General features: G+C 71.1%; 54 protein-coding genes and 2 riboswitches (1 of these 56 cut by a window edge). Of the genes, 19 read left to right on the top strand and 35 right to left on the bottom strand.

Translation table 11 applies throughout. The annotated features are described in order from the left end of the window. Positions 1-114: 114 nt before the first annotated feature. From ACVWWH_RS18845 to ACVWWH_RS18905, 13 genes are all read right to left on the bottom strand, one after another. Entirely contained in the window at positions 115-1,527 is a 1,413-nt protein-coding gene (locus tag ACVWWH_RS18845) for an L-serine ammonia-lyase (RefSeq protein ID WP_066496173.1), read from the bottom strand. A gap of 69 nt (positions 1,528-1,596) precedes the next feature. Further along, positions 1,597-2,931 carry a serine hydroxymethyltransferase gene (gene glyA / locus ACVWWH_RS18850; protein WP_457317619.1) on the bottom strand — a complete coding sequence of 445 codons (1,335 nt, stop codon included), beginning with the start codon at positions 2,929-2,931 and terminating at the stop codon, positions 1,597-1,599. Beyond that, positions 2,928-3,308, bottom strand: coding sequence for a glycine cleavage system protein GcvH (gene gcvH, locus ACVWWH_RS18855; protein WP_066496166.1), 381 nt, complete (start codon positions 3,306-3,308; stop codon positions 2,928-2,930). The genes glyA and gcvH overlap by 4 nt, the downstream gene beginning before the upstream one ends. Positions 3,309-3,366: 58 nt before the next feature. Next, positions 3,367-4,533 (bottom strand): glycine cleavage system aminomethyltransferase GcvT, encoded by a 1,167-nt coding sequence (gene gcvT, locus ACVWWH_RS18860; protein WP_457317620.1) that lies wholly within the window; start codon positions 4,531-4,533, stop codon positions 3,367-3,369. 33 nt (positions 4,534-4,566) lie between these two features. Next, a complete protein-coding gene (gene gcvP, locus ACVWWH_RS18865) occupies positions 4,567-7,458 on the bottom strand; it encodes an aminomethyl-transferring glycine dehydrogenase (RefSeq protein WP_457317621.1) in 2,892 nt (963 codons plus the stop codon). A gap of 41 nt (positions 7,459-7,499) precedes the next feature. Further along, positions 7,500-7,597, bottom strand: a riboswitch (glycine riboswitch). Between the two features lies 1 nt (position 7,598). Next, positions 7,599-7,697, bottom strand: a riboswitch (glycine riboswitch). A gap of 260 nt (positions 7,698-7,957) precedes the next feature. Next, positions 7,958-8,419: an SRPBCC family protein gene (locus tag ACVWWH_RS18870; protein WP_457317622.1), complete on the bottom strand. Its 462-nt coding sequence runs from the start codon at positions 8,417-8,419 to the stop codon at positions 7,958-7,960. Beyond that, positions 8,416-8,772, bottom strand: a complete 357-nt coding sequence (locus tag ACVWWH_RS18875) for an ArsR/SmtB family transcription factor (protein ID WP_457317623.1) — start codon at positions 8,770-8,772, stop codon at positions 8,416-8,418. Before ACVWWH_RS18875 ends, ACVWWH_RS18870 begins: the two co-directional genes overlap by 4 nt. 94 nt (positions 8,773-8,866) lie before the next feature. After that, positions 8,867-9,055, bottom strand: a complete 189-nt coding sequence (locus ACVWWH_RS18880) for a hypothetical protein (protein WP_066496145.1) — start codon at positions 9,053-9,055, stop codon at positions 8,867-8,869. A gap of 144 nt (positions 9,056-9,199) precedes the next feature. Next, the gene (locus ACVWWH_RS18885) at positions 9,200-10,024 is read right to left on the bottom strand and encodes a hypothetical protein (protein ID WP_457317624.1); all 825 of its coding nucleotides are present in this window, start codon (positions 10,022-10,024) and stop codon (positions 9,200-9,202) included. Continuing rightward, entirely contained in the window at positions 10,011-10,622 is a 612-nt protein-coding gene (locus ACVWWH_RS18890; protein WP_457317625.1) for a GNAT family N-acetyltransferase, read from the bottom strand. The genes ACVWWH_RS18885 and ACVWWH_RS18890 overlap by 14 nt, the downstream gene beginning before the upstream one ends. Positions 10,623-10,686: 64 nt before the next feature. Next, complete coding sequence (locus ACVWWH_RS18895; RefSeq protein WP_457317626.1) at positions 10,687-13,224, bottom strand: Tex family protein; 2,538 nt, start codon at positions 13,222-13,224, stop codon at positions 10,687-10,689. Then, positions 13,221-14,084 (bottom strand): metal-dependent hydrolase, encoded by an 864-nt coding sequence (locus ACVWWH_RS18900; RefSeq protein WP_457317627.1) that lies wholly within the window; start codon positions 14,082-14,084, stop codon positions 13,221-13,223. The genes ACVWWH_RS18895 and ACVWWH_RS18900 overlap by 4 nt, the downstream gene beginning before the upstream one ends. 58 nt (positions 14,085-14,142) lie before the next feature. Beyond that, complete coding sequence (locus ACVWWH_RS18905; protein ID WP_457317628.1) at positions 14,143-14,394, bottom strand: hypothetical protein; 252 nt, start codon at positions 14,392-14,394, stop codon at positions 14,143-14,145. 83 nt (positions 14,395-14,477) lie between these two features. On the opposite strand from ACVWWH_RS18905, the gene ACVWWH_RS18910 reads away from it, so the two are divergent. Then, on the top strand, positions 14,478-15,104 hold the full coding sequence (locus ACVWWH_RS18910) for an L-threonylcarbamoyladenylate synthase (RefSeq protein WP_457317629.1): 627 nt from the start codon (positions 14,478-14,480) through the stop codon (positions 15,102-15,104). On the opposite strand, the gene ACVWWH_RS18915 is transcribed toward ACVWWH_RS18910, so the two are convergent. Continuing rightward, a complete protein-coding gene (locus ACVWWH_RS18915) occupies positions 15,101-15,565 on the bottom strand; it encodes a GatB/YqeY domain-containing protein (protein ID WP_066496132.1) in 465 nt (154 codons plus the stop codon). The genes ACVWWH_RS18910 and ACVWWH_RS18915 overlap by 4 nt on opposite strands. A gap of 108 nt (positions 15,566-15,673) precedes the next feature. Here ACVWWH_RS18915 and ACVWWH_RS18920 point away from each other — a divergent pair, with 108 nt between their 5' ends. Both ACVWWH_RS18920 and ACVWWH_RS18925 read left to right on the top strand, forming a co-directional pair. Continuing rightward, a complete protein-coding gene (locus tag ACVWWH_RS18920) occupies positions 15,674-16,141 on the top strand; it encodes a hypothetical protein (protein WP_457317630.1) in 468 nt (155 codons plus the stop codon). 40 nt (positions 16,142-16,181) lie between these two features. After that, positions 16,182-18,359 (top strand): transglycosylase domain-containing protein, encoded by a 2,178-nt coding sequence (locus ACVWWH_RS18925; protein ID WP_457317631.1) that lies wholly within the window; start codon positions 16,182-16,184, stop codon positions 18,357-18,359. An 82-nt stretch (positions 18,360-18,441) separates the two neighbouring features. Here ACVWWH_RS18925 and ACVWWH_RS18930 read toward each other — a convergent pair whose 3' ends face one another. Beyond that, positions 18,442-19,197 carry a dienelactone hydrolase family protein gene (locus ACVWWH_RS18930; protein ID WP_457317632.1) on the bottom strand — a complete coding sequence of 252 codons (756 nt, stop codon included), beginning with the start codon at positions 19,195-19,197 and terminating at the stop codon, positions 18,442-18,444. A 34-nt stretch (positions 19,198-19,231) separates the two neighbouring features. Then, positions 19,232-20,962, bottom strand: a complete 1,731-nt coding sequence (locus ACVWWH_RS18935; protein ID WP_457317633.1) for a DHA2 family efflux MFS transporter permease subunit — start codon at positions 20,960-20,962, stop codon at positions 19,232-19,234. Between the two features lie 87 nt (positions 20,963-21,049). Between ACVWWH_RS18935 and ACVWWH_RS18940 the strand changes: the two genes are divergently transcribed. Beyond that, positions 21,050-21,799, top strand: coding sequence for an MBL fold metallo-hydrolase (locus tag ACVWWH_RS18940; protein WP_457317634.1), 750 nt, complete (start codon positions 21,050-21,052; stop codon positions 21,797-21,799). Between the two features lie 39 nt (positions 21,800-21,838). Here ACVWWH_RS18940 and ACVWWH_RS18945 read toward each other — a convergent pair whose 3' ends face one another. Then, positions 21,839-22,057 (bottom strand): hypothetical protein, encoded by a 219-nt coding sequence (locus tag ACVWWH_RS18945; protein WP_066496121.1) that lies wholly within the window; start codon positions 22,055-22,057, stop codon positions 21,839-21,841. Between the two features lie 283 nt (positions 22,058-22,340). On the opposite strand from ACVWWH_RS18945, the gene ACVWWH_RS18950 reads away from it, so the two are divergent. Beyond that, entirely contained in the window at positions 22,341-22,661 is a 321-nt protein-coding gene (locus ACVWWH_RS18950) for a hypothetical protein (protein ID WP_141305702.1), read from the top strand. Positions 22,662-22,714: 53 nt separating this feature from the next. On the opposite strand, the gene ACVWWH_RS18955 is transcribed toward ACVWWH_RS18950, so the two are convergent. The 3 genes from ACVWWH_RS18955 to ACVWWH_RS18965 form a co-directional block, all read right to left on the bottom strand. Further along, entirely contained in the window at positions 22,715-24,265 is a 1,551-nt protein-coding gene (locus ACVWWH_RS18955; RefSeq protein WP_457317635.1) for a hypothetical protein, read from the bottom strand. 118 nt (positions 24,266-24,383) lie between these two features. Further along, positions 24,384-24,803: an ATP-binding protein gene (locus tag ACVWWH_RS18960; protein WP_169803053.1), complete on the bottom strand. Its 420-nt coding sequence runs from the start codon at positions 24,801-24,803 to the stop codon at positions 24,384-24,386. Between the two features lie 104 nt (positions 24,804-24,907). Beyond that, positions 24,908-25,570 (bottom strand): NADPH-dependent F420 reductase, encoded by a 663-nt coding sequence (locus ACVWWH_RS18965; protein ID WP_371326651.1) that lies wholly within the window; start codon positions 25,568-25,570, stop codon positions 24,908-24,910. A 162-nt stretch (positions 25,571-25,732) separates the two neighbouring features. Between ACVWWH_RS18965 and ACVWWH_RS18970 the strand changes: the two genes are divergently transcribed. Together ACVWWH_RS18970 and ACVWWH_RS18975 are read left to right on the top strand one after the other, a co-directional pair. Further along, the gene (locus ACVWWH_RS18970; RefSeq protein ID WP_457317636.1) at positions 25,733-26,542 is read left to right on the top strand and encodes a formate/nitrite transporter family protein; all 810 of its coding nucleotides are present in this window, start codon (positions 25,733-25,735) and stop codon (positions 26,540-26,542) included. A gap of 106 nt (positions 26,543-26,648) precedes the next feature. Beyond that, positions 26,649-26,990 carry a hypothetical protein gene (locus ACVWWH_RS18975; protein ID WP_447421220.1) on the top strand — a complete coding sequence of 114 codons (342 nt, stop codon included), beginning with the start codon at positions 26,649-26,651 and terminating at the stop codon, positions 26,988-26,990. 88 nt (positions 26,991-27,078) lie between these two features. Here ACVWWH_RS18975 and ACVWWH_RS18980 read toward each other — a convergent pair whose 3' ends face one another. Next, entirely contained in the window at positions 27,079-29,625 is a 2,547-nt protein-coding gene (locus ACVWWH_RS18980) for a hypothetical protein (protein WP_457317637.1), read from the bottom strand. Between the two features lie 164 nt (positions 29,626-29,789). Further along, positions 29,790-30,257, bottom strand: coding sequence for a hypothetical protein (locus tag ACVWWH_RS18985; RefSeq protein WP_457317638.1), 468 nt, complete (start codon positions 30,255-30,257; stop codon positions 29,790-29,792). A 358-nt stretch (positions 30,258-30,615) separates the two neighbouring features. On the opposite strand from ACVWWH_RS18985, the gene ACVWWH_RS18990 reads away from it, so the two are divergent. Both ACVWWH_RS18990 and ACVWWH_RS18995 read left to right on the top strand, forming a co-directional pair. Beyond that, a complete protein-coding gene (locus tag ACVWWH_RS18990) occupies positions 30,616-32,712 on the top strand; it encodes a phosphocholine-specific phospholipase C (RefSeq protein WP_457317639.1) in 2,097 nt (698 codons plus the stop codon). Between the two features lie 91 nt (positions 32,713-32,803). Continuing rightward, positions 32,804-33,994: an alkaline phosphatase family protein gene (locus tag ACVWWH_RS18995; RefSeq protein WP_066496100.1), complete on the top strand. Its 1,191-nt coding sequence runs from the start codon at positions 32,804-32,806 to the stop codon at positions 33,992-33,994. Positions 33,995-34,070: 76 nt separating this feature from the next. Here ACVWWH_RS18995 and ACVWWH_RS19000 read toward each other — a convergent pair whose 3' ends face one another. Next, positions 34,071-34,355 carry a Helicase associated domain protein gene (locus tag ACVWWH_RS19000; RefSeq protein ID WP_066496098.1) on the bottom strand — a complete coding sequence of 95 codons (285 nt, stop codon included), beginning with the start codon at positions 34,353-34,355 and terminating at the stop codon, positions 34,071-34,073. A 286-nt stretch (positions 34,356-34,641) separates the two neighbouring features. Here ACVWWH_RS19000 and ACVWWH_RS19005 point away from each other — a divergent pair, with 286 nt between their 5' ends. Then, positions 34,642-34,917: a hypothetical protein gene (locus tag ACVWWH_RS19005; protein WP_457317640.1), complete on the top strand. Its 276-nt coding sequence runs from the start codon at positions 34,642-34,644 to the stop codon at positions 34,915-34,917. A gap of 22 nt (positions 34,918-34,939) precedes the next feature. Here the strand turns inward: ACVWWH_RS19005 and ACVWWH_RS19010 are convergent, their stop codons facing one another. Together ACVWWH_RS19010 and ACVWWH_RS19015 are read right to left on the bottom strand one after the other, a co-directional pair. Next, entirely contained in the window at positions 34,940-35,755 is an 816-nt protein-coding gene (locus ACVWWH_RS19010) for an alpha/beta fold hydrolase (protein WP_457317641.1), read from the bottom strand. Between the two features lie 47 nt (positions 35,756-35,802). Next, positions 35,803-36,156 carry a hypothetical protein gene (locus ACVWWH_RS19015; protein WP_066496093.1) on the bottom strand — a complete coding sequence of 118 codons (354 nt, stop codon included), beginning with the start codon at positions 36,154-36,156 and terminating at the stop codon, positions 35,803-35,805. A gap of 183 nt (positions 36,157-36,339) precedes the next feature. Between ACVWWH_RS19015 and ACVWWH_RS19020 the strand changes: the two genes are divergently transcribed. The 5 genes from ACVWWH_RS19020 (at position 36,340) to ACVWWH_RS19040 (ending at position 40,679) form a co-directional block, all read left to right on the top strand. Next, positions 36,340-36,639: a DUF4193 family protein gene (locus ACVWWH_RS19020; protein WP_066496092.1), complete on the top strand. Its 300-nt coding sequence runs from the start codon at positions 36,340-36,342 to the stop codon at positions 36,637-36,639. A 64-nt stretch (positions 36,640-36,703) separates the two neighbouring features. Further along, positions 36,704-37,441 carry a hypothetical protein gene (locus tag ACVWWH_RS19025; RefSeq protein ID WP_457317642.1) on the top strand — a complete coding sequence of 246 codons (738 nt, stop codon included), beginning with the start codon at positions 36,704-36,706 and terminating at the stop codon, positions 37,439-37,441. 308 nt (positions 37,442-37,749) lie between these two features. Next, positions 37,750-38,271, top strand: a complete 522-nt coding sequence (locus tag ACVWWH_RS19030) for a hypothetical protein (protein ID WP_457317643.1) — start codon at positions 37,750-37,752, stop codon at positions 38,269-38,271. Positions 38,272-38,397: 126 nt separating this feature from the next. Further along, entirely contained in the window at positions 38,398-40,059 is a 1,662-nt protein-coding gene (locus tag ACVWWH_RS19035) for a phosphodiester glycosidase family protein (RefSeq protein ID WP_457317644.1), read from the top strand. Positions 40,060-40,187: 128 nt separating this feature from the next. Beyond that, positions 40,188-40,679 carry a hypothetical protein gene (locus ACVWWH_RS19040; RefSeq protein WP_457317645.1) on the top strand — a complete coding sequence of 164 codons (492 nt, stop codon included), beginning with the start codon at positions 40,188-40,190 and terminating at the stop codon, positions 40,677-40,679. Positions 40,680-40,728: 49 nt separating this feature from the next. Here ACVWWH_RS19040 and ACVWWH_RS19045 read toward each other — a convergent pair whose 3' ends face one another. From ACVWWH_RS19045 to ACVWWH_RS19080, 8 genes are all read right to left on the bottom strand, one after another. Beyond that, entirely contained in the window at positions 40,729-41,670 is a 942-nt protein-coding gene (locus ACVWWH_RS19045) for a DUF6454 family protein (RefSeq protein WP_457317646.1), read from the bottom strand. Continuing rightward, positions 41,660-43,258: an inositol monophosphatase family protein gene (locus ACVWWH_RS19050; RefSeq protein ID WP_457317647.1), complete on the bottom strand. Its 1,599-nt coding sequence runs from the start codon at positions 43,256-43,258 to the stop codon at positions 41,660-41,662. The genes ACVWWH_RS19045 and ACVWWH_RS19050 overlap by 11 nt, the downstream gene beginning before the upstream one ends. An 86-nt stretch (positions 43,259-43,344) precedes the next feature. Then, the gene (locus ACVWWH_RS19055) at positions 43,345-44,445 is read right to left on the bottom strand and encodes an ABC transporter ATP-binding protein (RefSeq protein ID WP_457317648.1); all 1,101 of its coding nucleotides are present in this window, start codon (positions 44,443-44,445) and stop codon (positions 43,345-43,347) included. A 7-nt stretch (positions 44,446-44,452) separates the two neighbouring features. Next, entirely contained in the window at positions 44,453-45,277 is an 825-nt protein-coding gene (locus ACVWWH_RS19060) for an ABC transporter permease (RefSeq protein ID WP_457317649.1), read from the bottom strand. Further along, entirely contained in the window at positions 45,277-46,188 is a 912-nt protein-coding gene (locus ACVWWH_RS19065; RefSeq protein ID WP_457317650.1) for an ABC transporter permease, read from the bottom strand. The genes ACVWWH_RS19060 and ACVWWH_RS19065 overlap by 1 nt, the downstream gene beginning before the upstream one ends. Positions 46,189-46,238: 50 nt before the next feature. Continuing rightward, complete coding sequence (locus tag ACVWWH_RS19070; protein WP_457317651.1) at positions 46,239-47,399, bottom strand: extracellular solute-binding protein; 1,161 nt, start codon at positions 47,397-47,399, stop codon at positions 46,239-46,241. Between the two features lie 395 nt (positions 47,400-47,794). After that, positions 47,795-49,252: a purine-cytosine permease family protein gene (locus tag ACVWWH_RS19075; protein WP_457317652.1), complete on the bottom strand. Its 1,458-nt coding sequence runs from the start codon at positions 49,250-49,252 to the stop codon at positions 47,795-47,797. A 234-nt stretch (positions 49,253-49,486) separates the two neighbouring features. Next, on the bottom strand, positions 49,487-49,768 hold the full coding sequence (locus ACVWWH_RS19080) for a hypothetical protein (RefSeq protein WP_066496075.1): 282 nt from the start codon (positions 49,766-49,768) through the stop codon (positions 49,487-49,489). A gap of 157 nt (positions 49,769-49,925) precedes the next feature. Between ACVWWH_RS19080 and ACVWWH_RS19085 the strand changes: the two genes are divergently transcribed. The 3 genes from ACVWWH_RS19085 to ACVWWH_RS19095 all read left to right on the top strand — a co-directional run bounded on the left by ACVWWH_RS19085 (position 49,926) and on the right by ACVWWH_RS19095 (position 53,183). Further along, positions 49,926-50,372 (top strand): hypothetical protein, encoded by a 447-nt coding sequence (locus tag ACVWWH_RS19085; protein ID WP_457317653.1) that lies wholly within the window; start codon positions 49,926-49,928, stop codon positions 50,370-50,372. Continuing rightward, positions 50,369-52,093: a hypothetical protein gene (locus ACVWWH_RS19090; RefSeq protein WP_457317654.1), complete on the top strand. Its 1,725-nt coding sequence runs from the start codon at positions 50,369-50,371 to the stop codon at positions 52,091-52,093. Before ACVWWH_RS19085 ends, ACVWWH_RS19090 begins: the two co-directional genes overlap by 4 nt. 469 nt (positions 52,094-52,562) lie before the next feature. Next, positions 52,563-53,183, top strand: coding sequence for a CPBP family intramembrane glutamic endopeptidase (locus ACVWWH_RS19095; RefSeq protein WP_457317655.1), 621 nt, complete (start codon positions 52,563-52,565; stop codon positions 53,181-53,183). Between the two features lie 130 nt (positions 53,184-53,313). On the opposite strand, the gene ACVWWH_RS19100 is transcribed toward ACVWWH_RS19095, so the two are convergent. Together ACVWWH_RS19100 and ACVWWH_RS19105 are read right to left on the bottom strand one after the other, a co-directional pair. Then, the gene (locus tag ACVWWH_RS19100; RefSeq protein ID WP_066496065.1) at positions 53,314-53,577 is read right to left on the bottom strand and encodes a hypothetical protein; all 264 of its coding nucleotides are present in this window, start codon (positions 53,575-53,577) and stop codon (positions 53,314-53,316) included. A gap of 208 nt (positions 53,578-53,785) precedes the next feature. Next, positions 53,786-54,823: an AAA family ATPase gene (locus ACVWWH_RS19105; RefSeq protein ID WP_457317656.1), complete on the bottom strand. Its 1,038-nt coding sequence runs from the start codon at positions 54,821-54,823 to the stop codon at positions 53,786-53,788. 135 nt (positions 54,824-54,958) lie between these two features. Here ACVWWH_RS19105 and ACVWWH_RS19110 point away from each other — a divergent pair, with 135 nt between their 5' ends. Beyond that, positions 54,959-55,348 carry the 5' portion of a hypothetical protein gene (locus tag ACVWWH_RS19110; protein WP_457317657.1) on the top strand. 231 nt of this gene lie beyond the right edge of the window, so 390 of the gene's 621 nt are visible here — the first part of the coding sequence; the start codon lies at positions 54,959-54,961; its stop codon lies off the right edge, out of view.

A 55,348-nucleotide genomic window follows, 5' to 3' on the forward strand; every position in this document is an offset into this window, starting at 1 on the left:
GCCCGGTCCGATACCGGGCCCAGGCCCTCGCAGCCTAGACTTTCACTTCACCAGTCCAACCCTCGGGGACCAGTTCAGTCACGAGCGGCGCTCCTGCGGCGTGTGCGGCCGCGGTCAGCACTCCACGACGTTGACGGCGAGGCCGCCCATCGCGGTCTCCTTGTACTTGTGGCTCATGTCCCTGCCGGTCTCGCGCATGGTCACGATCACCTCGTCGAGGGAGACGCGGTGCGTGCCGTCGCCCCAGAGCGCCATCTTGGCGGCGTTGATGGCCTTCGCCGCCGCGATCGCATTCCGTTCGATGCACGGCACCTGCACGAGGCCGCCGATCGGATCACACGTGAGGCCGAGGTTGTGCTCCATGGCGATCTCGGCCGCGTTCTCGACCTGGGCCGGCGTGCCGCCCATGACCTCGGCCAGGCCAGCGGCGGCCATCGACGACGCCGACCCCACCTCGCCCTGGCAGCCCACCTCCGCGCCGGAGATCGAGGCCTGCTCCTTGTACAGGACGCCGACGGCGCCGGCGGCGAGCAGGAACTTCACCACGACCTCGTCCTTGTCCTCCTGCGTGGCCTTGTCCATGCCCGGGGCATAGTTGAGGGCGTAGTACAGGACCGCGGGGATGATGCCGGCGGCGCCGTTCGTGGGGGCCGTCACCACGCGGCCGCCGGAGGCGTTCTCCTCGTTGACGGCCAGGGCGATGAGGTTCACCCACTCCTGCCAGTACTTGGCGTCGCGGTCCTTGTCCTCCTTCAGGAGCCGCTCGTGCCAGTCCGGCGCGCGGCGGCGCACCTTGAGGCCGCCTGGCAGCAGGCCCTCGCGCTTGAGGCTGGACTCGACGCAGGCCTCCATGACCGCCCAGATGTGCAGCAGGCCTTCACGGATCTCTTCCTCGGAGCGGGAGGCCTTCTCGTTCACGAGCATGATGTCGCTGATCGACAGCCCCTTGGAGGAGCACCGGCCGAGCAGCTCGGCCGCCGTCCGGAAGGGGAACGGGAGCTCCTTCTTGGACTCCTCGAGCTCCTTGCGGGCGGTGTCCTCCTCGCCCTCGCGGACAATGAAGCCGCCGCCCACGGAGAAGAACGTCGCCTCGTGCAGCGGGGCCGCTGAACCATCGGGGCCCGGGGCCCCGAAGACCTGGAACTTCATCCCGTTGGTGTGCCGAGGCAGCACCGTGAGCGGGTGGAGGACCATCTCCTCGACCGAGTACTCGAGGACCTTGCCGCCGGCGAGATTCAGCTTGCCGGTCTCGGAGATCGAGGCGAGGCGCTCCTCGACCTGCTCGGGCAGGATCTCCTCGGGCTCGAAGCCCTCCAGGCCCAGGAGCACGGCGGTGAAGGTCCCGTGCCCGTGGCCGGTCGCCGCGAGGGAGCCGTACAGGTCAACCCGGAGGGAGGCGACTTGTTCGAGGAAGCCCTGCTCGCGCAGCTCTCGCGCGAACACCGCGCCGGCGCGCATGGGTCCCACCGTGTGGGAGCTGGACGGGCCGATGCCCACGGAGAACAGTTCGAAAACGCCGACTGCCATCGTCGGTGTCTCCTTCCTCGGAAAAAGGGTGACCGTGCGGGCCCGGGCGTGCCGGGCCCGCACGCGGGGTCATGCCAGGTCGGCGACCCCCGGGTAGAGCGGGTGTGCCGCCGCGAGGGCGTCCACCCGTGCCTTCAGGCCGGAGAGGTCCTCGTCCGGGCCCGCGATGAGGGCCTCGGCGATGATGTCCGCGACCTCGCGGAAGGCTGCCTCGCCGAAGCCGCGGGTCGCGAGCGCCGGGGTCCCGATGCGCAGGCCGGAGGTCACCATCGGCGGGCGCGGGTCGAACGGGACGGCGTTGCGGTTGACCGTGATGTCGATGGCCGCGAGGCGGTCCTCGGCCTGCTGGCCGTCCAGGGCGGCGTGGCGCAGGTCCACGAGGACCAGGTGCACGTCCGTGCCGCCCGAGACGACGCCGATGCCGGCGGCCCTGACGTCGTCGGCGGTGAGACGCTCGGCGAGGATCCTGGCGCCGGCGAGCACGCGCTCCATCCGCTCCTTGAACTCCTCCGAGGCGGCGATCTTGAACGCGACGGCCTTGCCGGCGATCACGTGTTCGAGGGGGCCGCCCTGCTGGCCCGGGAACACGGCCGAGTTGACCTTCTTGGCGATCGCGGGATCGTTGGTGAGGATGATCCCGCCGCGGGGCCCGGCCAGGGTCTTGTGGGTCGTGGAGGTCACCACGTGGGCGTGCGGCACGGGCGAGGGGTGCAGGCCCGCGGCCACGAGGCCGGCGAAGTGCGCCATGTCCACCATGAGGTAGGCGCCGACAGAGTCGGCGATGCGGCGGAACTCGGCGAAGTCCAGCTGGCGCGCGTAGGCGGACCAGCCGGCGACGATGAGCTGGGGCCGGTGCTCCTCGGCCAGGCGGGCGACCTCGGCCATGTCGATCCGGTGGTCGTCCTCGCGGACCTGGTACGGGATGACGTTGTAGAGCTTGCCGGAGAAGTTGATCTTCATCCCGTGCGTGAGGTGGCCGCCGTGGGCCAGGTTCAGGCCCATGATCGTGTCGCCGGGCTTGATGAGCGCGTGCATCACCGACGCGTTCGCCTGGGCGCCCGAGTGCGGCTGGACGTTGGCGAACTCGGCGCCGAAGAGCGCCTTGGCCCGGTCGATCGCGAGCTGCTCGATGACGTCCACGTGCTCGCAGCCGCCGTAGTAGCGCTTGCCCGGGTGCCCCTCGGCGTACTTGTTCGTCAGCACGGAGCCCTGGGCCTGCATGACCGCGACCGCGGTGTGGTTCTCGGAGGCGATCATCTCCAGGCCGCCCCGCTGGCGGGCCGCCTCGGCGTCGATGCGCTGGGCGATCTCAGGGTCGAGGGCGGCGAGGTCGGCGTCGAGCGAGGCGGAGCGCACCTGCTCGAACGCGGCGGTCCCGGCGCTCTGCACGGGTGCGGCGCTCACAGCTCGCCGCCGTTCTTGCCCGCGTACTCCTCGGCGCTCATGAGCGGGCCCTCCTCGGAGACCTCGACAGTGAAGAGCCAGCCGGCGCCGTACGGGTCCTCGTTGACCAGCGCGGGGTTGTCGATCGCCTCCTGGTTGACCTCGACGACGGTGCCCGAGACGGGCGAGTAGAGGTCGGAGACGCTCTTGGTGGACTCGATCTCGCCGCAGGTCTGCCCCGCGCTGACCGTGCTGCCGGCCTCGGGCAGGTCGAGGTAGACGACGTCGCCGAGGGCGTCTGCGGCGACCTGGGAGACGCCGATCTTCGCCGGGGCGGCGTCGGTGTCGAGCCATTCGTGCTCTTCGGAGTACCGGAGACCGGTCTGGACCTTGCTCATGGGCGGTGTTCCTGTTCTTCTCTGAAGGGAAATCGGTGGGGCGCGGGCGGCGCCGGGCCTACTTCTGGCGCTTGTAGAACGGCAGCGCGACAACCTCGAACGGCTCGGCCTTGCCGCGCAGGTCGGCGTCGAGGGCGGTGCCGACTTCCGCGTGCTCGATGTCCACGTAGGCCAGCGCGACGGGGTAGCCCAGGGTGGGGCTGGGCTGGCCGGAGGTCACCTCGCCGACCACCACGCCGTCCTTGAGGATCGGGTAGTGGGCGCGGGCGGCGCGGCGGCCCAGGCCCTTGAGGCCCACGAGGCGGCGGCCGCTCGTGGTGCCCTCGCCGGCGGCCTTCTTCGCCTCGAGCGCTGCCCGGCCCACGAAGTCGCCCTCCTTGGACGTGAGGGCGACGACGCCGCCCAGGCCCGCCGAGAACGGGGAGCCCTCGCGGGAGAGCTCGTTGCCGTAGAGCGGCATGCCGGCCTCGAGGCGGAGCGAGTCGCGGGCGGCGAGGCCGCACGGGATGAGGCCATGGGCCTGGCCCGCCTCGCGCAGTGCCGCCCAGAGCTGGGCGGCGAGCTCGTTGCCGACGAACAGCTCGAAGCCGTCCTCGCCCGTGTAGCCGGTGCGGGCCTGGAAGACGGGCACGCCCGCGATGGTCGCCTCGATGCCGGCGTAGTACTTGAGCTGGCGGATGTCCTCGTGGTCCTCGGAGCCGGCCACGGAGAGCAGGATCGCCTCGGCGTTCGGGCCCTGGACGGCGATGAGGGAGGTCTCGGCCGAGGCGTCGCGGAGGGCGACGGCGCCGGCCGCCGCACCGGCGCCGGCCGCGGTGAACGCCTCGAGACGGGAGGCGAGCTCCGCCGCGACGGTGGCCGCGTTGCCCGCGTTGGGGACGACGAGGAAGTCCTCCTCCGCCACGCGGTAGACGATGAGGTCGTCGATGATGCCGCCGTCCTCGGCGCAGATGAGCGAGTACTTGGCCTTGCCCACCGCGATCGCGGAGAGCTTGCCCACGAGGGCGTAGTCGAGGAACGCGGCGGCGCCGCGGCCGGTGGCCCAGACCTCGCCCATGTGGGAGAGGTCGAACAGGCCCGCGGCGTCGCGGACGGCGCGGTGCTCGGCGAGCTCCGAGCCGTACTTGAGCGGCATCTGCCAGCCGCCGAAGTCGGTGAACGCGGCGCCGAGCGCCGCGTGCTCGGCGTAGAGAGCGGTGCGCTTCTCAGTGGTGGTCTCAGTCATGGCAGTCTCCTAGCGGTTCTCCGGCGTGCTCTCTCAGTCCTCGAACGCGTCGAGGGGAGGGCACGCGCACACGAGGTTGCGGTCGCCCGCTGCCCCGTCGATCCGGCCGACGGGGGCGAAGTACTTGTCCTGCGTGCGGACCTTGCCGGGGAACGCCGCCTGCTCGCGGGTATAGGGGCGGTCCCACTCGGTCGAGACCACGGCGGCGGCCGTGTGCGGGGCGCGGCGCAGCGGCGACTCGGCCACGGCGAATTCGCCCGCGCCCACCTGGTCGATCTCGGCGCGGATGGCGATCATCGCATCGATGAAGCGGTCGATCTCGCCGAGGTCCTCGGACTCGGTCGGCTCGACCATGAGCGTGCCGGCCACCGGGAACGCGAGCGTCGGGGCGTGGAAGCCGTAGTCGATGAGGCGCTTGGCCACGTCCTCCGCCGTCACGCCGGTCTTGGCGGTGAGCTCGCGGAGGTCGAGGATGCACTCGTGGGCCACGAGGCCGCCCTCGCCCGTGTAGAGGACGGGGAACGAGGAGTCGAGGCGCTTGGCGATGTAGTTCGCCGCGAGCAGCGCGGACTTCGTGGCCTCGGTGAGGCCCTCGCCGCCCATGAGCTTCACGTAGGCCCAGGAGATGGGCAGGACGCCGGCCGAGCCGAAGCGCGAGGCCGAGACGGGCACTCCGTGCTCGCCGGGGCCGCCCTGCCACGCCGCGGCGTCGCCGGGCATGAACGGGGCGAGGTGGGCGCGGGCCGCGACCGGGCCGACGCCGGGGCCGCCGCCGCCGTGCGGGATGCAGAACGTCTTGTGCAGGTTCAGGTGCGAGACGTCCCCGCCGAACTTCCCGGGCTGGGCCAGGCCGACCAGCGCGTTCATGTTGGCCCCGTCGATGTAGACCTGGCCGCCGGCGGCGTGGACCAGCTCGCACACCTCGCGCACGTCGGCGTCGTAGACCCCGTGCGTGGAGGGGTAGGTGATCATGATCGCCGCGAGGCTCTCCCGGTTGGCCTCGATCTTGGCCTCGAGGTCCGCGTGGTCGATGGTCCCGTCCGCGGCGGTGGCCACGACGACGACCTTCATGCCGGCCAGGACGGCGGAGGCCGCGTTGGTGCCGTGGGCCGAGGCCGGGATGAGGCAGACGTCGCGCTGCGCCTCGCCGCGGGAGTGGTGGTAGCCGCGGATGGCGAGCAGGCCGGCGAGCTCGCCCTGAGAGCCCGCGTTGGGCTGGATCGAGACCTGGTCGTAGCCGGTGATCGCGGCGAGGTCGGCCTCGAGGCCGGCGATGAGCTCGCGCCAGCCCGCGGTCTGGGAGTCCGGCGCGAAGGGGTGGATGCCCGCGAACTCGGGCCAGGTGATGGCCTCCATCTCGACCGTGGCGTTGAGCTTCATGGTGCACGAGCCGAGGGGGATCATGGTGCGGTCGAGCGCGAGGTCGCGGTCGGAGAGCCTGCGCAGGTAGCGCAGCATCTGGGTCTCGGAGCGGTAGGCGTGGAACACCGGGTGCGTGAGGTAGGAGCTCGTGCGCACGGCCGGGGTCTCGATCGCGAAGGCCGCCGCCTCGCTGCTGGCGTGCGCGTCGAGGCCGTCTCCGGCAGCGCCGGCGCCGAAGACGCCCGCGACGGTGGCGACGTGGTCCGCCGTCGTGGTCTCGTCGCACGAGATGCCCACGGTGTCGGCGTCGACGAGGCGCAGGTTCACGCCGGCCTTCTCGGCCTTGTCCACGATCGCGGCGGCGCGGCCGGGCACACGGGCGGTCACGGTGTCGAAGAAGCTGCGGTGGGCCACCTCCACGCCGGCACTTTCGAGGGCGGCGGCGAGGGAGCGGGCGTGGGCGTGGGTGCGCTCGGCGATGGCCTTGAGGCCCTCGGGGCCATGATAGACGGCGTACATCGAGGCGACGATGGCGAGGAGGGCCTGCGCGGTGCAGATGTTCGAGGTGGCCTTCTCGCGGCGGATGTGCTGCTCGCGGGTCTGGAGCGCGAGGCGGTAGGCGGGGACACCGGCGTCGTCCTTCGACACGCCGACGAGGCGGCCGGGAAGCTGCCGCTCGAGGCCCTTGTGGACGGACATGAAGGCGGCGTGGGGGCCGCCGTAGAAGAGCGGGACGCCGAAGCGCTGGGCGCTGCCGACCGCGATGTCGGCCCCCTGCTCCCCCGGGGACTTGATGAGCGTGAGGGCGAGCAGGTCGGCGGCGACCGTGACCATGGCGCCGCGCTCCTTGGCCTCGGCGATGAGCCCCGTCGCGTCGGCCACCAGGCCGGACGCGCCCGGCTGCTGGAGGACGATGCCGTTGATCGGCCCCTCGGGCAGGCCCGCGGACAGGTCCGCGACCTCGACCTCGAAGCCGAGCGCCTCGGCGCGGCCCTTGACGATCGCGATCGACTGCGGGAAGAGGTCCGCGTCGAGGACGGTCTTGCCGCCGGCGGCCGCCTTGTTCTTGTTGGCGCGGCGCATGAGCAGCACGGCCTCGACCACGGCGGTGGCCTCGTCGAGGAGGGAGGCGTTGGCGATCTCGAGCCCGGTCAGGTCCTCGACCGCGGTCTGGAAGTTCAGGAGGGCCTCGAGCCGGCCCTGGGAGATCTCGGGCTGGTAGGGGGTGTAGGCCGTGTACCAGGCGGGGTCCTCGACGATGTTGCGGCGGATCACCGGCGGCGTCACGGTGTCGTAGTAGCCCTGGCCGATCATCTGGACGCGGGGGGTGTTCTTGCCGGCGAGCTCCCGCAGGGCGGCGAGCGCCTCGGGCTCGCTGAGGGCACGGCCGAGCTGGAGCGGCGCGTCCTGCTTGATGCTGTCCGGGACCGCCGCGGCCGCGAGGGCGTCGACGCTGTCGAGGCCCACGGCGTTGAGCATGTGCTTGATGTCTGCTTCGCGGCGGGCACCGATGTGCCGGTCGACGAAGGCTGCGGGGAAAAGGTCCGTCACGGGGAACTCCATCAATCAGGCCGGCCCGGCCGGGCTGGCTTTTGACTCCAGTTCCTCCCCGCTCTGTATGGGACCTGAGAGATTCCGCCGGATCGTATCCGGCTTGCACCGTCGGTGAACGCCCTGTGACGGGCGCTGCTTTCCAGAGTTGCCTTGCCGCAGCGGTACAGGTGCCTGAGAGATTCCTGGGGAGGTGTTGCTCCTACGGCGCCTGCTTGCTCTTGCTCGCAGGACTCTCCCGCCGCAGATCAGAGGCTGTGTTCAGTTGTCGCCGCCCCACCGCGTGCGGACACGCGCAACTGGGGACTGCACACACCATTCTGCTATGCGGGAGGTCACAGGGGCAAATGCCTCGGGCCACATGGACGCCCCCGCTTCATCTGGGCGTCACCTCCTGGGAGCGGCCCCCAGGAGGTGGCTCCCGGGACGTGACCCCCAGGAGGTGACTCCCAGGACGTGACTTCCAGAAGGTGACCCACAGGAGGTGACTTCCAGACGGGGCGCGGGGGGGTCAGGCCCGGACGCGCCCGACGTACGCGGCCAGCTGGTCGAAGAGCATCCGCGTGCCCTGCTCGCGCAGGGCCGGGTCCTCGTGCCCATCGAGGTAGACGCCGTGCTCGGTGAGCGTCAGCAGGGTCCCCGCCCCCTCGGGCTCGAGCTCGAAGGTGGCGAGGGACACGGAGAGCTTCACCCCGCGGTGGTGCATCTCGTAGGTGTAGACGATGCGCTCGTTCGGCACGATGTCGTAGTAGTGCGCATAGAACTCGCTGCGGTCGCCGTCGGGCCCCTGGCCGATGTTCACCTCGCTGCCGCCGGGGCGGAAGTCGAGCGAGGCCTCGACCTGGGTCCAGTCGGCCGGGCCGGTGAACCACTGCTTCTTCTCCTCGAAGTCGGACAGGGCGGCGAACACCCGCTCGGGCGGCGCGGGCAGGGTGCGGGTGATGGTGAACGTGGACTGGAGCTGCTGGCTCATGGCTGTTCCTTCGGTTCGGAGGCCTGGGAGAGGAAGGCCTCGAGACGGTCGACGGCGCGATCCTGCGGCAGGCGCCGTGAGTGCAGCCAGGACTCGGCGGCACGGAGGCCGTCCGGGGCGAGGGTGCAGGTGCGCACGCGGCCGGACTTCGACGTCGTGATCAGCCGCGCTGCCTCGAGGACCGCGAGGTGCTGGACGACGGCGGGGAGGCTCACCCCGAGCGGGGCGGCGAGGGCGCTCACTGACGCGGGCCCTTCGCAGAGGCGGGTGACGATCGCCCTGCGGCGCGGATCGGAGAGGGCGTGGAACGCGGCGTCGAGCCGGTCCGCCTCCCCCTCCGAATACTTAATCATGTACTTAAGTATCGGCGGACGCGCTGCGCCGTCAACCCCTGGGGACGCGAAAGGCCCCGATCCGACGGATCGGGGCCTTTCTGAAGCCGCTGTCTCAGCCGGCCAGGCGCGAATGGTCGCGGTGCAGCCGCTCCTGCGCCGCCTCAGTGGTATGCCTGATGCCCCGGAATGCGCCGAGCATCAGGGTCGCCCCGAAGAGCGCCACGACAGCCAGGGTGAACAGCAGCGCTCCCAGCGCCACGGTGCCGAAGAACACGGCAGTCTGAAGGTTGAACTCGAACATCGCTCCACTCGATCCGCGCCCCTCCCATAGGGGCCCACCACCTATTGTGAGGGCCCGCGATCCCCGGAATGGCGCGGATCAGGGCAGGGCCAGTGTGAATTCGGCCACACCCCTGCTGTCGGCGCCGGCCGGGCGCCCGGGGCCCTAGGGGCAGGAGCCTCCGTCGCCGCCCGTGGACACCGAGGCGCCGACTCCGAGGATGCCGATCTGGACCGTGGGCAGGCTCGTCGTCGGGTCGGGGCTGCACGTCGTCGGGGCCGGCGCCGGCCGCGTCGGGGAGCCGCCCGACGTCGGCGACGGGGCCGGCGCGGTCGGGGCCGGACGGGCGGGAGCGGAGGGGGCCGCCGCCGGCTGGGTGGAGGCGGACGACGGCGCGGGCGCGGGTGGGGCGGGGACGGGAGCCTGCCGCGCGGGAGCCTCGAACGGCGCCGGAGCCGGGGCGGCCGGCTGGGGCGGCCCTTCGGGCCGGGCCGCCTCGCTCGCCGCGGCGCTGGCGGTGGCCGGGGAGGAGGCCGAGGGCGCGGGCGGCGCGGAGGACGCCCGGACGGCCGGCACAGCGCTGGACGGCGGCGCGGGCACGCTGTCCTGGCGCGGACCGTGCGCTGCGGCCTGGGGCGGTGGCCACGCCCCCGTGATGACGTGCAGCGAGAGCGCGGCGAGGGAGAGGAGCGAGGCAGCTCCCGCGCCCCAGACGGCGGCGGCCGGGACGACCGCCGACCCCGCGGAGCGCGGCGCCCGGGACTTCCAGAACAGGGCCGTGCCGAGCACCAGGGCCGCGGCGGCGAGGACGAGCGCGGGCACCGTGGCCACGCCGAGGCCGACGAGGGCCACGCCCAGGGCCAGCACGATCGCGCGCATCGGCCGAGCCCTCCCCTGCCCTGCCCGGCGTCGGGGAGCTGGTCCCCGCCTGCGCGCGGCGCGGGCAGCGACCGGCAGTTCGTCGGTCAGCACCTCGTCACGCTCCGCCATGGGCAGCCTCCCATTCCTCGCGCAGGATCCCGTACACGACCGCGTCGTACAGCTCTCCGCGGACCTGGCGCGCGTTCCGGTATCTGGCCTCGAGGGTGAACCCGAGCTTCTCCCCCACCCGGCACATGCCGGCGTTGCCGCTCCAGGTCGCGAAGTCGAGCCGGCCGCTGTCAGTGGAGGCGAAGAGGTAGCCGGTCCACAGCCGGAGGGCCTCGGTGCCGTAGCCGCCGGACCAGTGCGCCGGGTCGTAGACGGCCAGCCCGAGCCTGCGCCAGGGCAGCAGGGCCGTGCCGTCCTCAGACTCGGGGCCGGGCTTCTCCTCCCAGTACCAGGACACCTGCCCCACGAACTCTCCGGAGGCGGCGTCCACGATGGGGAGGTGGTCGCGCACGGCCGGCCACACGCCGTCGTGCGCCCGGGCCAGCAGCGCGTCGCACCAGCCGTTGGCGCCCTCCGCCGTCCACCGCCCATAGAAGGGCCCGTCGTAGAGCTGCCACTCGTGCACTCCGGTGGCGGGCGGAACGATCCAGCGCCGCAGGCCCTCGACATCGTCCGGCGTCCAGTCCCGCAGGGCCACGCGGGAGCCATTCAAGGTCACGGGAAAATTCATCCGGACTACCCTACAGGCCGAGGCTGGGCGCCTTCCTCCCGCCGGGCCGGCATCAACGGGCGAGCCCGGCCCTCCTCAGGGCATCGGCCAGGGCCGTGTCGGCGGCCGGCTGGGCCTTCCCGCCCCGCTGGCCGCAGCCGCCGTTCTGGCTTGAGCCGCGCTGGCCGCCGTTCTGGTTCCCCCCGCGCTGGGCGCCGCCGTTCTGGCTGCCGCCACCGCTCTGGTTCCCGCCCCGCTGGCCACCGCCGCCGGGCGCACGACGCCGGTCCTCGCCGCCGCGCGCGGGCTTCCGCTCGCCCCGCTCGCCGCCCGGCTCGTCGTCCAGCCGCAGCGTCAGCGAGATGCGCTTGCGGGGAACGTCGACGTCGAGGACCTTGACCTTGACCACCTGCCCGGACTGGACCACCTCACGGGGATCCGAGATGAACTTGGTGCTCATCGCGGAGACGTGGACGAGGCCGTCCTGGTGAACTCCGAGATCCACGAACGCGCCGAAGGCGGCAACGTTGGAGACCGTGCCCTCGAGGATCATGCCGGGCCGGACGTCGTTGATCGTCTCGACGCCCTCCGTGAGCGAGGCGGTGACGAACTCGGGGCGCGGGTCGCGGCCGGGGCGGACCAGCTCGGTCATGACGTCGCGCACCGTGGGCAGGCCGAACCGCTCGTCCGCGAACTGCGAGGGGTCCAGGGTCGCCACCCGCTCCTTCGATCCCCCGGCCGCCCTGAGGATGCGCCCGGCCAGCCCGTAGGCCTCGGGGTGGACGGCCGAGGCGTCCAGCGGCTCGGAGCCGCCGGTGATGCGCAGGAAGCCCGCGCACTGCTCGAACGCCTTCGCGCCCAGGCGCGGGACCTTCTTCAGTTCCGCCCGGGAGGCGAAGACGCCGTGGGCGTCGCGGTACTCGACGATGTTGCGGCTCAGGGTCGGGCCCAGGCCGGCCACCCGTGCCAGCAGCGCGGGCGAGGCCGTGTTGACGTCCACCCCGACGGCGTTGACGCAGTCCTCCACCACCGCGTCGAGGGTGCGCTCGAGCTTGGACTGGGTGACATCGTGCTGGTACTGGCCCACGCCGATCGACTTCGGATCGATCTTCACGAGCTCCGCGAGCGGATCCTGGAGCCGGCGGGCGATCGAGACCGCACCGCGCAGGGAGACGTCGAGGTCGGGCAGCTCGGCGGAGGCCAGCGCGGACGCCGAGTAGACCGAGGCCCCGGCCTCCGAGACGATCACCTTGGAACCACGGGGAAGGCCGATCCGGGCCAGGAGGTCGCCCGCGAGCCGGTCCGTCTCGCGGCTCGCCGTCCCGTTGCCCACCGCCACGAGTTCGACGGTGTGCCGCCGCGCGAGCTTCTCGAGGACGGCCAGCGACTCGTCCCACTTCTTCGCCGGGGCGTGCGGATAGACAGTGGCGGTGTCCAGGACCTTGCCCGTGCCGTCGACCACCGCGACCTTCACCCCGGTGCGCAGGCCGGGGTCGAGGCCCAGCACCGCCCGGTTGCCCGCCGGCGCGGCGAGGAGCACGTCGCGGAGGTTGGCGGCGAACACCTTCACCGATTCTTCCTCGGCGGCATCGAACAGGCGCGCCCTGAGGTCGGACTCGAGCTTGGCCAGGAGCCGGCCCTGCCAAGCGACCTTGACCGTCTGCGCGAGCCATTTCCCGGCCGGGGTGCCGGCACCGGCCCGAACGCCGAGCGCCCGCGCCACGGCAGCCTCGTAGGCTGCCCGTGCCTCGGACCGGGCGGCCTCGTCGCGCGGGTCGGCCTCGGCGATCTCGAGCGCCAGGGCCCCCTCGCGCTCGCCGCGCAGCAGGGCGAGGACCCGGTGGCCGGGCAGCGCGTCGACGGGGTGGACGTAGTCCTCGAAGTCCGCGTACTTGCCCTCGGCTGAGGCTGCGGCACCGCCGGCTTTTGCAGCAGAGCGCAGCCGACCGCCGCGGAAGAGCCGCTCGCGGAGGTCGGCCACGAGTGCGGCGTTCTGGCCGGCACGCTCGGTGAGGATCGCGCGGGCGCCGGAGAGCGCCTCGGCGACGCCGGTGATGCCCTTCTCCTCGTTCAGGAAGGACTCGGCGAGGGCATCGAGATCTTGGGAAGGGTCGGCGAGGATCGAGTCCGCGAGGGGCTCGAGGCCTGCCTCCCTGGCCATCTGGGCGCGGGTGCGCCGCTTCGTCTTGTACGGGAGATAGAGGTCCTCGAGCTCCGACTTCGTCGTGGCGCCGAGCAGTGCGGACTGCAGCTCCTCCGTGAGGGCACCCTGCTCCGCGATCGCGGTGAGGACCGCACGGCGGCGGTCCTCGAGCTCGCGCAGGTAGCGCAGCCGCTCCTCGAGGTCGCGCAGCTGGGCGTCGTCGAGGGTGCCCGTGGCCTCCTTGCGGTACCGCGCGATGAACGGCACGGTCGCGCCGCCGTCGAGCAGACCGATCGCGGCCTTCACCTGCCAGGGCGCCACGCCGAGCTCGGCGGCGATCGTCCGGGCGATCGCCTCGGCCGTCTCCTCCTCCCCCGGGAGACTGGGCAGGGCAGGGGACGGCTGGGACAGGGAAGTCTCGGTGCTCACGGTTCTACTGTGCCCTATCCGTCCGACAGCCGTCGTCATCGGCCGCCCACCCCCCACGTGGCAATGGCCCACAGGACTCCCGGACGGCCGAGGTCCACGAGCGAGGTCCCGACCCCGACGATCGCGTAGACGCTCACGGGGACCAGCATGAGCCATTCCCTCCAGGATCCTGCGTCGCCGAGGACGGGGATGCTCAGATGGCCGCCGCGCCGCCAGATCCAGCGGATGACGGGGGTCTTGTGCATGAACTTCGGCCGGCGGAAGCGGAACGGCCAGATGAGATTGCAGCCCCCGGTCGTGAGGAGGTCACCGGCGATATGGACCGCGCTCCCGATGCCGACGGCCAGCGGGAACCAATCCTGCTCGTCCGGGGCGCACAGGGCCACGAAGACGGCCAGCGGCACGGCCAGGATCCAGGGCAGCTTCTGGACGCCGTCGGGCAGGATGCCGAGCACCTTGGCCGCGAAGGAGACCAGGAGCAGCGACACGAGTCCGGCACCCAGGTAGACGGTCCCCCACAGGGGCGTCTGGAGGGTCCAGTGCCCGGCGAACCACGCCAGCGTGACGAAGCCGGCGATGCCCACGAGCGAATGCGTGCCGTTGCGGTGGCCGCCGGCGATCGCCCCGATCCCCGCGCACACCGCGTTCGAGACGGGCGGGAGTGACTGGGCGATCGTTGCGCTGCGGTGGTCGGCGTCGGGCAGGAGGGCCGCTCCCGCCGTGACGAGCGCGCCGACGACGACGCCGACCGGGGAGGCCTCGAACAGCGGCCAGCCGAGGTCGAAGGCGACGTGGCCGAGGCCGAGCGGCGCGGTGGCCGCAGAGAGGTCGAAGTGGACACGGGTGGTCAGCGCGACCCAGGCTGCTGCGCCACAGGCCGCGTGGTGGGGCCCCATCATGCTGCGGGACCCTCCCGTCGGAGACGGGACGGTGGAACGGTCGTGCTCACAGGACGGCTCAGGCCTCGCAGGAGGCGCAGGCGCCGGCGTCGAGGTCCGCGTCGGCGAGCACCGCGCCGCAGTCACGGCACCACGCATGGGCGGCGAGGTCCGTGCAGTCCGCGCAGCGGTGCTCCTCGGACTCCGCGAGGGCGCTGCCGCACTCGGCGCAGTCGTCCTCGCGCCGCGGGGCCGTACGGGCAGGGTCGAGGGGGTGGGGACCGGTTCCGTGGAGGCCCGGGACCGGCGTCAGGACCGTTGCTGTGCTCATAATTCGAGGCTAGGCAGGGGGTCCGACATTTCTCGCACACGGCCTCGGAGAGTTGCGGATTGGGCAGGCGTAGGCTGGCGGGCATGGCGAGATTCTTCGACGTGCACCCCGTGGACCCGCAGCCTCGGGCCATCAGCCAGGTCGTGCAGATCCTGCGCGACGGCGGACTCATCGCGTACCCCACGGACTCCTGCTACGCGCTCGGGGCGATGATGGGCAACCGCGAGGCGCTGGAACGGATCCGGCAGATCCGGCACCTCGACGACAAGCACCACTTCACCCTCGTGTGTGCGGAGTTCGCCCAGCTCGGGCAGCTCGTCGAGATGCCCAATGACGTCTTCCGGGCCATCAAGGCCGTCACGCCCGGGCCCTACACCTTCATCCTCCCGGCCACGCGGGAGGTGCCCAAGCGCATGCTCCACCCCAAGAAGAAGTCCGTGGGGGTGCGGATCCCGGACAACGCCGTGGTGCGCGCCCTGCTCCGGGAGCTCGGCGAGCCGCTGCTGTCCTCGACTCTCCTCCTGCCCGGGGAGGAAGACCCGCTCACGGACGGCTGGGAGATCAAGGAGCGGCTCGACACTGTGGTCGACGCGGTAATCGACGCCGGCGAATGCGGCTCCGAACCGACCACGGTGGTGGACTTCACCTCGGGCGCCGCCGAGGTCGCCCGCTACGGGGCAGGGGACGCGAGCCGGTTCGAAGAGGCCTAGGCCAGCCTCGACCGCACGATCTCGCTGACGGCCTTGCCGTCGAACCGGCCTGCGACGGCGGCGGTGACGGGCTTCATGACCTGGCCCATCTGCCGCATGGACAGCTCGGCGCCGTGGGCCCTGAGCGCGGCGATGGCGTCGTCGACGATGCCCTCGACCTCTTCCCGGGTGAGCGGCTGCGGCAGGTACGCCTCGATGACCTCGGCCTCGGCGACCTCCGCCGCGGCGCGGGCGTCCTCGCCGGCCCCGGCGTAGATCTCGGCGGTCTCGCGCCGCTTGGAGGCCTCCTTCTGCAGCAGCGAGGTGACCTGCGCGTCGTCGAGCGTCACCGGAGTCTTGCCGGACTTCTCCCGCGTCTCGATCTCGCCGAGGACGTTGCGCACCGTGGTGAGCGCGGTCCGGTCGCCGGACTTCATATGGGTGACGAGGTCGGCCTGGAGCCGCTCCTTGAGCGTGGACATGGGGCACCTTCTCCTGGGGACGTCATGGAATGCGGCGCGGGTGCGCACCACCCGCCTGCCTCAAGGGTAGGTGCTCCTACACTGGAGGGAGGCGAGCAGGAGGCTCCCGTGGGACGCAGGCACTACAGGGTCCGGCACCGGCGGCGCATCGGCCAGAACCGGAGCGCCCTCGTTGCCCCACGGCCCACGCCCGCCCGGGACGAGCCGCAGCCGGTCCTCGAATGGGCGGCCCTGAGGAGGGTGCGTCCGCTCCCCCTCGCCGTCCTCGTGCTCCGGTGGCTCCTTGTCGCGGCCCTCTGCCTGGCCGTGCTCGACGTCGCCCGGGCCGGCGGCGTGCCGATCGTGCTCATCGTCCTCGTCTGGACCTGGAGCGCGGCCGTGCGGGGACGCCGCCGGGACGGCCGCCGCACCGGGGACCGGGCCCGCCCGGAGGTCCCGGCCGCCCGGCACCCATCGCACCCAGCACCCGCCCGGCCGCCATCGCCCGCCCGACCCCCAGCCCGGGAGGGTCCGCCCCGGGGCAGCCCCTACGACCTCGAGACGTACCTGCGGCGGCTCGGCGAGGACCACCGATGACTGCTCGTCCGGGCCTGCCCGACCCCCTAAGCTGCTGAGCATGGCCCGAGTCCTCAGAGCAGCCGCAGTCCTCGGGCGGCTTGTCGCCTTCGTCGTTGTGAGCGTGCTGTGCGGGACGCTCGCCGCGGGCCTCTTCATGCCCGTCGCCGCGGCGGCCTGGGGCGCCACCAACGGCACCGTCAAGTTCTTCGACAGCCTTCCCTCGGAACTCACCGTCACGCCCCCGGCACGCGTGACCAGCATCGTCGCTGCCGACGGCTCGCCGATCGCATCGCTCTTCAGCGAGAACCGCACGCCGGTGGGGCTGAACGCGATGTCGCCCGACGTCAAGAACGCGGTCGTGGCCATCGAGGACTACCGTTTCTACGAGCACGGCGGCGTGGACACGACCGGCATCCTCCGGGCCGTCATCGCGAACCTGCGCGGCGACCGGCAGGGCGCCTCGACCCTGACCCAGCAGTACGTGGCGAACGTCCTCAAGGAGAACCTGATCGCCCAGGGCCAGGACCCCACCGTGGTCCTCAACGGCCAGAAGGACCTCGGGGACAAGCTGCGGGAGATGAAGCTCGCGATCGCCCTGGAGACGAAGTACTCCAAGGACGAGATCCTGGCCGGCTACCTCAATCTCGTCTTCTTCAACCCGAACGCCTATGGCATCCAGGCCGCGAGCAGGTACTTCTTCTCCGTGGACGCCAAGGGCCTCACGCTCCCCCAGGCGGCGCTCCTCGCCGGAGTCGTCAACGGGCCCTCGGTCTACGATCCGACCGCCCATCCCGAGGCCTCGGTCCAGCGCCGCAATCTCGTGCTCGACGCCATGCTCAAGCACGGCTACGTGACGCAGAAGCAGCACGACGACGCCGCCAAGAGCCCGCTGAAGCTGAAGGTCAGCCCGCCCCATCAGGGCTGCGCCTATGCCGCCCAGGCCCAGTACTTCTGCGACTACGTCCTCCACCAGGTCCTCAACGACCCGGCCTACGGGAAGACCCCCGACGACCGCTACGCGGCGGTCATGCGCGGCGGCCTGACCATTTCCACGACGCTCGATCCCCGCCTCCAGGGGCCGGCGCAGGCCCAAGTCGACGCGACCGCCGGCGCCAACCCGGACAAGTGGGGCACGGCTCTCGTGACGGTCCAGCCCGGCACGGGCAAGATCCTCGCGATGGCCCAGAACACCCGGATGCTCCCCGGCCAGGGCCTCGGCTTCGTGACGAGCTACAACTTCAATGTGGACCGGACGGACGCGCACGGCAACGACATCGGCGGAGCGGGCGGCTTCCAGCCCGGTTCGTCAGCGAAGCCGCTGACGCTGACCGCGTGGCTGAACGAGGGCAAGACGACCGATGAGAAGGTCAACGCCGCCCAGCGCCGCTACCCCCTGAACCATCCGTGGCACGACACGTGCGCCAAGGTCACCGGAGCCTACGACGACACGACCGCGCGCCCGCCCTGGAACACCGCCCCGGACCTGCAGAACGACGAGCCCAACTGGTACCGCCCCATGACGGTGCGCGAGGGCATCTACCAGTCGATCAACACGGCCACCTTCGCCTCCGCTGCCGGGCTGAGCGACTTCTGCGACATCCAGCGCGCCACCGACGCGCTCGGCATGCATGACGGCGAGGGCGGCGGCAAGAAGCTGGACATGTCCACGCTCGGCAACCTCCTGGGCGGCATGAACGTGTCCCCGCTGACCATGGCCTCCGCCTACGCGACCTTCGCCGCCGACGGCACGTACTGCACGCCGCGGTCGATCACCTCGGTCAAGGACGCCCAGGGCACCAAGATCGGCGGCCAGTCGAAGGACTGTCGCGAGGGCGCCGTCAAGCCGGATGTGGCCAAGGCCGTCACGAACGTGCTCCAGGACGTGCTGACCAAGGGCTCCGGCTACAACATCAAGGACAACGCCGGCAAGACCATCACGCTCGGGGTGCCGGACGCGGCCAAGACCGGGACCAACCAGTACAACAGCGAGACCTGGCTCGTCGGCTACACCCGCGGGCTCTCGACCGCCTCGTACTTCGGCGAGGCGCTCCACAATCCGGAGGACCACCTCGGCCGCAACGTCTACGTCAACGGCCGGTTCTGGCCCGCCATCGACGGCGCCTACATCGCCGGCCCCCAGTGGGCGTACTACATGCAGAAGGCGGTCGGCCTGTACAACCACGGCGCCTTCGACGCGCCGCCGCCGAGCCTGATCAGCCCTGACAAGAAGAAGTAGCGCTGCCGGGACCGCCGTCCGGGGCAGGCGGACGACGGCGGCCGCCACCCGCGTCGTCCGCCCTCCTCGCGCCGGGGGCGCCTCAGGCGGTGAGGGTCGCCTCGAAGAGGTCTCGGAGCTCGCGGAAGTGGCGCTCGGTGGCCTCCTCGTTGTAGGCCGAGGTGTCCGCCATCGAGTAGCCGTGGGAGGCGCCGGGGTAGATGACGTTGGAGGCCTCGAGGCCGGCCGCGGCGAGCGCGTCGCCGAGGCGCTCCACGGCCTCCGGGCCCATGCTCCGGTCGTGGTCGGCGTGGCCGAAGACGAACCGGGCCCGGGCGCCGGGCAGCCCCAGGTGCGGGCTGTCGGCGTCGTCCGTGGCGAGGCCGCCGCCGTGGAAGCCGCCGCACGCTGCGACCTCGGGGTGGGCGTTCGCGGTCCGGACGGCGAGGCGCGCCCCCATGCAGTAGCCGGTCACGCCGACGGGACCCGCGGCCACCCCCTCGAGACCGCGGAGCGCCGCGACCCAGGCGTCGATGTCCGGCAGCGCCTTCTCGGCGGTCAGCCGGCCGACCCGCGGGAACGCCGCCTTGACGGCCTCCTCGCGCCCCTCGGCCGAGGTCATGTCGAGGCTCGGAGCGAGCTGGGCCACGCTGCCCTCGCGGTAGAACACGTTCGGGGCGAGCACCACGTAGCCCCAGTCCGCGATGCGCTGCGCCATCTCCTCGATGCGGGGCCGGATGCCGAAGGCATCCATGTAGAGGATGACGCCCGGGAAGGGGCCCTCGCCGGTGCTGGGCCGGGCGACGACGGCCTCGGCGGTGCCGTCAGGGGCTGAGATCTCGATGAGCTGGGTAGACATGGGCACAGGATAGCGGCGGCCGCTGGGCGCGGGCTCAGGCCCGCTGGGCCTCGCGGTCCGCGGCCCCGTGGGAGGCGCGCCGGCGCTCGCGCCCCGGGCCGAGGGAGAGGGTCGCGAGGAGCCCCACGGCGAGGAAGCTCGCGGCCGAGAAGGCCGCGTACCGGGTGCCCTCGGAGAACGCCGCCTTCGCGTCCGCGGCCACCGGCGCGGTGGCCGGCGAGCCGGCGAGCCCGGCGATGGGGGCGCCCGAGCTGTCCACGACCGCGGAGACGATGGAGTCCCGCTGCGCGGCCGGCACACCGCGGCCGTCTAGGGAGCCGCCCAAGAGGCCCGAGGCCGAGGAGAACAGGACCGTGCCGAGCACGGCGATGCCCAGCGCCGAGCCGATCTGGCGCGCGGTGCTCTGGGTGCCGGAGGCCTGCCCGCTCAGGGCGACGGGGACGTCCTTGAGGACCACTCCGGTCAGCTGCGCCGTCGCCAGGCCCACCCCGAAGCCGTAGACGAACAGGAACGGCACCAGCAGCCCCCACGGGGTGTCGGGCCCGATGACCGCTCCGAGCCCGGCCACACCCACGATCTCGGCCGCGAGGCCGACCCGGACGATCACCACCGGCGACGCGCGGTGGCTGAGCGCCCCAGCGAGGCCGCTCGCCGCGAACGAGCCCACGGCGAGGGCCAGCAGGATCAGGCCGGTGTCCAGGGCGCTGAAGCCGAGGACGTTCTGGAGCCAGATCGGCAGCGCGAGGATGATGCCGAACTCGCCGAGCGAGACGATGAGCGCGGCGAGGTTGCCGTTGCGGAACGAGGGGATGCGCAGCAGCTCGACCGAGAACATGCTGGCCATGCCGCGGCGCTCGCGGCGGGCCGCCCAGAGCGCGCAGGCGGCGATGCCGGCGAGCGCGAGGCCGAACACGAAGGGGATGGGCGAGACCGGTCCGGGCCATTCCCAGGATCCGATCCTGGGTCGGTGGTCCACGGTCCACCACCCGTAGGTCCGGCCCTCGATGAGGGCGAAGACGAGGGAGGCCGAGGCGACGACGGAGAGGGCGGCGCCGACCGGGTCGAGGGGCCGGCGGCCGCCGTCCTTGGACTCGGCGACCGCGGCGAGCGCACCCACGACGATGACCGCGGCGATCGGGATGTTGATCCCGAAGGCCCAGCGCCACGAGAACGAGGTGGTCAGCCACCCGCCGAGCAGTGGGCCGACCGCAGACATGCCGCCGATCGTGGAGCCCCAGACGGCGAAGGCGATCCCCCGCTCGGACCCCCTGAAGCCGGCGTTGATGAGCGAGAGGGTGGAGGGCAGGACCATCGCGCCGCCCACGCCCTGGACGAGCCGGGAGGCGATGAGGATGCCCCCGGTGGGGGCGAAGGCCGCGGCCACGGAGGACAGGGCGAAGAGGACGACCCCGAGCAGCAGCAGGCGCCGGCGCCCGATGCGGTCGCCGAGCGTGCCGAAGACGAGGAGGAGGGCCGCGAACACGAGCGTGTAGGACTCCTGGACCCACTGCACCCCGGTCGAGTCCACGGCGAGGTCCTTCACGATCGACGGGATCGCGACGTTGACGATCGTCGAGTCCACGATGATGAGCGAGACGGCGAGGCTGATGACCACGAGCCCGAGCCATCGCCGTCGTCCACCTGAGCCACCCGCCTCCGGGGCCGGGGCGGAGACGCCCGACGCTTCAGTCGCGGGGAGGGGACGGGACTGGGGTGCCATGGCTGGGCCTCCGGGGTGCGGGGCGGATTTCTTCTCGATGATCATATTTCTCGTATATCGAGACATCAAGGGGGCGCAGGCGTTCGGCATCGGGGGGTGGCGCGCGGCGGGCGGCTGGCTACGATGGGCGCCATGGAACTGCGCCCCGGGCTCCACCGGATCGGCAATGACATCGTCGCGGCCTACCTCGTGGTCGACGACTCGGGCATCACGGCGGTCGACGCGGGCCTTCCGGGCCACTGGCGCGACCTCGAGCGGGAGCTCGCCGGCCTCGGCCGCTCCGTCGCGGACATCCGGGCCGTGCTCCTGACGCACGGCGATCCGGACCACCTCGGCTTCGCCGAACGGCTGCGCCGCGACCACGGGATTCCCGTCTACGTGCACGCGGCGGACAGCGCGAGGGCGCGCGGCCAGGGGTCCACGAGCCCCGGCTGGGGACGGATGCGCCTCGGTCCCCTCGTGCGGTTCCTCGCCTACGCGGTGGCCAAAGGCGCGCTGCGGCCCGTCCACCTCGCCGAGGTCCGCGAGGTTGCCGACCGCGACGTGCTGGACCTCCCCGGCTCGCCGCGGATCATCGCGCTGCCCGGCCACTCCCCCGGCAGCGTCGCGGTCCACGTGCCCGCTGTCGAGGCCGTGTTCGTCGGGGACGCGCTGACCACGCGCCACGTCCTCACGGGGCAGGAGGGCCCGCAGCCGGCGCCGTTCACCGACGATCCCGCGCAGGCCCTCGACTCCCTCGAGCGCCTGCGGCCCACCGGTGCGCGGTGGGTGCTCCCGGGGCACGGGGCGCCGTGGCGGGACGGCGTGGACGCGGCGGTCGACGCCGTGCTGCATGCCGCGGCCGACGGCGGCCGGTCACCACAGGGGCGCGGGCGCCGCTAGCCGGCGAGCGCGCCGCTGTGACGGGTCAGCGATGGAGCGTCAGCGGCCCTTCTCCTCGAGCTTGAGGGCGATCCCGATCGTGAAGAACGTCGGAGCCCAGTGGCCCACGAAGATTCCCCAGCGGTCGGACTGGGCCCGGTCGTGGCGCGGATTCATGCGGCTCAGGAGCCACGAGACGAAGGAGAATCCGATGGACCCGAAGCCGGCCATGTAGGCGTACTCGCTCCTGATCCCCATTTCGTGCAGCTTCTCGAGCATGACAGCAACCTCCTGATAGGGCGGTAAGACGTTCCGGACGCTGTGAGTTTGCCCACTGGGTGGGCCGTTGAACCCGATCCGCCCCGTGGTGCCCCCTCGGGCGGCGAGCTCGGCACCCCCGCGATGCGATATGTTGTACATGTCCATCTGCGGGAGCTGGGGTCCTGCCGGTGGACAGCGTGTCCACGCGCAGCCGCCCGGGGTTCAGACCCGGGGGCGGCCGCCGCGGACACCGGCTGGCCGCGGCCGAGAGAATCGCGGACATCATGATCAGGGGGACACGATGGACTCGTCAGTGAGCGGCGCCTACAGCGAACGGCGCGGGAGCAGCGAGTCCGCGCGCCTCCGCGCAGCCCTGGGCCGCGAGGCCGCCCGCCGGTCCGTCCGGCACGCCGAAGGCCCATTCACGGCTGACGCCCCCCTCCTGGCCGGCACCCCAGATCTCGCGGCGGTGCGGCAGAGGGCCTGGCTGATCCCGAAGGGACCCTTCGTGGCGGTGGGCCGCCTGGCCCTGGCGCTCGCCGGCATCACCGGCCTCGTCCTGCTCGGGCTGCTGCTGGCCGCGGCCGTGGCCATGGTGCAGCTGCACTTCCAGGGGAGCTGACCCCGCCCGGGTGCTCCGCATCGCTGCGCTGCTCCCTTCTGGCGAGACCGCGGCTACGGCTGGGGCCCCTCGATCGTCACCGCGCCGCCCGACGTGATGACGATCTTCCCGTGCTCGTAGTCCTGCAGCACAGCCCCGCCGGCCCCCGCGTAGGGGTCGCTGATCGGGTACCCGAGCGGCCCGCGCTCGTAGTCCGTGCTGCCCCATGCTGCACGGAGTGCGCCTGAGCTCACATGCGCGCCGGTGGATGGCGACCAGTAGACCGCCCCGCCCTGGTAGCGCTGGTAGACCCCGCCGCTGATCCGCAGCTCATCGCTGGTCGGATAGCCGAGGGGCCCGGCCTCGGAGCCTGTGCTGGCCCAGGTGCTGCGGATCGCGCCGAGGGAGAGATGGGCACCGGTGCCCGGCGACCAGTAGAGGGCGCCTCCTTGGAAGAGCTGGTAGGCGCCGCCGTCCCTGAGGCCGCCGGCTTCGTCGCTGACGGCGTAGCCGAGGGGGCCGCGTTCGAAGCCGACGGCGGCATAGGCAGAACGGATCGCACCCCGCGTGGCATGGGCACCCGCTCCGGGCCCCCAGACGATCGCTCCGCCCTGGTACATCTGGTAGACGCCGCCGCCCGGCAGGCCGCCGGTCTCTTCCGAGGTCGGATAGCCGAGGGGGCCGTCTTCGAAGCCGTTGCGGGCCCACGCCGAGCGGATGCCGCCTTGGGAGACGTGCGCGCCGGCCTGGGGCGACCAGTTGATGGCGCCATTCTGGAAGAGCTGGTAGGCGCCGCCGTCCCGGCGGCCGACGACCTCGTTCGAGGTGGGCGCGCCGAGTCTGCCGAACGTGCCCCCGGTGCTGCCGTACTTTGCGCTGATGGCTCCGAACGGGTTGGACGAGTAGGGGGCGAAGACGTCGTCGACCGCGCCCATGATGATCCTGTCTCCCGGGCGGTCGGTCTGCAGCAGGCGGGTCACGGTGGCGAGGGAGGTGGAGACGCAGCCCGCGGAGGGAACGCGCCCCGCGTGGAAGAAGATCGCGAAGGATGCGCCCTGGACCGTCGGCATGTCCGGGAGCCGGTTGTAGTTGATGACCGCGGCCTGCTCGTAGTAGCCCTGGTTCATGAGGGAGAACAGGTTCTCGTCGGACTCGCCGCCCGTACCCTCGAAGTACTGGTTGTAGGTGGCTCCCCGCTCGCCGCCCCACCGGGAGTCGGGCTTGACGGTGTGGTAGCTCAGAGCCGTCCCGGGATTGCGGCGCCCCAGCGCCTCCGTGATGCTGAAGGAGCCGCTCGGGGACTTCCAGGTATCCTCCCACGTACCGCCCGCGGCGAAGCCCTTCTGGCCGACGTAGCCCCAGTCCTGCCACTCCTGCGCGTAGCCCGACCCGGATCGGACGCAGCCGGTGATCGCGACGACGTCGGAGCTCCGGTCGGTTGCCGTGGCGAAGGTGACACGGTTGGCCCCGTAGGCGGAGAAGCGGACCTGGCCGGCACTGAGCCGTGCGCACGGGTTGTACACCTGGGCCGAGGCCTCGGCGCCGGGAGCGAGTCCGAGCAGGGAGGAGGCAACGAGCGCCGCACCGCCCACCAGGCTCTGCAGTGCCCTCAGGGCAGGCTTCATCAGCTCTCCAGCGGTGGGAGGGAGTCCGGGCGTGGTTCAGGCGCCGCGGGCCCCCTTCTCCACGGGAGCAGCATATGCACCGCAGGGCCGCCCGCACGTGAGGCGTCCCAGGACGCGCTCAGATGTCGGTCCGGTCCCTGCCCAGGGTCCACACGTTGGCGTCGTCTGCACGCTCGTACCGGACGTCGGTCATCAGCTGCTTGAGCATGGCCATGCCGCGGCCGGCGTCGGGCGCCGAGCCCGTGTCGTGGCGGGCCAAGGGGGTCGGCTCGGCGCCGACCTCCCGCACCTCCGCCTCGAGCCTGCGGTAGGAGGGACGGAGCTCGACCTCCAGGACCATCGACCGGCCCGGCGCGGGGAGAGCATGGCGGATCGAGTTGGAGACGGCCTCGATGACGGCGATCTCGAAGGCAGTCCTGTCCGCGAGCCCGGCCCAGGGGTCGTCGTGCCAGAGTCGCTCCAGCAGGCCCTCCACCCTCGTGAGGAACGCCTCGCTCTGCTTTCCGCTTGCTCTGAGCACCACTGCCGCGCCGGACACGAGAAACATCCCTTCGATGGAGTTATGGGTTCCGGCGACCATTACCCCGAGCCGGGCCCTTCAATCCGAGGGGGTCAGGACGTCCCTGCGAGCGCCCCGCCGCCCTACCTGTCACGGTACCGCTTGGCGGCGGCGAGGGCCTGTGTGAGCCCCGCCGCGTCGAGGCGGGGGCCGTACCCGGGGGTGTCCCGCTGGATGCGCCAGCCCTCGGCGAGTGGTCCGGCGTCGACGACGTCGAAGCCGAACTCGTCGATCAGCCCGCTCACCTGGGTCTTGGCGTGCTCGTCGTCGCCGGCGATCACCAGGGCGCGGCGACCCGGCGAGCCCGCCGGGAGCGGGTCGGAGGTGAGGTCGCTGGCGTAGATGTGGTTGAACGCCTTCACGACGTGCGAGGACGGCAGGTGTGCCTGGAGCAGCTCGGCGGTCGTCGTCTCCTCGGCGTCGAGCGCCGGGATCGACCCGTCCCGCTGGGGGTAGTAGTTGTTGGTGTCGATGACGGTCTTCCCGGCGAGCTCTCCGACCGGAACCTGGTCGATGTTCCTGAGCGGGATGGTGACGACGGCGATGTCGGCGGCCGCCGCAGCCTCGCGGGCGGTCGCCGCACGCGCGTGCGCGCCGAGCTCGGCGACGAGCTCCGAGAGCGTCTCGGGGCCGCGCGAGTTGCTCACCACCACGTCGTAGCCGGAGCGCACGGCGAGGCGTGCGAGCTGTGAGCCGATGTGTCCACTGCCGATGAATCCGATCGTTGTCATGTGGGATGCAACCACGGGAACCGCCCGGTATTCCCGGGTGGCTCCTTCAGGGCCAGGGGCATGGCGGCCCGCTGGCGGCGGCGCTAAATTGGACGCCGGAGCGTCAGGAAGGCGCGCATGGGCCGCCTCGTCACCGGGACTGGCATCAAGGACCGCCCAGCGAGAGGAGGCCCGCGCATGAGTGATGAGGACCGCCGGCGAGAACTCGGCAGCAACGATGCCCCGGTCGAAGAGGAGATCGAGGAGTCCTTCGACCGCATCGTGGCCGAAGGCGCGCAGCGGCTCCACCGCACATGGCGCTCGGTCCTCATCACCGGCTTCTTCGGGGGCGTCGACGTCGGGCTCGGCGTCATGGCGTACCTCGCCGTCGAGCACTCCACCGGGAGCAGGCTGTTGGCCGGCCTGGGCTTCGGCATCGGGTTCATCGCCCTCCTGTTGGCCAAGAGCGAGCTGTTCACCGAAGGCTTCCTCGTGCCCATCGCCGCGGTGGCGGCCCGGCAGGCGCGGCTCGGACAGCTCGTCAAGCTGTGGATCGGAACCCTCGCAGCGAACCTGGTGGGCGGCTGGTGCTTCATGTGGCTCGTCATGAAGGCCTTCCCCGAGTGGGGCCCCACGGTCATCGACTCCGCCCGGCGCTTCGCCGAGGCACCGCCGACCCTCCAGTCCCTCTGCCTGGCTACGCTGGGCGGGAGCACCATCACTTTGATGACACGCATGCAGCAGGGCACCGAGTCCGTCCCGGGCAAGATCGCCGCCGCCGTCGGGGGCGGGTTCCTGCTCTCGGGCCTGCCCCTGTTCCACTCGGTGCTCGATTCACTGCTGATCTTCGGCGCGCTCCATGCCGGCGCGCCCTTCGGCTACGGGCAGTGGCTGGGCTGGTTCGCCTACACCGCCGCCTTCAACGTCCTCGGCGGCCTGCTGCTGGTGACGGCGCTCCGGCTGCTGCGGAGCAAGGAGCTCATCAGCGAGCGTCGGGCGCGCACCTGAGGGCGGCGAGGGCTGATCAGGGCACATCACGTGCTATGCCTGATGGAGGTAGTGTGGCTTCTCGAGGCGGGGCACCGGGCCCGGCCAGCTACCTGTAGGGACCAGATTGAAGAAGACCGTCGTGCTCGTGCCCGCCTTGCTCACAGCCGCCGCGCTCGGCCTGTCCGGCTGCTCGGCCCAGCTGTCCACGAAGGATTCCTGTGCCCAGTACCAGTCGATCGAGAAGAACGTCTCGACCCTCGGAGGCACCCCCAGCTCCAGCCAGGTCAGCGGGGTGGCCAGTCAGATGGGCACGCTCGCGCAGAAGGCCTCCGATGATGTCAAGAAGGACATCGCGGCCATCGCCGAGGGGCTCGAGGGCTATGCGAACGGCGACCAGTCGGCGCTGAGCACGTCCAAGGTGAGCGGCGCCGTCACCCACCTCCACACCGTCTGCAGCGCCGGCTGACCCACTCTGCCGGCACGTGCCTGCCGCGAGGCAGCGACAAGGGCCCCGGACTCCGCTGGAGTCCGGGGCCCCTGTCGGCCACACCTGCCTAGGGCGTGGGCGTCGCAGTGCCGGTCGTGGCCGCGGTCGGGCTCGGAGTGGCCCTACCGGTCGGGCTCGAGGTGGCGGACACGCTGGGGTTCGGCGTGGACAGCGGGCTCGATGTCGGCGCGGCGGACGGGCTGGGTGTCGGCGCCGCGGTCGAGGTCGGGGCCGGCGAGCTCGGAGCCGGGGCCGCGGTGCCATTGGGAGTGACGGTGATCCCGGACGTGGGGCTCCAGACGATCCGGCCGCCCTGGAAGTCCTGGGCGACCCCTCCCGCGACGGCGTACTCACCGCTGGTGGGGTAGCCGAGTCGGCCGTCTTGGGCGCCCAAGGACAGCCAGGCGGACCGGATCGCGCCCTTGGACTCGAACGCCCCGGTGGTCGGGGACCAGACGATCGCCCCGCCCTGGTAGGCCTGCATCACGCCGCCGCCGGTGAGGCCGGAGACCTCGTCGCCCGTGGGGTAGCCCATGGGCCCGTTCTCGTACCCGAGCTGTGCGTACCGGGACCGGATCGCGCCGGTGGACTCGTGCGCGCCGGTGGCGGGGGACCAGACGAGGGCGCCGCCCTGGTACATCTGGTAGACACCGCCGTCCTTGAGGCCGGAAACCTCGCCGGTCGTGGGGTAGCCCAGGCCGCCGTCCTGGGCGCCGAGTGCCTGCCATTCGCCGCGGATGGCGCCCTTGGACTCGAACGCGCCGGTGGCCGAAGACCAGACGATAGCGCCGCCCTGGTAGGCCTGGCTGACGCCGCCGCCCTTGAGGCCCTGCGTCTCCCCGCTCGTGGGGTAGCCCATGACGCCGTTCTCGTACCCGAGCTGGGAGTACCGGGCCCGGATGGCGCCCTTGGACTCGAAAGCTCCGGTGGCCGGGGACCACTCGATCGCGCCGCCCTGGTACAGCTGGTACACGCCGCCGTCCTTCAGCCCCGACGTCTCGGCGCCGGTGGGGTAGCCCATGACGCCGTTCTCGTACCCGAGCTGCGAATAGCGGCCGCGGATCGCTCCGGTGGACTCGTGGGCGCCGGTGGCCGGGGACCAGACGATCGCCCCGCCCTCGTACATCTGGTAGACGCCGCCATCCTTGAGGCCGCCCACCTCATCGGTGGTGGGGTATCCCATCTTGCCGTTCTCGAACCCGAGGGCCTGCCACACGGAGCGGATGGCCCCGTGGGAGACCATGGCGCCGTTGGCCGGGGTCCAGATGACCGCGCCGCCCTGGTACATGTGGTACCAGCCGCCGTTGCGGGAGATGCCGTAGCCACCGAATCCGGCGCCGAGGCCGAACTGGGCGGCCTTGGCGTCCATGAGGTCAGCGACGCCGGGCGGGGGCACGTTGCCGCCGGTGACCGTGACCGTCGCGGAGGCGGCCGAGACGGAGTTGACCGTGACCCGGGTGCCGCCCGCGGTGGTGAAGGTCTGGCCGGGCTGCCACGCCAAGTTGGACGCGTAGTAGCCGAGGAACGGCATCGTGCTCGGGGCGATGACCAGGGACGTTCCCTGTTCGAGGCCGCCCTTGAGGATCTCCACGCCCTGGTTCCCGTTGACGGCGGTCGGGGCGTCGTACCCGACCGGGGCCTTGTACTGGAGGTAGTACCACTCCCCCGTGAGCGGGTCCTGGAATTTCGCCGCACGGTTGGCCCCGGTCCCGGCCCACGGGGTGAGGGTAATCGACATGGGCGCCCCGGCGGTGCCGACGTTGCGGATCTCGTTCCCGGTGCCGAACCCGCCGTACTCGTACAGGACGGAGTTCAGCTGCGGGGTGCTCCACTGCGAGATGCCCATGAGGTCGAGGCGGTCGCCGTAGAAGCGGGTGGTGCAGGCCGGGTCCGTGAAGTCGGTGCCGGCGAGGGTCGAGTCGGCGGCCCCGTCCGTGCACTGCAGGGCGTTGGCATGACCTAGCCCGAGGACGTGGCCGAACTCGTGCGCGGTGACCGGGGAGGTGAAGTTGGACGGGCTCGGCAGGAGGACGAGGCCGCTGGTCTGGCCCGTTTCAGCCCCGGCTCCCAGGTTGCCGGTCGTCCCGTACACGATCACGTCGGTGCGGGGGACGGCGAGGACCAGCACATTGGACGAGCCCGGGGTCCATCCGATCTCCTGGGCGACCGTGTTCATGATGACCGTGAAGTCGTCGCTCGAGGAGGCGGTGGTCTTGAACCCCGCCATGACCTTGTCGACGTGCATGCTGATGCGTCCGGCCGACATCGTGGACCAGTAGGCACTCGCCGAGGAGACAGCGTTCTCGTAGGCATTGACGTCCAGCGCGGCGGCGTCGGCAGCTGTCTTGTCGCTGGTCTGCAGCGTGACGATGGTGACCGAGAGCTGCGCGGTCCGCTGCGGGAGGACAGCGGGGACGATAGCCGGGGCGATCGCGGGCGGCGGGGCGGCCTGTGCTGGGGCCACCCCCTGCCCGGTCATCATCGGGACCGCGGCGACGGCGAGGACGACGGCGGCCGTGGCGAGGGCGCGGGGCGCGTTGCCCTGCCGGACGGGTCGTCGGGGGCGGCGCTTCTTGGCGGGCTGGGCACGGTGGTGGGGGGCGCGTCGGCGCATGAGGGGGCCTCCAAAGGCGGGATCACTGCGATTCCGATCCTAGGGGACCTTGGACGCGTCCAACGCGGACGCCGCGCAATCCTCGGCTGTCCCTTGGGCAAACATTGGCTGGCCCTTGGAGAGGGGCGCTCGGCTGCACCGAGCCGGGCCAGCGGCACGTGGCGTCAGTAGCCCTCGGGGAAGCTGTACGAACTCGGGACGGTGGCCGGGGCCGCGCCGTGCACGAGCAGCACCTCATCGTGGGCCTTGAGCCTGATGTCCCGGGGATTCCCGGGCTGCTTGACCCCGTTCACGTACGCCTGCCAGTCGGCCGCACTCGAGTGCGCACTGCCCGGGGCGCCGCCCGAAGCGTCCAGGACGCCCCACTCCGTGAGCACCTGCCCGAGGGTATAAGTGACGCCGGCTGTGGGGGCCTCGATGTGGATGATGCCGGAGGGGTCGTGGGTGTGCAGCGCGGAGATGCCGTTGGGCTGTCCGTCCGCCCCGAAGCTGAAGCCGATGTCTGCCGGCACGGGAATGGGTCTGCCGTCCGAGACGACGTCGAGGTGGGCGTGGTAGTGCTCGGCGCTTCCCTCTTCGGAGAGGACCTGGAGTCCCGCGGCCTTGATCCCCGCTGCCCCGTTCGCGGGCACCAGCTGCCAGCCGGAGCTGGCACCGGTGGCCTGTCCCCCGCCCGAGGCGGCAACAGACGCCGACGCGGTGGCGGATGCGCTCGGCGCTGGCGCCGACGCTGGCGCCGAGCAGCCTGCCAGGCCCACAGCGAGCGCCGCGAGGAGGAAAGGAGATGCGGGCTTGAAGTTCACTGGCGGCGTCACTTTCGTCGGTCGGTCGAGGCCAGTCTAGGGTCCCCTCCCTTCCTGTCGCTGGCGCACCCCAGCCCGGCGCCGGGTGCACGGTCGCCCAAAGTTCACGGCATCTCCATACGGCCTTCACTTTCGCGGAGGAAGCTGCCTCGCGGGGGACGCCACCTTCGTGCACTAGGAGCAGTCCATGACAAGCCTGAACCGTCGTCGTTTCCTCCAACTCTCGGCCGTGACGGCCGCAGGGACTGCGATGTCCCAGATGCTCGGTCAGAGCATCGCCCGCGCCGCGACCATCCCGGCGAACCGGGCCACCGGTTCCATCAAGGACGTCGAGCACGTCATCGTCTTCATGCAGGAGAACCGGGCGTTCGACCACTACTTCGGCACGCTCAAGGGCGTGCGCGGGTTCTCGGACCCCCACCCGGCGATCCTCCCGAGCGGGAAGGACTCGTTCCACCAGGCCAACGCCACGCGCGAGATCACCCCCTTCCACCCGAGTGCCCCCAACCTCGGCCTCCAGTTCGTGGAAGACCTCGACCACTCGTGGAAGATGACCCACGAGGCGTTCAACGCCGGGAAGTACGACAAGTGGCTCCCCGCGAAGTCCGACGCGACCATGGCCTTCTACGAGCGCGGGGACATTCCTTTCCACTTCGCCCTCGCCGACGCGTTCACGGTCTGCGACCAGTACCACTGTTCGGTCTTGGGACCCACGGACCCGAATCGCTACTTCATGTTCGCCGGCGGCGATGATCCGTCGGGGAAGGGCAACGGCTCCGGCACGGGCGGCGGTCCCGACCTGTGGAACGCCGAGACGGGCTACACGTGGAGCACCTATCCCGAGGAGCTCGAGAAGGCGGGCGTGAGCTGGAAGGTCTACCAGGACATCGGGCAGGGCCTCGACCCGGCGCACTACGAGGGCTGGACCGGCAACCCGTACATCGGCAACTACGGCGACAACTCACTGCTGTACTTCCTGCAGTACCAGAACGCGAAGCCCGGGACGCCGCTCTACGACAAGGCCCGCACCGGCACTGACGTCCTCGGCGGCCACGACGACCTCTTCCGCATCTTCCGGGACGACGTCGCCAAGGGCACGCTCCCCCAGGTCTCCTACATCGTCGCCCCCGAGGCGTACACCGAGCACTCGAACTGGCCGGCCGACTACGGCGCCTGGTACACCGCCAACATCCTGGACATCCTCACCTCGAACCCGGACGTGTGGAGCAAGACCGCGGTGTTCTTCATGTACGACGAGAACGACGGCTTCTACGACCACATCGTCCCGCCGCACCCCAACACCCCGCAGATTCCCGGCGCCTCAACGGTCCCCACCGACGGCGAGTGGTACGACGGCCGCATGACGTACTCCGGCAAGGCGGACGTCCCCGGCCACTTCGGACTGGGCGTGCGCGTGCCCATGATCGTGGTCTCACCGTGGAGCATGGGCGGCTGGGTCTGCTCGGAGACGTTCGACCACACCTCGATCGTGCGCTTCCTCGAGGCCCGGTTCGGTGTGAAGTCGCCCAACATCACCCCGTGGCGGCGGGCGGTCTGCGGCGACCTCACCAGCGCCTTCGACTTCTCGGCCACGGCGGGCACGGTCCCGGCCCTGCCGGACACCGCCTCGTACAAGCCGAGCGACGCGGACATCGCGGCCGCCAAGAAGTACCCCAGCTACGTCCCGACGCCGCCGGCGGCGAACACCATGCCCAGCCAGGAGAAGGGGACGCGGCCCTCCCGCGGCCTCGGCTACGCGCTCGACGTCGAGACGACGGTCGACGGCGGGAAGCTCACCGCGCGGTGGAAGAACGCCGGAACGCTGGGCGCCCACGTGCAGGTCCGCTCGAATCTCCTGCCGGCCGCCCCGTACTCCTACACGATCGGCGCCGGCGCCGCCCTGGACGCTGCCTGGCCCCTCGGCACCGAGTATGACGTGCAGATGCACGGCCCTGCAGGCTGGTACCGCCGCCTCGCGGGCACTGCGGCCGCCGCGGATATCCGCGTGGCCGTCGCAGCAGACGGGACCGCGGGCCATGCCCGGTTCCGGATCGAGAACGCCGGATCCGGCAAGGCCGACCTCACACTCAAGGACGCCTACGGCGCCGGAACCCAAGTCCTCTCGCTCAACCCCGGCCAAGCGAGGACCGTGGTCCTTCCGACCTCTGGCGGCTGGTATGACCTCACGGTCACGTCCGCGCAGGACCCCGCCCTGGTCCGCGTCGTCGCCGGGCGGCTCGAGAACGCAGGCTCCCTCACGAGCGACCCACAGCTCGGCCGATGACCGGAGCCGGGCTGCGACAGACCCCAGCCCGGCTGAGACAGCGAGGCACCATGCGTCCCGCCCGGGACGCACCCCGACAAAGGAGAATCCCATGCTCAACCTGCTCAGAAGCCGCGCCGCTGGCGCAGCGGCGGCGATGGCCGCCGCAGTGGCGCTCACCGGAGCCGCTGCGGCCATCCCCTCCGCGGCCTCGGCGGCCCCCGGAACTCCCGCCGCGCCGGCGGCGCACGGCGCCGACGGGCCCGACCACGTCTTCGTGATCATGATGGAGAACCACGGCCGCGACCAGATCATCGGCAACACCGCCGACGCGCCGTACATCACCTCCCTCGCGCAGAAGTACAACGTCGCGACCAACTACCACGGGGTGACGCATCCGAGCCTGACGAACTACCTCGCCGCGATCTCGGGCGACTTCCAGGGAATCTGGGACGACTGCAAGGCCGGCGCCGACGTCACGTGCGCCCCGGAGGAGTTCGTGCCGGGCTCGGGGGACTCCACGGACACCGCCTCGCTCACTCCCGCGCAGATCGCAAGCGCCTCCGCCAAGCCGCACATGTTCTCCGGAAAGAACATCGTCGACCAGCTCGAGGCCAAGGGGCTCTCCTGGAAGGCCTACATGCAGTCGATGCCCTCGGCCGGATCCACCGTCGAGTACGCGCCGACGATCGGCTCGACGACAGTCAAGCTCTACGCCGAGAAGCACAACCCCTTCATGTACTTCTCCGACATCGCGGACAACCCCGCCCGCACCTCGAAGATCGTCCCGCTCGAGAACAACCTGGCCAGCGACCTCTCCTCTGGGAACGTCCCCAATTTCGTGTGGATCAGCCCCGACCAGTGCCACGACATGCACGGCACCTCCCCCTCGGGCGCGAACCTGATCGGCATCCCGTCCTGCGGCTACCCGGACTCCGGGCTCGACCACGGCGCGATCAAGCTCGGCGACGACTACCTCAAGCAGCAGGTCACGCAGATCATGGACTCCCCGACGTGGAAGACCACGAACTCGAGCATCGTGCTGGCGTGGGACGAGAATGACTACTCTGGCTACTCGGGCGGCCCTGGGAGCCCCGTGGGCGCCAACGGAACGGTGCTCGGCGGCGGCGACGCCCCGTTCATCGTGATCAACTCGGCCCAGGGGCCGCACAAGACCACGGACAAGCTCGCCGACCACTACACGCTGCTCTCGACCATCGAGCACCTCTGGCACCTCGGCTGCCTGGCGAACACCTGCTCGCCCACCACCTCGGGCACGCTCGAGGAGCTCTTCCGCCCCTGACCGTTGTCCTGCTGAAGGCGCTGGCTGCTCCCGGGAACGGAACTTCCCGGGAGCAGCTGTTCCCGGGCGCGTGCGGCTAGCGCGCCGAGGACCAGCCCCTGCCCAGAACGCCCTGGAGGGCGTCGGCACGATGAGGGCTCAGCCTCCCGCGACGGTCGGCGGCCCGCTGCCCGTCCAGCCAGGATCCGAGCCTCGCCTCCGCGGCGTCGTGCGCGGCGGCGGCTTCCGGCGCCCGGTCGCGCTCGCGCATGAAGGCCGAGAGTTCGTTGGCCCTGGCGGCGAACTCCTGCTCGCCCTGCTGCCGCAGTGCCGGCAGCCCCGTGATGTCCCGACCGAACCGTGTGTGCAGATCCCTGTTCATGCGACCCCCAATAGCCGGATGTGAAGCGGGGCCAGCGCCGACTGGCCCCCCAGTGATCGTGAAGATAACGCCGCGGTAACGCTCCCTACAAGGGCCTTCGGGCGGCCTTCGGACCGCCCCTTCGGCCCTTGTCACACAGGCCGAGCGGTCCTGTCGAACGCGAGGTCGCGCGGGATCGGTCACCGCGGGGCACCGCCGCGATCGGCATGACAAGCCGGCCGGCGGAAACTGTCAAGTCCGCGGACCCATCGTTTCTCCGTGCTGCGATTCGGGTAATCCCCCTCCCATGCCGCACCCAGAACCAGCTTCGCCGCTGCACGAGACGATGCTCGAGGTGCTCCATGAGGCCCGCCGACGCGGTATGTCGCACAGCAGGTACTCGCTGCGGGCCTGCCGGTTCCTGCTGGTGGCCCATGCGCCCGCGGGCCAGACCACCGGAACACCGTGCGAGGGCTGCCTCGAGCGATGGCCCTGCCACACGGTGCTGGGGGTCCTCGGCGGCCTGAAGCCCACCCACGCGTCACGCCCCGCCTCCCACGACCGCGAGGGCAACCCCCGCTGACCGGGTGCCCCGCCGTCGGGCCTCACGCGGTGAGGTGCTCCACGATTGCCTGCGCGACCTCGTGCGGCGAGTCCTCGGTCGGGATGTGCTTCCCTTCGACGACCACCAGGTCGGAGTTGGGGATCTCCGCCACATAGCGGCGGGCGTAGTCCAGCTTCTGGAAGTCGTCGTCGCGCCCCCACACGAGACGCGTGGGCACTGCGGCCTGCTTCAGGGCAGGGACGAGCGCCACCGTGTACTGGGCGTCGGCGGACGCGGCCATCGCCGTCCACGAGCGGACCCGTGCGGGCTCATGCCAGGGGCTGAGGTAGTCGGCGATCTCGTCGTCGCGAAGGGGCCGGAGGGTGCTGCCCCGGGTCGATGCCTCGCGTGCCTCGAGCAGGTCGGCTGTGCTCGTGGACTCTCGCACCTCAGGGGCCCGGAATCGTTCGACTGCGGGCACCGGCCACGAGTCGAACATCACCGCGTTCATCAGCACCATCCGCCGCACCCGCCCTGTGGTCGCGGCAAGGTGTTGGGCGATGCCTCCGCCGATGTCGTGACCAGCCACGTCGAACGACTCGAAGCCGAGGGCCTCCGCAGCATGGACCACGGTCTGGGCCAGGGCAGGGACAGTTGCCTCCTCGGGCGTCAGTTCCCCAGCGCTGGCACCGAAGCCCGGCAGGTCCAGCGCAATGCATCTCGCCGCAGTGCCCAGGGCCGGCAGCACCGGCGCCCAGACTCTGCTCCAGAACGTGCCGTGCAGGAGCAGCAGCGGTGGACTGTCCGCCTCTCCGGCGGCCAAGTAGGACAGTTCGGCGCCATCGACCTCGACCACGCTGCGGATGAGAGGGGGCATCGGAGCTTCCATGCGGTTCTGCCTGTCCTTCGGTCGTCGGGGCCCTCTCAGGCCGCGTCCTGGGTGGAGTGGGGGCCGGGCCGGGTGCAGTCGACCGCGCAGCCGAAGAAGGCCATCCCGCGCCAGTTCACGGGGAGGGGCTGCTGCGGCCTGAGGCCCATGGCTTCGAGCCACTCGGGCAGCTGGCTCGGGTAGTCCAATTCGAACAGCACGCACTCAGGGCTCTCCCCGGAGAACGCCGTCCCGATCCGGTCGGGCCGGCCGACGGCCGCCTTCCACCGCGTCCCCGGCCTGTGGCGGGTGCTTCGGACTTCGAACCAGAGCGACTCGTCGGGACCCAACTCCGCCGCGATGCCTTCAATCCGCGCCCTCTGCACCTGTGCCGCATGTCTGTCGATCATGTGCTCCCAACCCTTTTCTGTCGGGAACATGCTTTCCCGGAATCGGCGGCCGTCACACAAGCCTGCGCCCGGCCCTGACGGGCGATCTGAGTCGTGATGCTGGACACCTTGTGTGGCTGCGGGGTCCGCGGAGGTGTAATTTAGCTTCGCTCAACCCCGCTGACCGAGAGGAACACCAGGCCCGTGGCCGCCGACTACGACGAACTGCGCTCCGATGTGAAGGAATCCCAGCACGAGTCCCTCGAGGCTGTGAAGTCGGCCAACAAGCCCGACCCCCGCAGCGTTGTGCTTGAGCTCGATGGGGACGACAGCGGCGAGGACGCCGGCCTCGCAGGGGGTGAGTTCGTCAACGACGAACTCACCGTGCACGTGATTCCCCAGGGCGAGGACGAGTTCGTGTGCCAGTCCTGCTTCCTGGTACGCCATCGCTCCCAGAAGGTGGTGTTGGGCGGGATCGACTACTGCCGGGACTGCGAAGGCTGACCCGACCGTGAGTTCCGCGACACCCCGGGTTTCCTCGTCCCGCCGCCCGGGTAATTCCCTCGCCATGCCGCACCCGGAACCAGCCTCGCCGCTGCACGAGACGATGCTCGAGATGCTGCACGAGGCGCGCCGGCGCGGCATGGCGCACAGCGAGCACTCGCTCCCGGTCTGCGAACTCCTGCTGGAGATCCATGCCCCTGCCGGCGTGGTGGCCGGGGAGCCCTGCAAAGCCTGCCGCGAGCCCTGGCCCTGCAAGACCGTGCTGGACATCCTCGGCGGGCTGGAGCCGGCAGCAGGGCCTCCCGCCCCCGCTGCCAGTTCAGAGGACACGCTCACCCCCGGAGGAGTCGTCTACACGTACTTCGCCGCGCCCGCTGACGAGCTTGCGGCGAGCACCATCCGCCAGTCCGGCACTTCCGACGCCGCCGAACTCCCACTCAGCGGGTCACCCGCGGTCGAGGACGCAGGCTTCGACCCGGTCCTCCAGTGCGGGACACTTGAGGCCATCCTCACCGGGCGCGCGTACGAGGAGATCGAAGCCAGTCCCGGATGGGGCCGCCTCGTAGCCGAGCACGACGGCGGGGAACGGTATGTCGTGGCGCTCACCGATGAGCTCACCTCGGCGCTGGCCCTCTCGACCGCAGACGGCCGCCGCACAGCTGCCCGCCAGTGGGCGCAGACGGAAGCGTTCTTCGGAGAAGCGGACCCTGAGGTCCTCGCCTCCCGCCTCGACGAGCTGAGCGAGCTCGCCCGTGCCGCGCGTAGGTCCGGGGACCGGCTGTACTGCCGGGTCTGCGTCTAGACGGACTGCGCCGCCGAGGTGGTGCCCGACGGAGTCGAGTCCTGCCGCGACTGCGAAGGCTGAGCCGGAGTCGGCGCCACCCCCCTCACTTCCTGCGGCGCACCACCAGCACGATATAGAGGGCAACGGCCACCGACCCCAGGACGACGGCCACCGCCACCAGGGCGCCGGCACTGATTCCCGCGCTTCCGCCGTTGAGCACGTCAGGACCCCTTTCCGCTTGCCACTGAGCGTAGTCCGAGTCGCGCCCTCGGTTCCCCACCATGCATCCTTCCGCCCTCCCCGGCCTGAGGAATATGCTCGCGGCCATGGGGGCCGTCGCGGGGCGCGGGATGTGCAGGGGCTGGGGATCAGCAGTCCTGGGCGCGTCTGCCGCGCTCGTGCTGATGGGCTGCACCACGGCCGCGGATGTCAGGGCAGCGCCCGGCATCGGCCAGGGCGGCGACAGCGCGGCGCCGGCGCGGCCCCACCCGGGCGGCGCGGCGGAGCACGCGCTCTACAACCTGACCACAGACCTCTTCTTCGTCAGCCTGCCACCGGGCTCGACCAGGACCGCGCAGAAGTGCACCCCGTCGCCCAGCGATCCGCGGGGTGGCGGCGACTGCACGGTCACCTTCACCAGCGCCTTGGCGCCCCAGGCCGTCTTCGACGACTTCGCGCGGCGCGCTGGCCTCACCGGCTGGGCGGCCGAGCAGAACGACCGGGACGGCAGGACCGTGTCCTGGGCGATGGCCTACCGCGACGGCAGCCGTGCGCGCGTCGTGCTGAGCCCTCTCGACCCGGAGAAGGGGTCCCCGCCGTACGCGTACAAGCTCGCGGGATCCATCTGACCGGCACTCGGAGGGCGGCCCCCTCCGTCGGCGGTCTGAGGGGGTGGGGTGAACATCGCGCGAAGCGTGCACCAACTGTTCCCCAACCCGGGCCGGGCGCCCCGCACCGGCTCCTACCCTTGAACGGTGCTCTCCCCCAGAACCCGCAGAATTCTCGCCTCCGCCGGCATGTCGGTCGCCGTCTCCTCGGCACTGCTCAGCCCCGCAGCCCCCACCCACGCTGACGACGCGGCACCTGCCGCCACGTCCTCGGCGCACCTGAACCTCGGCGCCCCCGACCTGCCCGAGACCCGGACCCAGAAGACCCTCGCCCCCGGCGTCACCCTGACCACGATCCACCGCGGCGCCCCGGACAGCTCGCTGTTCTGGACCGCCGAAGTCGCCATCCCCTCGGACTCCCCCGACCCCGACGCCCCTGCCTCGGCCCTGTCCAGCCAGACGGCCGCCCAAGCCGTGGCCGCGAAGCTCCAGACAGCCGGGGTCGACGCCCGCGTCGAGCAGGTCACCTCCCCGCAGCTCGCCGACGCCGGCGGACAGCTCGGCTACCGGGTCCGAGCTGGCCACTTCACGGCGAAGGCCGACGGCGCGTCCCTCCTCGCGCAGATCAAGGCCGCCGGTTACGCATCCTCGCTCGTCTACACCGGGTGGGACGGCGACGCCGGGACCATCGGCCACACGCGCGGTCCGTGGAACCTCGACGTCGTCACGATCGACCCGAAGCAGTACCGCGGCGAGCTCTCGGCCAGCTTCGGCACGGACCTCGAGCATCCCGAGACCACCAGCCAGCTCGCCGCCGCCCAGCACGCCGTCGCCGGAGTCAACGCCGGCTTCTTCGTCTTCGACCCCGCCGCCGGCGCGCCCGGCGACCCGGCGGGCGTCGGCGTCTACAGCGGCAGGACCCTCCGCGAAGCGGTCGGCGACCGACCCGGCCTCGTCCTCAACGGCGACACCAACGCCACGAGCATCCAGCGCCTCACCTGGCACGGGACCGTGTCCGCCGCCGGGGCTGTCATCCCCCTGACCGGCATCAACCGGGCCGCTGGCCTCATCCGCAACTGCGGCGAGAAGGGCGATCAGCCCACGGGGCTCCCTCAGCAGGACGTCACCTGCACCAACCCGAACGAGCTCGTGGCCTTCACGCCCGACTTCGGGGCCACGACCCCGTCCGGGGCCGGCCTCGAGGTCACTGTCGACGCCCACGGCACCGTCACCGCCGTCGCCGATGCCCGCGGCACCGCTGTCCCCGCAGGGGGCCGCACCGTCCAAGCGACCGGCACCGCCGTCCCCCAGCTGCGTGCCCTCGCCCATGTCGGGCAGAAGCTGCGCGTCAGCACCGACGTCGTGGGCGAGGACGGCCGTGCCCTTCCCACCACGAAGGAGACGAGCGTCGTCAACGGCGGCCCCCTGCTCGTCAAGGACGGCCACGAGGACGTCACCGCACGCCAGGACGGGATGGTCCACCAGGGTGACTCCAACAGCTTCTACTACGGCTGGGTGCACAAGCGGAACCCGCGCACCTTCGCCGGCACCGATGCCCAGGGCCGCACCCTCCTGGTGACCGCCGACGGCCGCTCCACGGACTCGCTGGGGCTGAGCCTGAAGGAGGAGGCCGACGTCGCGCAGTCCCTGGGTATGGTCCAGGCGATGAACCTCGACGGCGGCGGCTCCACCACGGCGGTCGCCGCCGGCTCGGTCGTCAACGCCCCTTCCGGGACGAGCGAGCGGCCCCTGGGCGATGCGCTCCTGGTCCTGCCGGAGGGCAACGATCAGGCCGGCCGACGCCCCTGACCCGAGGCATGCGTCTGGAGGAGGGACACCCCCGAGAGGTGTCCCTCCTCCGTCTCTCTCCGGGCCGGCCCGGGACCGAGGAAGCGCATGACAGGCGGGAACCCAGCTGGCGCGCATATGATGCCCGCGTGAACAGCGGATCCCCTGAGCGGTCGCCCCTCGATGACTCCTTCGGCCTGGCTGGTGCGTGGCTGGCCGCCCGCATCGAGGAGGACCCGGCCATGCTCGGCCTCGGCGACGGGATGCCCGCGTTCGAGCGGACCGTTGTGCACTCGCGGCCCGACCAGTTCGCCGTCATCCTCTTCCACCCGGCCGAGGGGATCCGGCACGTCGTGGAGGTCCAGCTCGGCTCGGCCGACGCCGACCAGGTGGACCGCGCCGTCCGGCACATGGAGGAGGAGCGGGCCCGGCTGCCGCTCATCCCGCACCGCGCCGCGGTCGCGGCCGAGCGCATCCCCGAGGATGTCCTCGCCGCCGCCAGACAGGCCGGGCTCCCCCTGGACGTGGTCGAGCTGCGCATCGAGCCGTCCGGCGAGCTCGCAAGCGTCCGCGGCGAACTCGTCCACGTCCACCGGCCCGAGCCCGATACCACCGACGGAGCACCCGAGCCCACGCACTGACCTGTGCTGCGCGTGAAGCCGCCTGACTACAGCACGAAGGCCCGCGCGGCTACGCCAGCTTGCGCAGGTTCCCGATGCGGGGCGCCGGCTCGGCTGGCTGGCTGACGCGGTAGGCGAGGATTTCGGTTCCGCAGGGTTCGTCACCATCGTCGGGCGCCACCAGGAGGACCACGTCCTCGCCGTGGCGGGTGAGGACGAACGGGTTGCGGAAGACGCTGTGCCCTGCCGCGCTGAAGAGCGGCACCGGGACGTCCGCAGCGATCCTGCGTTCGTCGAAGTGCACGACGGCGACCCCTCCGAACTCGAACACCCCGCCGTGGGCGTCGGGCAGCTCGCTGATGCCCGCGCAGATGAGCCGGCCGCCGCCGTCGAACTGGGCTTCTTGGAAGTCGAGGTGCCGGCTGGGGTTGTCCCAGGCTTCCGGCTCTCCCGGGACCAGCCCGCCGTCGGCCGCCTCGTTGAGCGCCCACCGGTACAGGCGCCGCGAGCCCCAGCTCGCACCGTACAGTTCGCCCCCTCCGGGGCTGGATACGAGCCAGGTGATGTGGTCGTCCACGTCGAAGCGCTCGACGAGCTCGAGCGTCACCGGGTCGAGGGTGTAGACGAGGCTGCGCGAGTGGGAGCGGTACTCCCCGACGGGGACCCACAGCAGCCCACCGGTGTGGTCGATTCCGCTCGGATGGTAGGCGTCGCCCTCCCCCACGAGGATGTCAGCGGCGAGCGTCCCGTCCGGTTCGATGACGAGCACGTGTCCCCGCCCCCGCCCCGGCGATCGGCGCGAGGTGTCGCCGTCGGCCCCGGGCAGGGGTGCGGGGGGGTCCAGGACTTCCACCGTGGTGAGGAAGACCCGACCAGCCGCGAGGGTCATCCCCTGGGGGTGGTGGGTGGCGAAGGCCAGCGGAAGCCGCCGCAGGAGTTCGAAGCGGGTGCGCCGGGTCCATCCGGCCACCTCTGCGGAGAGGGTGCCGTCCCGCGGCGGCTCAGCCCACACGGGGTACCTGCCCGTTCCCGTTCCGTGCGTCCTCCTGCCCGGCGCGCAGCGCCAGGGCCCAGACTTCGTACAGCTCGTCCGCCTGCTCGGGCCTGGCCGCCATGACTCCGCCGGAGGAGGGCCAGACGGTCTCCCGGCCCTCCTCGTCGAGCAGCGTCCCGCCGGCCTCGCGCACGAGGAGCGCGGCCGCGAGGTGGTCGATGGGGCTGAATCGTGCGATCACGCTCCCCGAACCCCGTCCGAGGGCGACCCCGGCGAGGGCGAGCGTGCCCGAGCCCATGACGCGGAGGGTGCAGAACCGGTCGGTGAGCGCTGAGAGGAACGCCTGGAACCCGGGCCACGCCGCGTGCCCGAGCAGTTCCGTGGCGACTACCGTGCCGGCGAGCGCGTTCTCGTGCGGCGCCCCGGGCTGGGCATGCTGCTGGGGTGCCGGGGGCTGCGACGTGGCGAGGCGGAGCAGCGCTCCGTCGACTTCGGCGCCGTAGCCGGCGACGGCGGAGAACACCTGTCCGCGCCACACGTCTGCGACGACGGCGACGAGGGGCTCACGGTCGATGGCAAGGGCGAGCGAGAACGCGGTCCACGGCACGCCGTTTGCGAGGTTCGCCGTGCCGTCGACCGGGTCGACGTACCAGCATGGAACACCCGGTTCGGGGGCACCGCCGAACTCCTCCCCCACCACGGTGTGGCCCGGGAGCCGGGCCGAGATCACCTCCCGGACGTGCTGCTCCACCGCGAGGTCGACGTCGGTGACGTGATCCGCGGCGTTCGCCTTGGTCCTCACGGTCCCCAGGGCGGCGGCGCGCGTGTGCTCGAGGGCCCACTGGCCGAGTTCGTAGGCCACCGTCGCGGCCGCCACGAGTTCATCGCCAGCGAGGCTCCGCGGCGGCTGCGCGGCAGCCCAGGCGGCCGGCCCTTCGGCGATCACGCTCTGCAGCACGGACAGCCGGTTGGTGGTGACCGCGTCCGCGCCGAGAGCCAGGGCCCAGCGCATGCTCTCGGCGGAGTCGACCGTCCAGCAGGTCATGAGCGCGCCCGAGGCGTGGACTGCATCGACGAGGGCGCGGCCCAGGACCGCGTGGTCCGAGTTGACGGCGGTCGGGCGGAGGCGGTCAAGCAGCTGCTTGGGCGGCAGGTCCCGCCGGTTCCAGGGCAGCCAGATGCTCGCGTGGGGATCGAGGTCCCGGATCCTGGTCATGGCTTCGAGGCTCCCGCACCACGCGACGCGGGCACCCTCGCGGCCTGCCGCGCGGGCGGCCTCGGCGTGGGCGTGAACGACGGCGACACTGGGCGCAGCCGGCCCGGGCTCGTCCATATCGATGACCAGGACGGAGCCCGTCCCGGCCACGGCGTCGAGTGCGTCTGCGAGGAGCGGGATGCGGGCGTCCGCGCTCCCGAGGGCCGCGGCCTCGGTCCAGTGGACGGCTGCGATGTGCCGGGGATCGTTCCAGAGCCGTTCGAGTGTCTCATCGTGCAGGAGGACCACGTGGCGGTCGCGGGTGAGGCGGACGTCGATCTCCACGAAGTCTGCGCCAGCATCGATGGCTGCACGGATGGCGGGCAGCGTGTTCTCGCGGTGCCGCTCCACATGTCCACGATGGGCGGTGGCGAGGGGGCCGCGGCTCCGTGGGACGGCCGGAGCGGCTTCGAAGGGCGCTCGCGCCGGAACCGCGCTCATGCCGCGGCCCCGTGTCCGGCGAGCACGCCGTCTTCGAAGTCGAGCCATCTGGTGATTCTCGCGTATCCCCGAGTTCCCACGGCAGGCGGGGTGCCCGTCACGAAGCTGCGAAGGGCAGTGTCGTCGCGTGTGAGGTGCAGCTCCGCGAAGTGGCCGTGCGGCACCACCCGATCGACGGTCGCTGGCGCCCATCCGCTCCCGCTGCCGTCTGTTCCGAGGAGGTCCGCAGTGAAGACGACGTCCTCCGGACGGACGCCGGCCATGCCGCTGCCGGGCACGAGGCGGCCGTCGCGGATGCTGCCCTTGAGCCGGTTGAGGCTGCCGATGAAGGTGGCCACGAACTCCGTCGCAGGCGCACGGTACAGGTCAGCGGGGGTGCTGAACTGTTCGATCCGGCCGGAATTCATGACGGCGATGCGGTCCGACATCGACATGGCCTCCTCCTGGTCGTGGGTGACGATGAGGGTCGTGATGTCGAGCCGCTGCTGGATCTCGCGGATGTCCTCGCGGACCTTGACGCGCAGCTTGGCGTCGAGGTTGGAGAGCGGCTCGTCGAGCAGGAGGAGCTCCGGCTCCTGGACGAGGGCGCGGGCGAGGGCCGTGCGCTGCTGTTCGCCGCCCGAGATGCGGGCGGGCCGGGAGTCCCTGTGGTGGAGGAGGTTGACGAGGGCGAGGGCGGCGTCGACGCGTTCGGCGATCTCTGCTTTGGGCCGCCTGCGCAGCTTGAGGGGGAAGCCCACGTTCTTCGCCACGGTCATATGCGGCCACAGCGCGTAGTTCTGGAAGACCATGGCGCTCGGTCGCTGCTCGGGCCCCAGATGGGCGACCTCGCGGCCGCCGACCCTGATGGATCCCTCGTCGGGGGTGAGGAATCCGGCGATCATGCGCAGGGTGGTCGTCTTGCCGCAGCCCGAAGGGCCCAGCAGGGACACGAGCTCGCCGGGCTGCACGGCCATGTCGAGGCTGTCGATGATGGTCCGCCCGCCCAGGACCTTGCGCAGAGTACGGATCTCGAGCCCCGCGGACCGGGAACGTTCCGGGATCCGGGATGCTCCTGCTGTGTCGCTTCTGGCGGTGGTGGGTGTCGTGGTGTTCATGGTGCCTCTACTTGATCTGGAAGCCCTCGGCGAGCTGGCCGCCGACGATGTGCTTGTGCGCGGCCAGGAGCAGCGCCACGGAGGGGATGGCGAGGAGGATCGAGAAGACCGCCGCCACCTGGGTCGGGTAGTTGAGCACGAGGGTGTACATCTGGGTCGGCATGGTGAAGTAGTCCGGCGCGCCGACCAGATAGGTGCCCTGGGCCTCGTCGAACGAGGCCAGGAAGCTCATGATGGCCGCGACGAGGATGCCCGGCAGCGCCATGGGCAGGGTGACGCTGAAGAACACGCGCACCTTCGATGCCCCGGCATCGCGCGCGGCCTCCTCCAGGCTGCGGGGGACTGCGGCGAATGCGGCCGACGGGATCCACGTCATGAACACGACGGTGCCCAGCAGGTGCACGATCAGGATTCCCAGAATGGAGTTCATGAGGTTCAGCGTGTAGAACAGCGCCGCGAGGGAGACGAACAGGCCCATCTTGGGGAACGCGTTGGCGGCGAAGAGCCCGATGAGGAAGAGCCGGCGCCCGGGGAATTCGAACCGCGCGACCGCGTAGGCGGCGGGGAGGCAGATGAGCGCGGAGACCAGGACGGTGATGGGGGCGAAGAACAGCGAGTTCTGCACTGCCACGCCGAGGGCGCTGTCGCTGAACACGAGGCCCCACCACTTGAGGGTCCACCCGTCCGGCAGCAGGTTCGGGTAGGTCCAGTTCGTCGCGAACGCCCGCACGGCCAGCCAGGCGAGGGGGCCGATGATGAAGACGGCCAGCGCCAGGGCGAAGAGCGCCGCGAGGGTCCCGGTCAGGGCTCGGCGCGCCGAAGGGCTCTGCATCAGACGGCCCCGCTTTCCTTGGCGGAGCGGAAGTTGGCCCAGACGTAGACGGCGGCGATGCCCGAGGCGATCGCGAACACCACGAATGCCATGACGACCGCCTGCTGGGGCTGGTTGAAGGCCGAGAAGTAGTTGGACATGTCGACCCCGAGCATGTTCGGCGAGTTCGGGCCCGTGAAATAGGGCACCGTGAAGGAGCCGAGGATTCCGATGGCCGTGAACGTCGTCGCGATGATGATCGGCACCCCGGCCATGGGGAGCACCACCGAGGCGACGACGCGCCAGAAGGAGGCGCCGGCGTCGCGGGCGGCGTCGATCATCGCCTGCGGCACGGCCTGCAGGCCGGAGGTGACGAGCAGCGTCGCGAACGGCAGCGAGGTCCACACCGAGCCGATGACGACCGTGACCATGGTGAACGACCAGACCGGGAATTCCACCCCGAGCTGGGCAGCGACGCTGCGCAGGAACCCGTTGGCGGAGTAGAAGCCCAGGATGGCCCATGAGGCGATCACCACCGGAATGAACAGCGGCACGACCGCGAGTCCCGAGAGCACCTTGCCGACCAGGCCGCCCCTGAACTTCAGGTAGAGGCCGATCGCGGCGGCGAGCAGGACCACGATGGTGGTGCTGGTGAGGGTGACGGCCACCGTCACAGCGAGGTCGCCGAGGAACCGCTGGCTCGTGAACGTGTCGGTGTAGGCGCCGAGGTCGGGGACTGCGCCGTCGGCCTCGTGGACGTTCTGCCCGATGACGGCGATCGTGTGGTTGAGGCCTCCCGTGAAGCCGAGGCTGAACGCGAACGCGAGAACGATCGGGAACCCGATGAACAAGGCGATGAGCAGGATCGGCGGGAGTGCCATGCCCAGGCCCGCGGCGCCCCGGGCCCCGGCCACGCCGCGTGCGGGGCGCACGCGGCGCGACGGGGCCGCCCGATCCTCTCGGACTGTGGTCGGCTCGGCTGTCACTGGCCGGGGACCTTCTGGTCCCAGAGGTTGTTCATGTCCTTGGACATGTCGTTGTAGTAGCCCTGGCGCAGGTTCTTCGTGTCCGCGTTGGCGAACTTGTCCTGCAGGTCCTTGGGCAGCTTGTCGAGGGAGATCGCCGGGTAGCCCGAGATGTCCTTGACGATCATCGCCTGCTGGTCAGGCTGCAGGACGAACTGGGCCAGCTTGAGCGCGGCATCCTTGTTGGGGCTGTCGGCCCGGACGCCCAGGTAGGCCGCGCCGCCGGTGAAGGACGGATCGGAAATCTGGGTCGCCTTGACCGACGCCGGGATCGAGCCGTTCGCAACGCCAGTGGTGAACATGTCCGACCAGACGGGAGCCATCTGGATCTGGCCGCTCGCGAGCAGGTCCAGCGTCTGCTGGTTGCCGTTCGGGTAGACGCCCTTCTGGTACACGAAGGGGTTGAGGCCCTTGAGTTCGGCGAAGCCCTGGTCCCAGGAGGACTCGAGGCCCTTGTCGTACCCGACCGTCATCTTCTGCCTCACATCGGCCGGAACATACTTGTCCAGCACCGTGGTGGCGAACGCCGCTCCGGACCCGCCCGACTTGGGCGAGTTGTAGGTGAACTTGCCCGGGTTCGCCTTGATCCACGCGAGGAGGTCGTCAAGGGTCTTGGGCGGAGCCGCCACGGTCTTGGTGTTGTACGCGAGCAGGACGGACGAGCCCCGGTACGGGATGCCGCTGGTCCCCCCGGCCTTGATCGCGTCGGCGGGGACGTCTGCCAGCGCCGGGACCTTCCCGCTGTCGACCGGCTCCAGGAGGTTGGCCGACGACGCCTTCGGGACGAACCCCGCATCCACGAGGTCGAACCCCGCGTCCTTCTTCTGCTGGGCAGAGCTGGAGAGCTTGGCGAGCGTCTGGGCGTCGTGCTCCCCATGCAGATCGAACTGGACTTGGACTCGGTAGCCTGGATTGGCCTTCTCGAAGGCCGGTCCCAGGTCCTTCTCCCAGAGCTTCTGGATGTTGGTGTCACCGCTGATGAAGACCCGGACGGTCTTCGAGCCGGCCTCGCCAGCCGCGTTGTTCGCTCCGGCGGTGCTGCTCTGGGCGCACCCGCTGACGGCGAACGCCAACGCCGTGACGGCGACAGCAGATCGCAGGGCAGTCGTGAACTTCATGGAATCTCTCTCCCAAGAGCTTCGACGAAGGGCACGCACGAGGCGCAGAGGTTCTGCGGGCTTCCGGCCCTTGCCTCAACGCGCAGGCAGCGGTGGCCGCCCGGCCCCTTCGTCTGATGTCGACAGGTCATCACCGCGCTGAGCCGCTGGGGCACAGCACGTCGGCGGCCCGATGGCGCCAACCCCCACCGAAGACTGAACACCTTTGTCCTGACTAACGGTCAAAGGTGGGGTGACGGGGAGGTTAAGCAGGCTCAAATGCTTGCGGCGCCGCTCGGGGTCGGAACTCGCCTGTCGACGTCTCCGACGCGTCGGTCTTCACGAGGAGTCGGCTGCAGCAGGAAAGGAAGGAGGCGGCCCGGATGACCGGACCGCCTCCTTCCTGTGACAGCAGCTCAGGGCAGCGTGTGCCCGTGCGCGGCGGCGTCTAGCTCAGCCGACTCCGCGTCGCCCAGCCGTGCCTCCTCGGCCGCATTCACCTTCCGGGTCAGCAGCCAGTACAGGACACCGGCCACAGGGAGGCCGACGAACAGCGAAATGTCCGCGCCGTCCATCGCCTGGGCGACGGGACCGACGAAGAGCGTCCCGGCCGAGAAGAACGGGACCATCACCACGAAGCCGACGAGGTAGGCGATGATGCCGGGCCACCCCCACCGGCCGTAGACTCCGTGCGGCTTGAAGATCTCGGCGATGGCGTAGTGGCCCTTGCGCACGATGAAGTAGTCCGTGAGGTTCACCGCGGTCCACGGGATGAAGAAGTACAGGACCAGCAGCAGGAAGTCGTTGAAGTTCGCGAGGAAGTCCTCCGAGGCGACATTGGCCAGGATCACGGAGATCGCCGCAGTGACGGCAATGGTGATGATGCGCAGCCGCAGGGTGGGCCTGATGCGGCGGAGGCTGTCGATCGAGGAGATCAGCGTCAGCGAGCCGCCGTACATGTTCAGCGCCGTGACGGACACCAGGCCGAGAGCGGCGACGAAGAGGGCGATCGACCCGAATCCCGGGAAGAGCTTGTCGGCGGTGGCCTGAATGGACGGGATGGTGTCGAAGTCCTTGCCCGCTGCGGCGGCGATGAAGGCCCCGAGGAACATGACCCAGATCCCGCCGAGGGCGCTGCCCCAGAAGGTGTACCGGAAGGTCCGGCCGGCGGCGGTGGGCGGCAGGTACCGGGAGTAGTCCGAGACGTAGATCGCCCATGAGATCTGGTAGCCGGCGGCGACGCCGAGCTGGGCGAGGAAGGGCACGAGCTGGAAGCCGCCGAGGTCGAACATGGCCGCCGGGAGGTCGAGGTGCGTGAGGACGGCGACCGTCAGGAGGGCCAGCATCGCCACGGTCAGGTAGGTCAGGTAGCGCTCGAAGCGGTGGATGAGGTCGTACCCGAAGAGCGCGACGACGACGGCGACGATGGTCACCACCCAGAACCACAGGCTGTCCGACCCCCCGTGCACGGACGCTCCGATGGCCTGTCCGGCAAGGACGGTGTTGAAGATGTTGAACCCGGCGTACTGCAGGTAGGCGAACAGCCAGACGAGGAGGGCGCCCACGTACCCGAACTGGGGGCGGGACTGGATCATCTGCGGCAGTCCGAGCTGGGGGCCCTGGGACGAGTGCGCAGCCATGAACAGGGTTCCGACGAGCACCCCGGCGGCGATGGCGATCATCGACCAGATGAGGTTGCCGCCTGTGGTGATGCTGATGAGCCCGACCGCGAGGGTGGCGATCTGGGCGTTGCTCATGAACCAGAGCGGGCCGATGCTCGAGACATTCCCGTGCCGCTCGTCCAGGGGGACGTAGTCGATGGAGCGGACTTCAAGTCCTCCGTTGCTCTGGGACTGACCGGTGGAGCTGGTCATGCGTTCTCCTCGTGGGGCCTGGGGGCGCGGCCGGGCCACGGAGCTGTGACCGGCCTAACACCGACAGCACAAGATATGCGGGCAGCCGGTCGCCGGAACATGTGCAAAGCACCAGAATTCGGCGCCCCGAAACTGGGCGGACGCACATCGGGGAGCCAGCGTGGTCAGGGCCGGTCGGTCCGGGAGCACGGTCAGCGCTTCGGCGGAACCCTCCCGCAGGACGCTCACCACGCCCTATCCGGCGGCGCGCCACTCAGGGCCGACGACCTGCTGGATCCGCTCCCTGCGCTTCTGGGACAAGGCGCCGTGCTCATCGGCGGCCCGCTCGGCGTCGAGCCAGGACCCCAGCCGTGCCTCGTACGCGTCCCCGGCCTTCGGGTCGGGGACGTGCCTGTACTCGGCCAGGAATGTCTCGACCCGGTGGAGCGCCGCAGCGAAGTCCGCCTCGTCCTGCTGCGCGGGGACCGGCAGACCCGTGATCTGCCAGGCCAACTCGTGCATGAGGTCTCTGTCCATGTCCGGCCCTCATCGCCGGTCCCTCCCCCGCCCAAATTCTAGGGACCGGCAACGGCCGACATGGAGAGGAGAAGGTCCTGTCTCGCATCAGGCCGGATTCCAGCCCAAGCCACTAGGTTGTACATGTACAACCTACCTTTCCATCCGGGGGACACCCATGAGATCAAGACCCGGGCCACTGGCCCTCAGGCTCGCCGCCTCGCTCCTGCTTCCGGCGGCGCTGCCCGGCTGCGCGGCGCCGGGAGCAGCCCCGGCGGCGCCGGGCACCACCGCCGCAGCCCAGGTCCCTTCCGCGACAGTCACCGTGGCGCCCGCCGTCGCGTCGGCCATGGCCGAGGGCGCCCTCAGCGGCGAGCACTGCCAGAAGGGCGTGGACGGCACTTGGTCGTACACGGCAACTCTGTCCAACCAGGGAGCCGCCCGGGCGGCGTTCACCGTTGCGATCGGCCTCACCCGGGACACCTCGGTCCTCGACCACGCCCTCATCCAGAAGACCCTCGCCCCCGGCCAGACCGCCCAGGTCTCCGCCACCGGCTTCGGCAAGGACGCCCCCTCCGCGGGAACCGACTGCGCCGCCGCCGTCTCCCAAGAGAGGACGGAATGACTATCCGCCGCCACGGGGGGTGGGCGGCAGCGCTGGCGCTGGCCGCACTCATAACGACGGCTGCACCGTCCCAGGCCACCACGGCCGCCCCGTCCCCGACCGACACCGCCAGCCCCTCCCCGACCAACACGTCGACGGCAGACCCGACCGCCACCGCCACCTCGACGCCCATTGTCACGGCGAGCGATTCTCCAACCGGTTCGCCGACCGGCACTGCGACTCCGTCCCCCACCTCGACCGCGACGCCCACCGGGGCGCCGACGAGCCCACCCAGCACGCCCCCGGCGCCCTCCCCCATCCAGTCCAAGTACGCCGCCCTCGGCGGCGCCACCGGCTGGCTCGGGGCACCCGTCACTGCCGAGGACTGCACCAGCCCCCCGGGCGGTGGCTGCGCCGAGACGTTCCAGCACGGGGCCATCTACTGGATCGCCGCCACCGGGGCCCACACCGTCGGAGGCGGCGTCGGCGCCCGCTGGGCATCGACCGGCGGCCCCACGGGCTTCCTCGGCTACCCCACCACGGATGAGGTCGCCATCCGCGACGGCGGCGTCTACCAGCTCTACCAGGGCGGGGCCGTCTACTGGTCCCCGGCCACCGGCGCCCACACCTCCCACGGCGGGATCCGCAGCGAGTTCGCCGCAAAGGGTTGGGAGAACGGCTTCCTCGGCTACCCCACCTCGGAGGAGGTCCCGATCCGCAGCGGCGGCGTCTACCAGCTCTACCAAGGCGGCGCCATCCTCTGGTCCCCGACCACCGGCGCCCACACCTCCGGCGGGGCAGTCCGTGACGCGTGGGCGGCCACCGGGTACGAGGGCGGCCCCCTCGGCTACCCCACCACCGACGAGGTCCCCATCCGCAACGGCGGCGTCTACCAGCTCTACCAAGGCGGGGCCATCTACTGGTCCCCGGCGTCGGGCGCCCACACCTCCCGCGGTGGCATCCGCGCAGCATACGCAGGCACCGGGTACGAGAACGGGCCCATGGGCTACCCGGTCACGGACGAGCAGTGCAGCGGCTCGGCCTGCATCCAGAAGTTCCAGAGCGGGACCATCACCTGGATCGCCGGCATCACCGGCATCCACGGGTACAACGAGTGCGAGTCGCTGAACAACGGCCACTCCAACTACCCCAGCTACGGCGCCTCTGCCGTGTCCTTCGCGGTCGCCGAGTACTACGGGTCGTACAACGCATGGTTCATCCGCTGCCAGAACACCGCCGGGGTCTACTGGCCCGACTGGTACACGCCGGCGACAGTGGGCCGGTCCGGGTTCAAGCCCCCGGGCGTCGCCTCCGGCCCCACCCGGTACGAGTACTCCCCCACCGGGGACTACTCGGTCACGCAGGCGTTCGGCCTCGGCAACCCCGGCACCGCCCTGCCATACCAGACCCTCAACCCCGACTCGCGCTGGGGCGGCAACCCCGGCACCCCGGAGTACAACCAGTACTTCGAGGAATCCGCCTGGGTCGGGTACGACGAGAACATGTGGTACTTCGCCACCCGGTCCACCCACGACTACAAGGAGGGCGCTGTGCTCAACTACAACCGCCCGCCCGACGCGGGCATCGTCCAGGACGCCGGGTTCGCGATCTTCCTGCACGAGAACACCGCCCCGACGGCCGGTTGCATCGCCCTGCCGGACTGGAACCTCGTCGACTGGCTGCAGAAGGCGCACAGCGGCGACCGCATCATCATGGGCGTCCGCTCAGCCCTGTTCCACTGACAGGGCGCCCCTCAGGGCAAGCAGAAGGGCCCGGGACCGTCACCGACGGCATCCTCGGCCCTTGTGCGCGGCCATGTCCGCCGCCCCGATAAGCCCGGAGGGGCTGTCCACGACCGGCGCCTTGGACAAGTGCCCTCGTTCGGCGACCAAGCCGCTGTTGAGCAGTTCAAGAGGAACCGGCACGGCCAAGGCTGCCCGCACTGCTGGCGGTCGAACGGCCCTACCGGGGAGGGACGCCAAGGGCAAGAGTTTAAGGTGCGGCGCGGGGGCGGCCCCCACCGGCCTCACGCAGCCCGAGTTTCCACGAGAGCGGAGGGCTGAGGCGATGCGGCCCAGACGCCGGACCACGCGTCCCCCGAAAGGACCGAAGGGTCAGCGCGGTGCCGCACCGGCCGGACCGCCCTCGTGGCGGGACGCTCTGGTCCTCAGAGACGGCTGGCCGGCCCCCAGCCTCGCAGCATCGGCCGTCGTGGTGCTTGCCCTGTTCGCGGTCGCCGTCCTCTGGCCGGTCGCCGTCTCCGCCGCCAGCGCGAGGGGCCTACCGCTGCGGGTCGCCGTCGACCTGTCCCCGTTCCTCGCGATCATGGCCGTCCTGGTCGCCGCCGCCCGGCTCGGCAGACTGCCCCTCTCCCTCGCGCTCGGTTGGTCCGCTACGCACGCTGGGCGCCAGGCGCTCATCGGGGTAGCCCTGGCCGCGGCCAGCCTGACGCTTGCCCTCGTCCCGGCACTCCTGGGCTTCGGCGTCCTGGGCCGAGGCGAGCCCCGGCCGCTCGTCTTCGCCTACCTCGCCGGCCGCTCCTTCGTGCTCGTCGGCTTCGTGGAGGAGTTCGCCTGGCGGGGCTACGTCCTCGCAGGAGCCAGACGCCTCCTGGCCTCGAGGGCTTGGGCGGTGGTCGCCTCGTCAGCCCTCTTCGGACTCTGGCACTTCCCTGGCGCGCAGGACGTCCTGCAGGTCATCATGACGGCGCTCATCGGCGCGATCTACGCCACCGCGGTGCTCACCCTCCGCCACTGCACCACTCTGGCCACCGGACTGGGGCACGGCCTCCACGACCTGGCACTGCTCACGCTCGCCACCATGTCTGCCTGAACAGTCATCGCATCACCCGCGCAGGACGGAACCCGGATGATCAGCCGGCGCCCGCTGCCGGTCCAGCCCGCGGGACGGGGGCGCATGCACCTTCCGCACGGTCCTGCGCCCTCGCCTGCAGGAGCAGCGCCTACGCCTCTACCAGGATCACCAAGGTGTCGGCCAGCACGCCGTCGTACTCCATGGCCTCAGCGGCGGCCTTGGACTGCATCGCCGCCATGACCGCATCCATGTCAGCAACATCCATCAGCACTGCCACTTGTGTCGGGTTCTGCGGGTTGACGAACGTCCGGATATTGGTGACTCCGAGCGGGCCGAAGAGCTCCTCGCGTTTCGGTGAGGCGAGCCAGTGGTCCTTGTCCTTCACATCGTGGTGGGCGATCACGGTCGGCATGGCGCGTCCTCTCGAAGGGGGCCGGCGGTCCGCAGGCCCGGTGCGCAGCACGCTACTGATGCTCCCGCACCCCGAGAAGGGTATTCGTGCCCCCATATCGCCCGGCCTCAGTACCGTCCCTCCAATCGGTGCGGCTATCCCTTGCATGGTCCGTAGGGACGCCTTGCGTCCTTCTCGGCGTGCGCCCTTGCAGCCGCCGCAATGACGGTCAGACCAGCCAGCGGCGCCACCAGGGCTGCTGCTCCGGTTCCGGCTGCGGCTCCGGTTCCGGCTCCTCGCCCAGCGCCAGCGCGGCCTCCACGATGTCCTCCGCGGTGAGCGTCGTGACGGACTCACGGTCGAGCGCGTCGAGGCTCTGTCCCTGGTCGCGCGAGAGGCGCAGCGCCTGGCGGTTGAGCGCCTGCTCGAAGAGCGTACGGGCAAAGCGTGCGTTGCCGGAGTCCTCGCCCGCGTGGAGCCCAGTGAGGATGCGGCGCAGCATCTGGTCCGCGCCCGGCCCCAGCGTGTACTCGTGCTGGGCCAGCGTCTGGTGGAAGATCGTCTGGAGTTCGTCGACCGAGTAGTCGGGGAACGTGATCTCGCGGGCGAACCGGGAGCGCAGGCCGGGGTTCGAGAGCAGGAAGGACTCCATCAGTCGCGGGTACCCGGCCACGATCACGACCAGTCGGTGGCGGTGGTCCTCCATCCGCTTGAGCAGGATCTCGATCGCCTCGGGGCCGAAGTCCATCCGGCCGTCCTCCGGCGCCAGCGCGTAGGCCTCGTCAATGAACAGCACGCCATCCAGCGCACGCCGGATCACCCGGTCCGTCTTGATGGCGGTCGCACCGACGTACTGCCCCACAAGGCCCGAACGGTCGACCTCGACCAGGTGGCCTTTCTGCAGCAGCCCGACCGCGCGGTACATCTCGGCCAGGAGTCGCGCCACGGTGGTCTTTCCAGTGCCCGGGTTTCCGAGGAACACCAGATGCTGTGATGTGGCCACCTCCGGGAGGCCGTGCGTCTTGCGGCGGGCCTGGATCTGGAGGAGCGCGACGAGGGCGCGCACCTGTTCCTTGACGGTCTCCAGGCCGACCAGCGCGTCGAGCTCGGCCTGCACCTCGGCCAGCGGCCGGGCGGGCCCGGGCCTTGCACCGATGAGATCGCCAACCAGTTCATCGACGCGCTCCGAACCGGGAAGCTTGAGCTGATCGGCCAGATGGTTGAGGGTTCCGCGCAGGTCGTCGAGCGGATTTCGGCTGGCAGCCATGCCTCCATGGTAGTGCTCAGCTCCCGGAGCGCAGCGGGGTTGGCCCCGTCCTGTTCCCCAATCCAACTTTCGGGGAGCAGTTCAGACCGCCCCCCACTGTGGCGGGCTCCACAAGCCCGGATCTACCATCCGAGAGTGGACTACACTCCCTCCGACCGGGTCTACCTCGAGGACGACCTCGGCCTCGACACCGCATGGCTGGCGGCGCGCATCGTCGAGGACCCCGCACTCCTCGCCCTCGGGGAGACCGAGCTCGCCGTCGAGCACATCGCCCCCTCCGACCGCCCCGGGTCCCTCACCGTGCACCTCGCCGACCCCACCGCCGGCATCTGGCACGTCGCCGAGGTCAAGCTCGCCGACGCCGACACCGACCAAGTCCTCCACGTCCTCACCCTCTGGCTGGGCAGCCGCACCGACCCCGCCGGTGCTGAGCGGCAGCCTTCCGTGGTGGCCGAGCACATTCCCCCGGCTGTGGCCCGCGCCGTCCTCATGGCCCAGGAGGTCGCGCCCCTGGGCGCGTATGAG

The organism is Sinomonas sp. RB5 (assembly GCF_054063535.1).

Excerpts from the sequence above, each read along its gene's own strand:
- ACVWWH_RS19080 (WP_066496075.1), bottom strand. The coding sequence starts at position 49,768 with ATGGACAGAGACCTCATGCACGAGTTGGCCTGGCAGATCACGGGTCTG.
- ACVWWH_RS18995 (WP_066496100.1), top strand. The coding sequence starts at position 32,804 with ATGCTCAACCTGCTCAGAAGCCGCGCCGCTGGCGCAGCGGCGGCGATG.
- ACVWWH_RS18905 (WP_457317628.1), bottom strand. The coding sequence starts at position 14,394 with ATGAGCACAGCAACGGTCCTGACGCCGGTCCCGGGCCTCCACGGAACC.
- ACVWWH_RS18980 (WP_457317637.1), bottom strand. The coding sequence starts at position 29,625 with ATGCGCCGACGCGCCCCCCACCACCGTGCCCAGCCCGCCAAGAAGCGC.
- ACVWWH_RS18925 (WP_457317631.1), top strand. The coding sequence starts at position 16,182 with ATGGCCCGAGTCCTCAGAGCAGCCGCAGTCCTCGGGCGGCTTGTCGCC.
- ACVWWH_RS19090 (WP_457317654.1), top strand. The coding sequence starts at position 50,369 with ATGACTATCCGCCGCCACGGGGGGTGGGCGGCAGCGCTGGCGCTGGCC.
- ACVWWH_RS19030 (WP_457317643.1), top strand. The coding sequence starts at position 37,750 with ATGGGGGCCGTCGCGGGGCGCGGGATGTGCAGGGGCTGGGGATCAGCA.
- ACVWWH_RS18950 (WP_141305702.1), top strand. The coding sequence starts at position 22,341 with ATGGACTCGTCAGTGAGCGGCGCCTACAGCGAACGGCGCGGGAGCAGC.
- ACVWWH_RS19025 (WP_457317642.1), top strand. The coding sequence starts at position 36,704 with ATGCCGCACCCGGAACCAGCCTCGCCGCTGCACGAGACGATGCTCGAG.
- ACVWWH_RS18955 (WP_457317635.1), bottom strand. The coding sequence starts at position 24,265 with ATGAAGCCTGCCCTGAGGGCACTGCAGAGCCTGGTGGGCGGTGCGGCG.
- ACVWWH_RS19075 (WP_457317652.1), bottom strand. The coding sequence starts at position 49,252 with ATGACCAGCTCCACCGGTCAGTCCCAGAGCAACGGAGGACTTGAAGTC.
- ACVWWH_RS18880 (WP_066496145.1), bottom strand. The coding sequence starts at position 9,055 with ATGTTCGAGTTCAACCTTCAGACTGCCGTGTTCTTCGGCACCGTGGCG.
- ACVWWH_RS18940 (WP_457317634.1), top strand. The coding sequence starts at position 21,050 with ATGGAACTGCGCCCCGGGCTCCACCGGATCGGCAATGACATCGTCGCG.
- ACVWWH_RS19005 (WP_457317640.1), top strand. The coding sequence starts at position 34,642 with ATGCCGCACCCAGAACCAGCTTCGCCGCTGCACGAGACGATGCTCGAG.
- ACVWWH_RS19085 (WP_457317653.1), top strand. The coding sequence starts at position 49,926 with ATGAGATCAAGACCCGGGCCACTGGCCCTCAGGCTCGCCGCCTCGCTC.
- ACVWWH_RS19100 (WP_066496065.1), bottom strand. The coding sequence starts at position 53,577 with ATGCCGACCGTGATCGCCCACCACGATGTGAAGGACAAGGACCACTGG.
- ACVWWH_RS19055 (WP_457317648.1), bottom strand. The coding sequence starts at position 44,445 with ATGAACACCACGACACCCACCACCGCCAGAAGCGACACAGCAGGAGCA.
- ACVWWH_RS18915 (WP_066496132.1), bottom strand. The coding sequence starts at position 15,565 with ATGTCCACGCTCAAGGAGCGGCTCCAGGCCGACCTCGTCACCCATATG.
- gcvH (WP_066496166.1), bottom strand. The coding sequence starts at position 3,308 with ATGAGCAAGGTCCAGACCGGTCTCCGGTACTCCGAAGAGCACGAATGG.
- ACVWWH_RS18910 (WP_457317629.1), top strand. The coding sequence starts at position 14,478 with ATGGCGAGATTCTTCGACGTGCACCCCGTGGACCCGCAGCCTCGGGCC.
- ACVWWH_RS18935 (WP_457317633.1), bottom strand. The coding sequence starts at position 20,962 with ATGATCATCGAGAAGAAATCCGCCCCGCACCCCGGAGGCCCAGCCATG.
- ACVWWH_RS18895 (WP_457317626.1), bottom strand. The coding sequence starts at position 13,224 with ATGACGACGGCTGTCGGACGGATAGGGCACAGTAGAACCGTGAGCACC.
- ACVWWH_RS18930 (WP_457317632.1), bottom strand. The coding sequence starts at position 19,197 with ATGTCTACCCAGCTCATCGAGATCTCAGCCCCTGACGGCACCGCCGAG.
- ACVWWH_RS19010 (WP_457317641.1), bottom strand. The coding sequence starts at position 35,755 with ATGCCCCCTCTCATCCGCAGCGTGGTCGAGGTCGATGGCGCCGAACTG.
- ACVWWH_RS18875 (WP_457317623.1), bottom strand. The coding sequence starts at position 8,772 with ATGATTAAGTATTCGGAGGGGGAGGCGGACCGGCTCGACGCCGCGTTC.
- ACVWWH_RS18845 (WP_066496173.1), bottom strand. The coding sequence starts at position 1,527 with ATGGCAGTCGGCGTTTTCGAACTGTTCTCCGTGGGCATCGGCCCGTCC.
- ACVWWH_RS18885 (WP_457317624.1), bottom strand. The coding sequence starts at position 10,024 with ATGGCGGAGCGTGACGAGGTGCTGACCGACGAACTGCCGGTCGCTGCC.
- ACVWWH_RS18900 (WP_457317627.1), bottom strand. The coding sequence starts at position 14,084 with ATGATGGGGCCCCACCACGCGGCCTGTGGCGCAGCAGCCTGGGTCGCG.
- gcvP (WP_457317621.1), bottom strand. The coding sequence starts at position 7,458 with ATGGAGTTCCCCGTGACGGACCTTTTCCCCGCAGCCTTCGTCGACCGG.
- ACVWWH_RS19105 (WP_457317656.1), bottom strand. The coding sequence starts at position 54,823 with ATGGCTGCCAGCCGAAATCCGCTCGACGACCTGCGCGGAACCCTCAAC.
- gcvT (WP_457317620.1), bottom strand. The coding sequence starts at position 4,533 with ATGACTGAGACCACCACTGAGAAGCGCACCGCTCTCTACGCCGAGCAC.
- ACVWWH_RS18970 (WP_457317636.1), top strand. The coding sequence starts at position 25,733 with ATGAGTGATGAGGACCGCCGGCGAGAACTCGGCAGCAACGATGCCCCG.
- ACVWWH_RS18990 (WP_457317639.1), top strand. The coding sequence starts at position 30,616 with ATGACAAGCCTGAACCGTCGTCGTTTCCTCCAACTCTCGGCCGTGACG.
- ACVWWH_RS19000 (WP_066496098.1), bottom strand. The coding sequence starts at position 34,355 with ATGAACAGGGATCTGCACACACGGTTCGGTCGGGACATCACGGGGCTG.
- ACVWWH_RS19060 (WP_457317649.1), bottom strand. The coding sequence starts at position 45,277 with ATGCAGAGCCCTTCGGCGCGCCGAGCCCTGACCGGGACCCTCGCGGCG.
- ACVWWH_RS19015 (WP_066496093.1), bottom strand. The coding sequence starts at position 36,156 with ATGATCGACAGACATGCGGCACAGGTGCAGAGGGCGCGGATTGAAGGC.
- ACVWWH_RS19070 (WP_457317651.1), bottom strand. The coding sequence starts at position 47,399 with ATGAAGTTCACGACTGCCCTGCGATCTGCTGTCGCCGTCACGGCGTTG.
- ACVWWH_RS18870 (WP_457317622.1), bottom strand. The coding sequence starts at position 8,419 with ATGAGCCAGCAGCTCCAGTCCACGTTCACCATCACCCGCACCCTGCCC.
- ACVWWH_RS18945 (WP_066496121.1), bottom strand. The coding sequence starts at position 22,057 with ATGCTCGAGAAGCTGCACGAAATGGGGATCAGGAGCGAGTACGCCTAC.